The following is a 44,998-nucleotide window of genomic DNA, read 5'->3' on the forward strand; positions in this document are numbered from 1 at the left end:
TTTCGGGAAAATTTCAATATGCATACTTCCACCAGCCCGCAGTACAGCATGATTGCAAGCCTCGACGTGGCGCGCAAACAGGTGGTGATGGAGGGATACAAGCTATTGTCACGCACGCTGGAGCTGGCGAAGGAAGTACGCGAGCAAATCAATTCGACCGGCGTGTTTCGCGTACTGGAACTGACGGATCTGCTGCCTGACGAGGTGAAGAACGACAATATCCAGCTCGATTCGACCAAGGTCACCGTCGATATTTCGCATTGTGGCTTTACGGTGGAAGATTTGGTCCGGGAACTGTTCGAGCGATATAACATTCAGGTGGAAAAATCCACTTTCAATACGCTCACTCTGCTGCTGACCATCGGTACCACGCGCAGCAAGGTGTCGCGCCTTTACGATGCTCTCATGCGCATCGCACGCGAAGGCAGGGCGCCTCGCAGACTCTACCAGATCCCGGAGCTTCCGGGATTTACTGAATTGAAGTATCTGCCGCGGGATGCCTTTTACTGCGGCGGCGAGATCGTTCCGTTGCTCGACGAGCAGGAGCGGGTAAATGATAGCTTGAAAGGGAAGGTCTGCGCGGACCAGATCACGCCTTACCCGCCGGGTATTCCGGTGCTGGTGCCAGGCCAGACCATCACGTCCGGGGTGGTGCAATATCTAATCAGCATGCTACGATCCCAGAAACGGGTGGAAGTGCACGGGATCGTTTATGACGGCTATCTGCCGTGTTTGAGGCTGTTGAGCGACGCCGAGGAAAAGAGCTTGAAAAAGCTTGCAAAATAGGTAAAACTAAAGGATTCCACAGAATAAACCACAATAAATTCCACCACGTCGCACGGCGGCTCATGCCGCCGTGTTGCATTCTGATCTGGCAAATTTACCTATGTCGAATTTGATGAACACTTACCTGCGCCTGCCCGTTACATTTACAAAGGGGGAAGGGGTGTGGTTATGGGACGAGGAGGGCAAGCGCTATCTCGATGCGCTTGCCGGAGTAGCGGTATGCGGACTGGGGCATTGCCACCCGGCGCTGGCAAAGGCGCTTTGCGAACAGGCAAGCACCCTTATCCATACTTCCAATCTCTACCATATCAGGAAGCAGGAACAACTAGGAACGAGATTGACCGCCCTTTCGGGCATGGACAACGCATTTTTCTGCAATTCAGGGGCTGAGGCCAATGAGGCGGCGATCAAGCTCGCGAGGTTGTATGGGCATGGGAAGAATATCGATTTGCCGACTATTATCGTCATGGAAAAATCCTTCCACGGACGTACCATGGCGACCCTGACTGCAAGTGGCAACCGCAAGGTGCAGGCTGGCTTCGAGCCGCTCCTCACCGGTTTTGCACGGGTTCCCTATAATGATCTCGATGCAGTGGCGCAGGTTGCGGAACACAACAAGAACGTCGTCGCTATCCTGGTTGAACCTTACCAGGGGGAGGGGGGGGTCAATGTGCCGCAGGCAAATTATCTGCAAGGTCTTCGCCACCTCTGTAACCAGAACGGCTGGTTGCTGATGCTGGATGAAGTGCAGTGTGGAATTGGCCGCACCGGCAACTGGTTCGCTTTTCAATACAGCGGCATCACGCCGGATGTCGTCACGCTCGCCAAAGGCCTGGGATCGGGCGTGCCCATTGGCGCCTGCCTGGCGAAAGGTAGTGCGGCAAATGTCTTCAAGCCAGGCAATCATGCCTCCACTTTCGGTGGAAACCCGCTCGCCTGCAGTGCTGCGCTCACCACGCTCGAAGTAATCGAGAAAGAAGACCTGCTGCGCAATGCAATGGAAGTGGGCGATTTCATGCGCAGTCTGTTCAAGGCGCAGTTGGCCGATTTGCCGGATGTAACTGAAATTCGCGGCCAGGGCCTGATGATAGGCATCGAGCTTTCGAAACCGTGCGGTGAACTGGTGAAGGAAGCTTTGAAAAAAGGTCTTCTCATCAATGTAACCTCCGACAAGGTAGTGCGTCTGCTACCGCCGCTCGTGATTCAACGCAGCGAGGCTGAGCAGGTAGTCAACACTTTATCTCCCATTGTGAAGGAATTTCTGGCAGCTTGAGTTTTTTTGCGATCGTGAAAAGTGAACGGTTGAAGTCAGCTGGGCCCAAGTCTTCACAATGGTCTTCGCAATAGACTCGCCCCTGACACCAAAAATATGCAAATCAAGCATTTCTTACAGTTCAATGATTTTTCCCGGGAGGAATTCGAGTATCTGTTCGAGCGCACGCGCTGGATCAAGCAGGAGTTCAAGCAGTACCGGCGCTACTGGCCGCTGGAAGACCGTACTCTGGCCATGATCTTCGACAAGCATTCAACCCGTACCAGGCTTTCGTTTGAAGCGGGCATGCACCAGCTGGGCGGGGCGGCGATCTATCTTTCCACTCGTGATACCCAGTTGGGGCGCGGCGAGCCGGTCGAAGATGCGGCACGGGTGATTTCGCGGATGGTGGATATCGTCATGATCCGTACCCATGAGCATGATATCGTCAGGCGGTTTGCGGCGCATTCGCGTGTTCCGGTCATTAATGGACTGACCGATGAATATCACCCCTGCCAGATCATTGGGGATATTTTTACGTTCATCGAGCACCATGGCAGCATTACCGGCAAGACAGTGGCGTGGATAGGGGACTCCAACAACGTTTGCAATACGTGGCTCCAGGCAGCGGAAGTATTCGATTTCAACGTCCATGTCTCCACTCCGCGAGGCTACGAAGTGGAGCCGGAACGGGCCGGTCTTTACGGGACAAGCCACTATGAGGAATTCGCTGATCCACATGAGGCAGTAAAAGGCGCAGATCTCGTTACTACGGACGTCTGGACCAGCATGGGATTCGAGGCCGAAACCGAGGAGCGAAAAAGGGATTTTGCGGATTTTCGGGTGGATGCGGAAATGATGTCGCACACCCGCAAGGATGCGTTGTTTATGCATTGCCTGCCTGCTCATCGCGGGGAGGAAGTGGCGGCGGAAGTGATAGACGGACCGCAATCGGTGGTATGGGACGAAGCGGAGAACCGGCTGCATACGCAAAAGGCGCTGATTGAATACCTGTTGCTGGGAAGACTGGATAACGCCTGATAGAGCAGGATTTTCAATAGGGGTTATTCGGGAAGCCAAGCCGGCATTTTTATTAATGAGACAAGCATGGTAAAAGAAAACAAGGCGAATGTCGCTGAAATTAAAAAAGTAGTCCTGGCATTTTCCGGGGGTCTGGATACGTCGGTAATCCTGAAGTGGCTGCAGGATACCTATCGGTGCGAAGTTGTCACCTTCACCGCTGACATTGGTCAGGGGGAGGAGGTGGAACCTGCCCGTGCAAAGGCGAAGCAGCTGGGCGTGAGGGAAATTTTTATCGACGACTTGCGTGAAGAATTCGTACGCGATTTCGTCTTTCCCATGTTTCGCGCCAATACCATTTATGAAGGGGAGTATCTGCTCGGCACCAGCATCGCACGGCCGCTGATTGCCAAGCGCCAGATCGAAATCGCGCGGGAAACTGGTGCGGACGCCGTGTCGCACGGCGCGACCGGGAAAGGCAATGATCAGGTGCGCTTTGAACTTGGTTACTATGCGCTTCAACCGGATATCCGGGTGATTGCGCCGTGGCGCGAATGGGACCTTACATCCCGGGAAAAGCTTCTGAAATACGCGGAGCAGCACGGCATCCCGGTGGAAATGAAGAAAAAGGAAGGCTCCCCCTACAGTATGGATGCCAACCTTCTGCACATTTCGTATGAGGGACGTATTCTCGAAGACCCTGCGCAGGAGCCGGAAGAATCGATGTGGCGCTGGAGTGTTTCGCCGGAAAAAGCACCGGACAGTCCCGAATATATCGACCTCGAATTCAGGCAGGGCGATATCGTTGCATTGAATGGGGAAGAGCTTTCGCCGGCGCGTCTGCTCGCCAGACTCAATGAACTGGGGGGCAAGCATGGGATAGGGCGCCTGGATCTGGTCGAAAACCGGTATGTCGGTATGAAATCCCGCGGGTGCTACGAGACTCCCGGCGGCACGATCATGCTGCGTGCCCACCGGGCCATGGAGTCCATTACACTGGACCGTGAAGTCGCACATTTGAAAGACGAGCTTATGCCACGCTATGCCGAACTGATTTACAACGGCTATTGGTGGAGTCCCGAACACAGAATGATGCAGATGATGATCGATGCGTCACAGGCGCATGTGAACGGCTGGGTGCGGGTGAAGCTCTACAAGGGTAATGTGATTGTCGTGGGGAGAGACTCGAAAACAGATTCGCTGTTTGATCCCCATATTGCAACCTTCGAGGATGACCAGGGTGCGTACAATCAGACGGATGCTGCCGGTTTCATCAAGTTGAATGCACTCAGGATGCGGATTGCCGCTAATTTGAGAAATCGCAAATAATAGCGCTGGAATTACCAGCAGCAATGGAACAACCAAAGGTGTTGAAAGTTGTGCAAGCATCATGCAATCAGGGGCGAGCCTGTACATCTTTGATGATCATGAACAGAGCAGTGCCAGTGGGGTGGAAAGCCTACCTTATGAGAACTGCATGAGATTCTTTTGAGAAGATTGATATGCCATCATTCGATATCGTTTCCGAAGTCGACAAGCAGGAAGTTAGAAACGCGGTTGACCAGGTGAATAAGGAAGTGGGCACGCGTTTCGACTTCAAGGGTTCTGACGCCCGCGTGGAACAGGCGGATTACACGCTTACTGTTTTTGCCGATGATGAATTCAAGCTGGACCAGGTGTTCGACATCCTGACTACCAAACTGGCCAAGCGGAATGTCGATGTGCGCTCCCTGGACAAGGGTCAGGTAGAAAAAATCAGCGGCAACAAGGTGAAGCGGCTCGTCACGGTAAAAACCGGCGTGGAAAGTGAGTTGGCTAAGAAGATTATCAGGCTCATCAAGGACAGTAAACTCAAGGTACAAGGCAGCATTCAGGGGGATACTGTGCGCGTTTCAGGCGCAAAGCGGGATACTTTGCAAGAGGCCATCCAACTGGTCAAGAAATCGGTCACGGATTTTCCCCTGCAATTCCAGAATTTTCGCGATTGATCAATGTTTCGATTGATCCTGAACGTTCTGATTTTCATCGCTTCTCTGCTTTCTGATTCTCCTCGTTCCCACAATTTCCCGATCAATTCGATTAATTGAACCTGATCCCATTGATCCAGCGCTCATAGAGCTTGTCGGCTACACGCTGCAACCGTGATATTCGGGCAGACAAGTTTGTTTGCATTGCCTCTGCGGACTGCACCGCGGGGCCCGGGCTCGAAGCAATTTCCTCCGCACCGTGGCTGCACCAGTCTTTCACCATTTCTTCGGTCATTTCCACATGGCACTGCAATCCCAGGTGCTTATTATCCAGTGCGAATGCCTGATTTTTACACCAGGGGCTGGAAAGCAGCAGTGTAGCGTTATCCGGAATAGTGAAAATCTCGCCATGCCAGTGGAACACCTCGCACTTTGACAGGTTCCCAAACCACTGCCGAGCTGGCTGATTATCGGCAGTGCTCGCCTCACCCCAGCCGATTTCCTTGACCGGGCTTTTGGAAACCACTCCTCCCAGTGCCTTTGCCATTAATTGACCACCGAGACAGTGCCCTAATACAGGAATATTGTTTGCCACTGCCTGGCGGATCAACGAGAGTTCATTTCTGATCCAAGGCAAATCGTCATTTACACTCATCGGGCCTCCCATGAATACCAGGCCCCCAAATTGGCCGGCATCGGCAGGGACACTATCACCCGCATCGATTTTTATGAGTTGCCAGGGAATGGCCTGGCAATCGAGAAACGTGGCGAAATAGCCTGGCCCTTCGATTGGAAAATGCCTGAAGATTGCGACCGGCTTCATGGATATGCATGCACTCCGCTGGCTGGCGAGTAGGAATGGGAGGAAAGGGAATCTAGATGTTTAGTACCGGTCAGCTTGTCGCCAGGGGGCTACCTCGGCATCCGCAATCACCCGTTGACCGGTAACCTGGACGCCATCAAAATCCGCGCGTTCGTGCGCGCCTACGAGGTAAGTTCCGGTCTTAACCAGGATCTCCACCTGCCCATTCGCTACCGCAACGCTGCCGCCAGCGGCGCGCTTGCTGACACTGAAACGGGTGCCGGTGTCCCTGATATAGGTGGTTCCCACCTTCAGATTCAGTTTTCCGGGCTGGTTACCCCTGACATCAAAAAAGGCGTTGCCCCGCAACAGTTCAATCCCGCTGGGTTCCGTATTGGTAACAGCAACACTGCTGTCGGCATCGAGACTGATGGCGATATCGGGCGTTGCAAGAACGGTGAGCCGCTGGCCGGGAATGGTTTCATGGAGACGCGTCGTAACCGGCTTGGCAATGAACCAGGATAACAGACCGAGCCCTACGGCGATAGCTACGATGGAGCCATGTACCACGAACGGTAACCACCACCGGTCGCGGATCACGCCGGGCATGCAACTATTATCCCCGCAATGACGGAGCGTTCGCCGGCGTGTCTGTCATCGCTTGAATTGACCGTAATGATATTCCTTCCGCGGCCGTGCTTCGGCAATTGTTATTTTTGTGAAGGGTCGGTAACGAAACCTATTCGCACCAGTCCCGCCTTTGCTGCAATAGACATCACCTGCGCTACATGCTCGTAGTGGACATGTTTGTCGGCGCGGATATGAAGCTCGATATTGGGATTCTGCCCTACCGCTTCAGTGAACCGCGGAGCCAGTTGATCCATTGTAACCGATTCACCGTTCCAGTAAAGACTGGAGTCGTCACGCAAGGCGAATTCCACGTGATCCGGTTGAGTGATGTTTGGACTGCTCGATGCCTTCGGCAGGTCGATTTTAACGGAATGCGTGAGCAACGGCGCCGTAATGATAAAAATCACCAGCAGTACCAGCATCACGTCCACCAAGGGTACGACGTTGATTTCTGCCATCGGGAGCTGCCGGTTACTGCTGTTCATGCTGCCGAATGCCATTACAGCCTCCTTTCGCCCGGTGCCGCTGCGGGGGAAACCAACGGGGTAACCACCCGCAAGGAACGCTCATCGCCGGGAGCTCCGCCTGCTTTTGTTCCAACCGTGATCAGGACGAAAAGATCATGGGCAAAGGCATCGAGTCGCGCCAGCCAGATGCGATTGCGTCGTCCAAATGTGTTATAGGCCAAAACCGCGGGAATTGCCACCGCCAGCCCGAGCGCTGTCATGATCAACGCTTCTCCCACGGGACCCGCTACCTTGTCCAGCGTACCCTGGCCGGATAATCCGATTTGGATCAAGGCGTGATAGATGCCCCATACCGTGCCAAACAAGCCGATATAGGGCGCAGCCGAACCTGCGGATGCGATCACGGTGAGACCATTTTCCACCTGCGCTGCTTCCTGGTCGAGGCCATTGCGCAGTACGCGGGTGATGAATTCGCTCGCCCCACCCGCTGCCGCGAGATTTTGCAATCCGTGTTTCTCCGAATCGGCGGCTGCGTTCATTGCCAACCGGGCAAGTTGTGCAAAGGCGTTGTCATCCGAATCCTCCTTCAGCGTCGAATTTACTTCCTGCAACGAACCCGCGCTCCAGAAGCGCTTGAGAAAGGCGTCAGCCCGCTTTCCCGCCATGATATTGGAGATACCCTTGGTCAGGATGAGATACCAGCTTGCTACAGAGAGTGCAAGCAGCAGTATGAGCACCGTCATACCGACGCCGTCGAGCTGCGCCAGAAAATTTGAAAACCCGAGACCTGTTTGCATTAGGTTAATCTCCTTGGAGTACAAAGTTGAAGGGTTGCAGGGCAACAGCCCGCACCGGTTGACCATTACGTACGGTGGGTGTGCAGCGCCAGGTTTTGACAGCGGTCATGGCAGCTTCGTCCAACCGTTTGAAACCGCTGCTGTTCACTACGTGCGCCACATTGACGTATCCTTTTTCATCCAGTTCCACTCTTAGCACGAGCTTTCCTTCTTCGCCGAGCCGTTTCGAAAGTGCCGGATAAGTCGGCGCATTCAAGTGGGGGCACGCGACCGATAATTCCGAGGAAAGTGAAACCGGGCCAGCTGGCATTTGCGGTGCAGGAGCTGCTTCCACTACCGGTTCGGGTTCGGCTTCAGGCTCGGCTTCGGGTGCCGGTTCCGGCGGGGGAGGCAGTGCGACCGGCTCCCTCTCGGACAATGGGGGCGCTTTTGCAACGAGTTGCTGCGGTTGCGGTTTCTTTACAGGTTTAGGCTTAGGCTTGGGCGGAGGAGGTGGCGTTTCAGGCTTGGCCTCTTCCTTCGGCTGGGGCGAAGGAATGAAATTTACCATCAGTGTCGCTAATTGTTCCGGCGGGGGAATCAACTGTTGCTTGAACAGGAAATAAAGCAATCCGGCGTGGATCACAACGACGAACACCAGACCAGACAAGGATATGCTGCTGTGCTTCAAGGTCATTGCCTGCCCTGCGGTCTCAATACTTTCCATTCTGCTTTCCGTTCGCGGTATCGACAGCATTTCGCGCCAGCCATTCCTCGACGAGCGACTTGTTGATCAGGCCCATCTTGACCGTGCGCTGGTGTTTTTGATCATAGAAATAGGTCCGCGGTACTTCGCCGTACCAGCGGCCATCGATTTCCTGGCGCAGGCGTTCCGGCATATCCTCTGCGAAAACCCATTGTTCGAATTTGGCCGTTCCATAGTTTCCCGCCCGGTCAGCGAGTTGAGGCATATCATCAACCGTGTCGGTAGCAATCAGTACCACATCCAGCCCGGGGTGACTCTTTTCAAGCTCACTCAGCATTTTGAGTTCGGTGGGGCAATACTGGCAGTCGAGGGACCAGAGGACGAGAATGAAAGGTTTGTTCGGCCGGGATGCAAGCACTTGCTTGAGGCTTCCCGATGTAAAAGGGCGAATACTTTCCGCCGCGGCGACAATGTCGGCAGCACCGAGGAAGAACATCAGTATGAGTGCCATCCGAAGTACAAGACTGCCATAACTACCGGCCGAGCGATGGAGCGCCGGGGCAGATGGGAATTTCAGAGTACCAGGCATTGGTGGTAATGTAAATCTAATTAAGAATCACTTGCAATTCAAGGCGGGATTGTACCACTAACAGTCGGCCGCACAAATATTCGAATGCAATTTCAGAATTTTTTGGTCAACTTTTCTCAACTTTGGGAAGGAATTTTCCATATCTCCGACGACCCCGCATCCATGATAGGCAGGAAAAAGCATTATCGCAATGTGACAAATTGTCGCAGGAGCAGAAGATAGTCCTCCGAAAAACCTCCTTAGACTCAAATGCGATGCCTGGCTTCTCGTGATACGATATGAAGCATGAGATCATGAAGATTGTATTTCTGCATACCTTGCTCAAGCCGGCCCTTGAGGGGCATACGAGTAAACTCCCCCTGGAATAAACTTCCCTTGGCATTACCTCCTTTGTTAAAACAGCTATAGTAACCCGCCAAAAGTTTGCTAACATTGCCGCCGGTGAGTTTGCTCCTGTTCTTTCATCTTCCAAGAGGCGAATCGTCCTGGCTACAAAACAGGAATTTTCGAATTTTCTGGCTGAAATCGAACGGCGCGCCTACAAGCAAGCTTTGTTTGCCATACGCGATGAACATCTTGCCCTGGATATTGTTCAGGATTCGATGATGAAGCTTGTCGAGAAGTATTCGGCCAAGCCCCTGGAAGAACTACCTCTCCTGTTTCAACGCATCCTGCAAAATACCATCCGGGATTTTTATCGTCGACAGAAAACGCGCTCACTGTGGACGACACTGTTTTCAGCATTTATTCCTTCCGATCATGAAAAGGAAAGCGAAGATTTCGATCTGCTGGAAACTTTGCAATCCGATGCGTCATCATCTAAGGTTAATGACCCTCACCAACAACTCGAACAGTCGCAACTTATCAATCTGCTCGAGAGGGCTATTGAAACCCTACCGGCACGTCAACGCGAGGCTTTTCTACTGCGTTACTGGGAGGAAATGGATGTTATGGAAACTGCAAAAATTATGGGGTGCTCCGAGGGGAGTGTGAAAACGCACTGCTCCCGTGCAACCCATGCACTTGCCGCAATGTTGAAAAAACATGGAATTGGGCTATGAGTGAAACTGATGTAGGGAGGGAAGTAGCGCGGTTGCTGGATCGCGGACTCGATGACATCAAGCTGAGCACGTTAAACCGTCTCCAATCTGCTCGCAGAGCTTCTCTGGAAAATTACCATGTGGCGGAAACAGTTGTTCGACTTGGTCAGAGCGGGCAGGTCGCTTCATCGCGAGGTGGACATCATGGTCATTCGCGAGTTGGCAAGTTGTTATCGGTGATAACATTGTTGCTGGCTTTGGCGGGTGCCATTTATTGGCAGAATTTGCAGCAGAGTGATGAGAATGAGGAAATCGAGATAATGCTGCTCGTGGATGATCTGCCGATAGATGCCTATCTGGACGATGAGTTCGGTGAATGGTTAAATCAGTCATAGCCATCACCTCGGCGCTGTATCTGTTACTTTCGGTCCCGGTTGAAGCAGGTCAACCTGCCTGGGAAGAATTGAAGCCGCAGCAAAAAGAGGCGTTGGCTCCGCTCGCGCAGGAGTGGAACGGGATGGACCCTGCAAAGAAGAAGAAATGGCTGGGCATTGCCAAACGCTATCCGCATATGACACCCGAGGAGCAGCACCGAACCCAGTTGCAGATGCGGGATTGGTATTCGCTGACCCCTGAACAGCGGGAGCTGGTACGTGAGAAGTATAAAACCATCAAGAAATTACCGCCGGAAAAGCGCCAGGAAATAAAGCGCAAATGGCGTGAGCATGAGCACCAGCAATGAAGCATCCTACTATAGCAGCAGGTTCAATAGACAGGCAGGCGCCTCCGGTTTTCTGAGTTCTGGTTGTTTTCTGTTTTTTCTCAATACTGCACTGCAATAAGACCAATACGAAAGCTTTTCTGAATGAAATTCCCGACACCATGAAAATTTCCGCGCCGGGATTGGGGCGGAGATTACTGAGTATGTTGTACGAATCGCTGATTCTGGTTGCGGTTCTGTTTATCGCCAGTTTCGTTTTTCATCTTGCCTTCCGGGATACCAGTTCCGTTTTTTTCCGACCCGCATTCCAGCTTTATCTGCTCGTGGTTGCAGGTATTTATTTCACCTGGTTCTGGACTCACGGTGGACAAACATTGCCCATGCAAACCTGGAAGCTTCGTGTGATCACTGCGGATGGAAACCGCCTTAATCTGAAGCAGGCGTTCGCACGTTATCTGTTCGCCGTCATCGGCATCTTTTTGTTCGGTTGCGGGATATTGTGGGCGTTATTCGACCGGGATGGATTGTTCCTGCATGATCGGCTTGCGGGTACCCGGATCGTGAAGATCGAGCAGTAAGGGACCTGGTGGAAACGTATTATGGGTCGATCGTCATCTTGCCGTGAAACCGCAGCTTCAAATCGGCCGCTTTCGATGGCTGATGATGGGGAGTACCGCCACTGAAGCCTACGCTGTTCCTCCCACCGTCAGTCCATCTATGCGAAGAGTGGGTTGACCCACGCCTACCGGCACGCTCTGGCCTTCCTTGCCACACGTCCCAACACCGGGATCAAGCGATAGATCGTTGCCGATCATCGAAACGCGGGTGAGTATATCGGGACCGTTGCCAATGAGGGTGGCGCCCTTCACCGGATACGAAATTTTACCGTTTTCGATCATGTAAGCTTCCGCGGCCGAAAATACGAATTTTCCGCTGGTGATATCTACCTGCCCCCCACCGAAGTTGACCGCATATAATCCGTGCTTTACGGAAGCGATGATTTCTTCCGGAGTTTTGTCCCCATTCAGCATATAAGTATTCGTCATGCGCGGCATGGGAATGTGCGCAAATGATTCGCGTCTTGCATTTCCTGTGACGGAAACATTCATCAGCCGTGCATTCAGGCTGTCCTGCAAATAACCCTTGAGTATCCCGTTTTCAATCAGCATTGTGCACTGGGTGGGATTCCCTTCGTCATCGACATTGAGCGAGCCCCGCCGGCGTGCAATAGTGCCATCATCCACCACCGTCACTCCCGGTGCAGCCACGCGTTCGCCGATTCGGCCCGCAAATGCGGAACTCCCCTTGCGGTTGAAGTCTCCTTCCAGCCCGTGGCCAATGGCCTCATGCAACAGTATTCCCGGCCAACCCGAACCGAGCACCACGGTCATGGTTCCGGCAGGCGCCGGTTTTGCATGCAGGTTGACGACCGCTTGGTGAACCGCTTTTGCAGCATAGTCGCGCAGCACGTCATCCGTGAAGTACGCATAGTCGAAGCGTCCTCCTCCTCCTGCAACTCCTTGCTCGCGATTACCGTTTTCCTCGGCGATAACCTGCAATGAGAGACGTACAAGCGGGCGCACATCGGCTGCCAGAAGGCCATCACTGCGGGCAACGAGAACCACTTCGTATTCCCCTGAGAGGGAAGCCATGACCTGGATAACACGTTTGTCCAAGGCCCGCGCATAATTTTCGAGCTTTTCGAGCAAAGCCACCTTGTCCGTATCCTTAAGGCTGGCAATCGGGTCTTCAGGCAGATAAAGCTCGCGCCCCTTGCTGCGTTTGACGGCTTGCACCGATTGCGTGACGCCATGGCGAGCGATGGCGCGCGTAGCCTGTGCGGCGGACACCAGCGCAGGCATGCTGATGTCGTCCGAATACGCAAAGGCGGTCTTGTCTCCGCTGACTGCGCGTACACCCACGCCCTGATCGATATTAAAGCTGCCGGATTTGACTATGCCTTCTTCCAGAGCCCAGCCCTCGGCTCGGCTGTACTGAAAATACAGGTCGGCATAATCGATGCGATGCGCAAGCATCTGGCCGAACACGTTCTGTAATCCGGTTGCATCCAGTTCATGAGGTGCAAGCAGGCAATTGTTGGCTGTCGCGAAAAGATCGTTAACCTGGATAGTCTGTTCTGTAATCATGGTAGTTAGTGGGGGAGAAGGAGAACAAGGTTCAACGGAATTCAAAAGTGACGCAGTATGCGGTGATTCAAGGCGGGCAGGCTGCTGCGCAAGCTCGCCTGGTATTCCGGGTCAATATCCGCGATGACAACTCCTGGTCCGCGCGGGAGGCGGTCCAGCACCACGCCCCAGGGATCGACTATCATGCTGTCCCCATGGGTTTCCCGCCCATTGATATGGTATCCCCCCTGAGCAGGCGCAACGACGTATGCCAGATTTTCGATGGCCCGGGCACGGATCAAGGTTTCCCAATGTGCCTTGCCCGTAGTGGCGGTGAAGGCCGCCGGAGCGAAGATAATGTCTACCTGCCCCATGGAACGGTAAAGCTCGGGAAAGCGGATATCGTAGCAGATGGAAAGACCGATGCGGCCAAAGGGCGACTCCAGGGCAACGACACCCTGGCCTGCCTCAATGGTTTCTTCTTCGGCATAGCGTTCAGTTCCCAGCTCCAGACCGAACAAATGTATTTTGTCGTACCGTGCGACCTGCTCACCGTTGTCGTTGTATACCAGGCAACTGTTTCGCACCTTGTCAGGCCGGGAAGAAACCAGGGGCACCGAGCCGCCTACCAGCCATAAGCCGAGACGCTTGGCAGTATTGCCCAGGAATTCCTGTATCGGCCCCTGATTATCCTGCTCACGTGCCGCTACTCTATCAGCATCCTCCATTCCCATCAGGCAGAAATACTCGGGAAGCGCTGCCAGCTTCGCTCCGCGTGATGCAGCAATGTCCAGAAGTCGTCCGGCTTCTTCTAGATTGGCGTAGATATTTGGGCCTGCCGCCATTTGAATGGCGGCAACACGAACCGGGCCCCTGTGAGCTGTTTCAGGGGGAAGCGAGTTACAGGTTACGGAGTCTTGCATATTTGAAGTGTATTTTTCGGGCAGCGGAGAATACAGGGTAACTTAAAAGATTGTCTTTATAAAGTATCGTGGTTGATACCGATTCCGGCATTGTCCACAGATCGCTCGCAGGCGCGAAACAAGCGTTAATAGACCCTAACGCATACGTTGGATGGCGAGCGCAGTATAACGGGCGTGATCAGTCAATGCACTGCCGGCAGACCTCGTGCGAGGAGACTCTGGTCATGGTTGAGGCTCCGCCAGTTCCGGGGCCGGTTGCCCTATCCGGGTTACGACAGGATCTGCCCAGGTGCCGGTAATGTTGTAGTCTCTTGATGGAGCAGGTGTTTTCTTCATGGCTGTGCTTGCAATTACCGATGCCATCCCGACTACGGGAGACGCAAGTCCATAGGAAGGGGTAACTCTGATATGAAGTTTTTGCGTTTCCGCTTCGAGATTCATCTGTCCATTCATGGTAACCCTTGCAGCCGGCCCGTTTATTTTAAGCTCATCGGTCGATGCAATACCACTCGCGATATTTATGCTGCCGGAAATGTCGTCAAATCCGAAACCTTCACTGAACACATCCCGAAAGTCCAGCGTGATCCGCCGCGGCAGTGAACGGAGATTGAAAATGCCAAAGAGCCTCCCAATTCCAGGCTCAAACTTGGGAAATTGTCCACGTCTTGCGCCAAGCTTAAACCTGCCGGACAAGGTGGAGTAATCTATCGACAGGGGATCCCCCTGCCAGGACAAGATGCCCTCAAGCGTACCGCTTCCACTGGTTACGCGATCAGGAAGGCCGATCCGCTCCAGAAATTTCCCAATGTCATCTGCTTCCAGCATGACTGTGGCCTGCGTCTGCGGAGCCGGGACCCGGTTTTTCCATAGCCCTCGCATTGTTATCGAGCTGTCGGGGCTGACAATGTGCAGTTTGTCGATATACCAGTTCCGTTCTTCCTGATTTGCAACCAATTCCAGCTTACCCAGTTGTTTCTCGCCAAAAACAAAGTCGTCCGCGATCACATCGAGCGCCGGCAGATCCTTTTCCTGTTGCCTGCTCCTGGATACCTTACCTGGTCCGGAAGGAGGGTTTGCAGGAATGATCAGCCTGTTCAATCGCGCCACTATCTTGCCGGCACCGGATGGATTCCAGGTGATGCCTCCATTGACCTCCTCGCTTGCGATCCTGCAATACCACAGGCCGTCTTTTCTGTTGGCATCCAGCCTGACATCATCGAACTGCCTGCCCAGAAAGCCAAGCGATTCTATATACAGGTTTAAGCCGTTCAAACTGGAAGGGGTAGCAGGTTGGATTTCGAATTGCTTGAGCAAGAGGCGCCAACGGTCGAGATTCAATACGGGCAATGCACCCTTTATCACGATACCGGGCTCTTCAGGGAGAAAAACGGGCGAGGGACCGAAAACGACGGAACCGCGTTCCACATAAAAATGACCGGCATCGTCCCGGGTGCGGCTGATCTTTGCCTTGATGCGCTCGCCATAGCTCAGGTGTAGTTCCTCGCTCTGCGTGCCCGTCGCCTTTCCTTCAAATTTCACTGATATTGCATCGTGCGCCGCCTTCGACAAAGGCTCGGGCAGATCCGATGAAATTCCCTTCAATGATGATTCAACGATCACATCCGTGGACCGGTTGCCTACGAGCACGGCTGCTTGCCAATCGCTGCTGCCGTGTATGTGCCTGGTCCAGAAAGGGGCGCTGCGTGGCCCGCTGGCTTGCGGGGCTGCATTCAGGTTGTCGAAGTCGACCTTTCCGATAGCGGAAAAACGCACGCCCCCGCCGGGGATATCAGAGGAAGTGATCAGCACGGGACCGCCGAGAAGACGGCCGCTCAGGTTTTTCGTTCTTATTTCAGAATCGGTAAAGGTCAGCGCCCCGTTCAATTGCTCCAGCTCGGGAATATGTGAGCTCGGAGCGATCCGGTTGTTCATGAATTGGTAGTTGCCCCACAGTTTAGTTTCCCCTGAGCCGCGCAAAGGAGTATCAAGTTTGAGCAGCAATCTTCCGTCGCCAAAAATACGGGTATTCTCCATCAGCCAGTTATCGTAGGTGTCCAGTGTTTTTGCGGCAGCGAATGCCAGAAACTGATGAGTGGCGCCGGTCGCTTCCAGTTCGGTTTTGAGTCTCGCCTCGGCGGCAGTCATGTCAGGAATGATCAGTCTTGCCTTCCCCAGACGCGCCCCCACGATATCTCCTTTGGAAACATTGATCTCCATGCGATTATCGTTAAGGCGCACGGTGCCTGCGAGATTCTCTATCGGGGGCCAGCCAGGGAGGTGATCGAGCAACATGCCCGATATCTTTGCGGAAAATTCGAAGACGCCGGGATTGCTTGAGACGAAGGGAGGTCGAGCCAGATTTCCCTTCAGGTGAAACCGGGCATTCGAAATACTCCCTGCAACAATAGATTTACCCAGCCAATCAGGAAAATACTCTCTCCCTTTCCCTCTGGTCGGCAGGAGACGCAGCAGAGAAGGCACGTCAGCGCGGGTGAGATGAGTTGTCAAGTCGAGGATACCCGGACTGGCAGGCGCTGTCTGGTAATTTCCATAGGCTGACCCGGCTGCGTACGCACTGGAGAAGGAGATATTGCTGAATTTTATCGACTTTGAACCGTTGCTGGTCAGGTTCCATCTTATCTGTCCAGCAAGTGTATTCAGTGTTACCGGTTCGATAGGTGTATCCGGTAGTTGCAGCACGGTGTTTTGGGAATCCAGATTCAGCGTGCCTCCCTGTTCGGTAATGTCAATATTCCCGCTGACGCCAGTGAAGGCAGGCATGCTATCAGACCTTTTCATTCCCAGTTTGGTAAATCTTCCCGTGGCATGGAAAGAAGAAGGCGCCGGCCATTCGCCCGTCCATTTTATCAACATCGAATGCAGTTTTCCGCGGGGGGAAACAGCGCGGATTTTAGCCCGGAGCGGCTCGCTCATCGGCAGGTATTTTGCCAACTCCTCCAGTTTATCCAGTCTTAGATTCTGGACGCTCAATGTGTTGCTATTCGGTTTGCCGGCATCGTGGTGAAGCTGCTGCAACGAAAAATCCAGCAAAGGCAGGGGCGGTTTGCCATAAAATGCAGCGTCGAGTCGACGTGCGAAAAGTTGACTGCCGTTGCTGCCGTTGTCATCCACCTTGTGCCATCCGATCCTGCCTGCCAGCTTGGTCAGGTTCAATTCCGGCAGAGTCGGCGCAAGCCGCGCCTTTACATTCTGCAAGCGCATGTCTGCCGTAACTTTGTTCATGTCTGCACCGTCGATATCCGCCCAGATACGCAGCGCGCCAACGCCCCGATTCAACTTTATTTCCTCGGGGAAGGGCAGCCAAGCGCGCCAAGCCGCTATATCGGCACGGGTTATCTGCATGAAAAGCCGGCCGCGCCATAATCCGGGATCCGCCAGCGCCTCCCCCTTGAAATCCCCGCGCATATCGAGGTGGGCGGCAAGTTGCGCGGGAGGTACGGCGCGGATGCCGAAGCGATGGTGCCTGCCCCGGTTCTCGAGGCGCAGGTTGACCAGCAGTTCCAGTTGCGGCGCAGTGCGCTGGTCATCCTGCCAGAGGATATTGGCATTGTTTATGATGACTTGCCTCTGGTTGAGGAGCCAGTCGAAAAAGCCATCTTCGCTTCCAGTAAATTCCTGCTTCAGTGCGAATCCGGCGACGTGAATGACGCCGGCAGTGTCTCGACGTACGATCAAATCAGGCCGATCGATTGCGATTTCACGAAAAAGCAATTCGCCATGCAACATCGAACGCCATGAAAGCGTGCCTTCAAGGCGGTTCAGCAGCAAGGTGACACCCTCGTCATCATGCACGCGCACATCACGCAGCATCATGTGAGGGCGGAACCCATCCCAATTCGCGCTGATCTCGCCTAGTGTTACATATTGACCGGAAGCATGGCTGATGGCGGAAGCGAGGTTTTCACGGTACTGTTCGATATTCGGCAGCAGCCAATAGCGGAGAGACAGCAGTAGAACCGAAAAGACGGCTGCAACTGCAATCAGTACCCACATGGAAAGCCGGAACAGGAAGCTCCGTAGCACAAAAGGTAAAATTGCTGACAGGTTCAATAAATTGTTCCGATACGGATACTAGGGGAAGAACGCAGGAACATTCGGACCGCTGGTGATTATTCGTTAAATCATACTCACAGGAAGAAATCTGATCCGGAGGTAAATGCGGGGGGGCAGATGCGACAAAGCGGATTAGATGCGGCAGCAGGTTCTTTGTTCAATCCTTCAATAGAAGCCGCGGCATAGGTTGTGCAGGAATTATCTACTCCACCCATTATCCTCCCATTTTATTTTAACCTGAATTCAACCATGCCTTCCGATCGTCCCGCTGGAGAAATAGTGCAATCTGTCCTGTCGCTGAGCCGTTACGTCCAGGCTCAGCTGGCAAACGACGCCGCGCTGCTGGCTGAGTTGGAGCAAAACCTGTGGCGCCCTTTCATGCGAGAAGAAATGCAGGCATTTTTGCAGGCATCCGCCGAAGGGATAAATAATGAGGAAGGGCTGCACGCAGTCTTGCGCGGCTTGCGCAAACAGGTGTTGCTGCGAGTGGCGATACGTGACCTGGCAGGACTGGCTGACTTGGCCGAGGTGATGTCATCCATGACAACCCTGGCAGAGCTTACCATCGGTTTCGCACTGGAGCGCTTGTACGCCTGGCTAGCCGAGCCGGGGCGTTACGGTCAACCAAAAAATGCCGACAATCGAGTTCAGCAGATGCTGGTCATCGGGATGGGAAAGCTTGGCGGCGGAGAACTCAATGTTTCCTCAGATGTGGATCTTATTTTCGTATACCCCGAAGATGGCGAGACCGATGGGCAGCGATCAATTTCCAATCAAGATTTTTTCGTTCGCCTGGGGCGGAAGCTGATTACAAGTCTTAATGACATTACCGCGGAAGGTTTCGTTTTCCGGGTGGATATGCGGTTAAGGCCCTATGGGGAAAGCGGACCGCTGACGATGAGCTTTGCCATGTTGGAAGAATATCTGATCACCCAGGGACGAGAATGGGAGCGTTACGCGTGGATCAAAAGCCGCGTCGTAGCAGGTTCGCGCGAAGAAAAACCGGTACTTGTAGAGCAGATCACACAACCCTTCGTGTTTCGCAAATATCTGGACTTCGGCGCTTATGAATCCATGCGCGCGCTGCATGCCCAAATCCGGCGGGAGGTTCAGCGCCGGGAAATGTACGGAAATATCAAGCTTGGGTCGGGCGGTATTCGCGAAATCGAGTTCATTGCCCAGGTATTCCAGCTGATCCGGGGCGGACGCGATCCGGATTTCCGCATCCGGCCCACGCTTGCTGTACTGGGTTTGCTGGGGGAAAAGCAGCAGTTACCGGGGGAAACGGTGGCAGAATTGGTCGAGGCATACACTTTTTTACGCAACCTCGAGCATCGCCTGCAGTACCTTGACGATCAACAGACTCACGTCCTCCCTGACAGCTCTCCGGACCAGTCGCTGATTGCAGCTTCGATGGGTTTTTCGTCCTATGACGGATTTTTAAAGAAGCTCAACAACCATCGCTTGAATATAACGCGACATTTTGAAGCTATCTTCGCGACACCTCGCACTTCCCAGGCCTCCAATGTGCTTGCCGACCTGTGGAAGGCTGGAGAAAACGGCGTTCAAACCGAAGCCGCGCAGACGCAACTCGCCAAACTGGGGTTTTCCAATCCGGAGAAAGTTCTTGAGTGTGTGGAAGGATTTCGCTCGGGCACCCGCTACAGGCAACTGCCGCAAACGAGCAAAAAACGCATCGATGCGCTTGTTCCCACTCTGATCGAAGTGGCTGCGAAGTTTCCTTCCGCAGACCTCACGCTGGAACGACTGATACAGTTGCTAGAAACAGTCAGCAGGCGCTCAGCTTATCTGGCCCTGCTGCGCGAGCATCCCGACGCGTTAGGGCGGGTAGCCAAGCTCGTCAGCGCAAGCCACTGGGCCAGCGAATACCTGAACAGGCATCCGATCCTGCTGGACGAACTGCTTCCGGGGCAGTTTCGAAATCCGCTCGATTGGTCTCGTGCCAGGGAAGGTCTGATGCGTCAGTTGCAGGATGCGGAGGGCCCCGGCGGCACCGATGTCGAACAGCAAATGGATATATTGCGGCACTTTCATCATGCCCAGGTATTTCAGTTGCTGGCTCGCGATGTGGAAGGGCTGCTGCCACTTGAGACCTTGAGTGATCATCTTTCCGACCTTGCCGATCTGCTGCTCGATACGGTATTGCACCTTGCCTGGTCGGGGTTGAGGAGGAGGCATAGAGATATACCCGCTTTTGCCATCATCGGCTATGGCAAGCTCGGCGGCAAGGAACTTGGCTATGCCTCCGACCTCGATATCATTTTTCTCTATGACGATCCCCATGCCGACGCTCCAGAGAGCTACGCCCGGCTGAGCCAGCGTATCAACTCATGGCTCACCAGTTACACTTCAGCCGGATTGCTCTACCAGACAGATCTGCGTTTGCGCCCCAACGGCAGCAGCGGCCTCCTGGTGAGTTCGGTTCAGGCATTTGCTGAATATCAGCATCATCATGCATGGGTCTGGGAGCATCAGGCGCTGAGCCGGGCGCGATTCGTGGCCGGAGATGCACAGGTAGGGGAGGCATTCGAGCATATTCGCAGGGAAGTGCTGCGTCACCCGCGGGAATTGTCGGATCTGAAACGGGAAGTACTGGTAATGCGGCAAAAAATGCTCGACGCTCACCCCAATAACAGCGGGTTGTTCGACATCAAGCATGATCGTGGAGGCCTTATCGATGTCGAGTTCATTGTGCAATACCTAGTCCTTGGATACGCCTACCATCACAAGGAGTTGACCGGCAATATCGGTAATATCGCGTTGTTGAAGCTGGCGGCAAAGCTGGGATTGATCAGGAATGAAGTCGCAGAACCGGCCCTTAATGCCTATCGGGAATTTCGACGGACGCAACACTGGCTGAGATTGAGCGGATACTCCGATCTCGCTGGCTCGTCTTCCGCGAACGGCAAATCGCAAAAGTTTGCGCGCGTTGAAGCAGATTATTTTGAGAATGAAATCGCAGCAGTTTTTGAGTTGTGGAGCGAAGTCTTCGGCACATCCGCGGTTTAGTCCTCCCTGGATTCAGGGTACACCGCCATCATAATCCAGCAGTTCGAGAGAATGAATGCGCACAATTGTCTCTTGCGATTTGGGTACGAAGTGCTATACCTCTAAAAAGTCCTGAAAAAATTCGACGTTTTCTTTGGTTATAGGTCCGTAAAGCCTATTAAATCTTTTAAGAAAGAGGGGAGAAAAGGGAAGTTTACTATGCACTCAGTCAAAATGCTCGCCGGAGCAACGTTTGCTACCGCCATTCTTTGCAGTCCCTCCGCCTGGTCCGCCGCCCCCGTGGTGTACAGCGGATCGGGCGCCAACGCAACTACCGCTCTTCGCTTTTCGCGCCGCAATCGGGGGCGCCAAGAATACCGGCGCGCCCCGAAATGAGCGGTCGCCGCGAAATCAGTTGGGATGGAGTCAGGCTTGACGGTACAGACGTGAATCCGAACACTCAAGTGGTTGACAGCGGTCATACAGTCATCATCCCCGTTGATCGTTTCCGCGGCCAGGGCGCATTATTCGAGGATCCCTATGCCGTAAGCGGGGATGGCTTTGCCAGTGTTAACCCCGCCACGGCGGGGCAGTTTCCTGCCTTCAGTCCCAACAATACCTTCGTCATGCAGGATGACACTCCATACCAGTTCGATGACCGCTTCATCGCCCAAAGCTTCACCATTCCCGGCACGGCGACACGCGGTTTCGGTGCCATCTTTGTCGATGTAGAAAAAGCTGGCAGCAGCATCGAATACTTCGGTCACGACAGCAGCGGACACGAGGTCAGTCTCGGCACCTTTAATGTGCCTACGGGCGCGATGAGCGGCGAGCCGCAGTTTCTCGGCGTGCTGTTCGATCAGCCGGTAGTGACGGACGTGAAATTGGCTGTGGGGACTAACACCCTGTTCAACTTCGATGGGACGAACTTTCAATCATTCGGCCCGGAAAATTTGGCGGAAGGTACTGATCTTGCCGTCACCGATGATTTCGTCTACGCGGAACCGACCATGGCAGCAGCCATTCCCGAGCCCGAAACCTATGCCTTGATGCTGGCGGGCCTTAGCCTGCTTGGTTTGATTGCCTATCGCAAAAAACCCGCGTTTAACCAGCTCTAGCATCATTTCAAACAAACCCCATCTCAGCGATGGGGTTTGTTTTTCAGCGACATTATTTTTGTAGCCGTACTGCTGAGAAGGATTCAAAGCAACCGGCTGTTCCCGCAAACGACCCAAACGCTCTCAGCCCCTCTGCAATCGTATTTGCCTATAAAGGGCTTATACACTCTATCGGTACTCTAGCGGCAAATCACCGGCGATTGTACTCAATCCTAAAAACTGCCGGCAGTAAGCTCCAATCTTCCACCTGTCGCGAAACCGCATCTGCCCCGCTGGTATTCAGGATACATTCCACTTTGATAGCAATTCCAGAATAATCCCACGCACTAACGGACGAGCCTGACAGGTATGTGGAATGGTTGCAAGTCCCGTGCAAACAGTCTGCTTTCCTGTACCCCTTCTCTCGAAAGGGAATCCCGAGGATCAGGAAATGCGTTAGAATATACGAACTTAAATTCTCTCCGGAGTTTGTGAATGTCAATGGCTGACCGCGACGGTGTGATCTGGAGTGATGGAAAGATGATTCCGTGGCGTGAGGCTACCACACATGTACTCACCCACACCCTGCACTACGGGATGGGGGTATTCGAAGGATTGCGCGCCTACGAAACCCCCCGCGGATCTGCAATTTTCCGTCTGAAAGAACACACCGATCGTTTATTCAATTCCGCGCACATCTTCATGATGAAGATGCCCTATGACAAGGCGACGTTGATGCAGGCGCAGTGCGATGTCGTAAGGCAGAACGATCTGAAGTCTTGTTATATCCGTCCCATCGTGTTTTATGGTTCGGAAGCCATGGGCATTTCAGCTAAAACGCTTTCAGTGCACGTGGCTATTGCAGCTTGGGCGTGGGGCACGTACCTCGGGCCTGATGGCCTCGAAAAAGGCATCCGTGTCAAGACTTCGTCATTTACGCGGCATCATGTGAATATCAATATGTGCCGTGCCAAGTCGGTTACGACCTATGCAAATTCCATCCTCGCGCATCAGGAGGTAGCGCATGATGGTTATGATGAGGCACTGCTTCTCGATGTGGACGGCTATGTTGCCGAAGGGGCTGGTGAAAACATATTCATCGTGAAGCAGGGCAAATTGTATACCCCCGACATGACTTCCTGTCTGGAAGGCATTACGCGGGCATCTCTCATAGAGCTTGCGGAAGAAATCGGAATTCCGGTTATCGAGAAGCGCATCACCCGCGATGAAGTCTATTGCGCGGATGAAGCCTTTTTCACCGGCACCGCAGCCGAGGTAACACCAATCAGGGAACTGGATAACCGCACGATCGGCAGCGGCAGGCGTGGTCCTATCACAGAAAAGCTCCAGACCCTCTTTTTTGAATGCGCCAGGGGCAATGGCAAACATGCCGAGTGGCTCACCTATGTCTGAAAAACGTTATATCCTCATCGATACATTTAAGCGATACGTCTAGGAAAATCTGATGCAGAAGCTTGCCTCCAATACCCAGCGCGAGATCGAGGTGACACCCGATGATTTGCCGCTTCATTGTCCCACGCCTTCCATGCTGTTATGGAATTCGCATCCCCGGGTTTTTCTGCCCATAGAAGATACAGGGGAAGCGCTGTGTCCTTACTGCGGCACACATTATGTACTCAAGGGCGGCGCAGTTGCAGGCCACCATTGAGCTGAACATACCTTAAAGTCCAAATACGAGCAGCACAGTCGTAAACGGTGTGATGCTGCCACTGAAGATACTTTAATACCCTGATACAGCTGAAGCTCATCTCTTATCCGTCCATCATCCATGCGCCAACTTCCACCAGAAATTTTCAAAGCCTATGACATCCGAGGTGTTTTCGGAAAAACACTGACCGTTGAAGGTGCCGAAGCGATTGGTCACGCCATCGGCTCTGAGGGGCGTGCGCGCGCACTTGCCGCAATCACCATAGGGCGCGACGGAAGGTTGTCGGGCCCCGAGCTGGTGCAAGCCCTGGCCAGGGGTTTGCAAAGAAGCGGGATCAACGTAATCGATGTCGGTGCTGTCGCGACCCCGATGCTCTACTACGCGGCGCATGAATTGTCCGGTTATTCCGGCGTGATGGTAACCGGAAGTCATAACCCTCCGGAATACAATGGTTTTAAAATGGTATTAGGGGGAGAAACACTCGCTGCGGAATCAATACAAGCCTTGCGGGCGCGTATCGAAAATGAAAACCTTGCTCACGGCAATGGAAGCTACCACAAGCAGGATATTGCGGAAGGATATCTTCAACGCATAACAGCGGACATAAAGCTGGCGCGGCCCATGAAGATTATTGTTGATTGTGGCAATGGGATACCGGGTTTATATGCTCCGGAACTGTACCGCAGGCTCGGATGCGATGTAACGGAGCTGTTTTGCGAGGTCGATGGCACTTTTCCCAATCATCATCCGGATCCCTCGGTACCCGAGAATCTGCGGGATGTGGTGCAGGCGCTTGAAACGACTGATGCCGAGATAGGGCTGGCGTTCGATGGAGATGGTGATCGCGTGGGTGTGGTTACCAAAAGTGGAACGGTCATTTATCCGGATCGGCAATTGATGTTGTTTGCAGCCGACGTATTGTCGCGGAATCCGGGCGGACGAGTCATTTTTGATGTGAAATGTACGCGTAACCTGGCGCCGTGGATCGCACAGCACGGAGGCGAGCCGATCATGTGGAAAACCGGTCACTCCTTCATCAAGGGTAAACTGAAGGAAACCGGGGCGTTGCTAGCGGGAGAGATGAGTGGTCATATTTTTTTCAAGGAGCGCTGGTATGGCTTCGACGACGGACTCTATGCCGGAGCGCGTTTGCTGGAGCTGCTCAGTTCCAGGATGGATATTGACGCGGTATTCAACTCGATTCCGGACGCGGTCAGCACGCCAGAGTTGCAGATCGGGTTGAAGGAAGGGGAAAACTACGCGATTATCGCGCAGTTGCAGAAAACAGCGCACTTTGACCGGGCTGAACGCATCATTACTACCGATGGAATGCGAGTCGAATATGAAGATGGTTTTGGTCTTGCGCGTTCATCCAATACCATGCCGGTAATCGTGTTACGTTTCGAGGCGGACAGCGAGGCAGCTTTGAAGCGTATTCAGAATGATTTTTGCAGAGCGATCCTGAAAATCAAACCGGATGCGGAACTGCCTCATCAACTGAGGGGAAATCTTCTTTCCGCCACATCCTGATGAGCTGCTGGAATGTTCTGAAGGGCGTTGCCATTAAGTTGCAAGAATGGAAATGCCCCGAGTGGGAAGTCAAGCTGAGATATAACTGAATATGATGAACAGGAGAGAGGGTGTCAGGACCAACGTTTTGTTCGTTTGCATGGGCAACATCTGTCGTTCGCCCACCGCGGAGGCCGTTTTCCGGCACCAGGTCATCATGGCTGGTGTGGAGGAAGAAATTTATATCGACTCTGCCGGTACACATGATTACCACATCGGCGAGCCGCCGGATGAAAGGGCGCAAAGAGCAGCGGGAAGAAGGGGCTATGACACAAAAGCATTGCGTGCTCGCATCGTAGATGAAAAGGATTTCGAGTTTTTTCACTATATTCTGGCAATGGACAGGGCGAATCTGGCTGCCCTTCAGAGAGAATGTCCAGCGGAATACAGTCATAAACTCGGATTATTGATGCAGTACAGCGAAAAGTTCTCCGAAGGAGTACAGGAAGTGCCGGACCCTTATTTTGGAGGAAGCCAGGGCTTCGAGCATGTACTCAACCTGGTGGAGGACGCGGGTCGGGGATTGCTTAACCGGATTCGTAACGGAAAATAAAGCGAGGCAGAATATGAATTATAGACCTGCTCTATCCCGCCGGAGACGGAATGGAATATATACAGTTCGTATCCTATTCGGCAGGAGAACTGTAATAAACTGAAAGTGTAGGTTTGGCTTTTGGCAGACTTGCCTGAGTCTTTAAAAGAGGCGACGGATTGTCGCCTCTTTTATGAGACTTTTATTTATGGGTCTCCACCTGTACCAGCGCTTCGTGCTGCTCGATTACTGGGGGAGGAGGCGTTCTTCTACGTCGAGGCTGTGCTTTCATTGCTTCTCCTTCCGCTTCAGTTTCAGCAGGTTTTATTTTTTCGGGAAGGGTCTCGATCATGATCAGACCAGCCGCGCTTAAATCGAGAGATGGCGTAGCCCCTGGTTGCTGAGTGGGTTGCTGAGGAGGCTCACCTTGCTGTCCCTCTCGTGCAGGAACTTCTTCCTGTTCGACTTTTGGATGAGGTATAGGCATTTCTAGGGCGCTCAGGGGAACCCTGGAGGTGTCGCCCTCCGGAACGACCCTTGCTGCTTCAACTTCAACCGGCGCCTCTGATGCAATTAAAAGTGACGCACTGGTAACTGCAGCTTCGGTCGCTGCCTCTCTCCGGTCCTCAGGAAGCTTGTCGGATGGCTCAGGAGCAATCTGCTGTTCATTCGCCAGAGCCACTTTTTCGGCTATCGTAGCTGCCGGAGCAGGGGCAGATTCCATCGCAGCCACTTGAGGTACGACTTCGGACGCAACTTCGGACACAGCTTCGGGCATAATTACCGGCAGAGTTCTATCTGTCCGCAAAGGTTCGGAAGGGGTGTCATCCCTTGCTCCCGCAGGGGATTCCTTTAATGCCTCTTTTTCGTCCAGGAGAGCAGAAGCCAGGACAATTGACGGTGTTCCATTTATCGGACCCGAAATGATATCCGCCCCAGGATTTTCCTCGTGCGCTACCTGATCGGTAGATTGCTGGAGAGGAGAATCCTTTGCAATTGCCTGCCTGGCTTCACGCGCTGCACGATCCAGGCGCTCGCTCCGGTCGCGTTGCCTGCCACCACGCCGTCTGCGGCGGCTGCCTTCCTCACTCGGCTGTACGGCTTCTTCCGTGGCAGGCGGTAGCTCGGAAGAGGGTTTGAGTTCTGTCCGCGGCTTTTCTTCACGCTGCGACCGGGGATGTTTTTTTGCAGCAGCTCTTTCACCCTGAGTTTTTGCCTCGCTGCGTTCCTGGCGCTGCGGCACAGCTTCACGCGCCGACTCCGGAGCACCGCTTGGGCTGATTTCGGCCCCTCGCTCCGCGCGCGCATCGCGTGGACGTTGGCCGGCGCGTGCTGCCTTTTCATTTTCGCCGCTGCGTCCTTCCCGGCGGTCACGGCGTCCCTGACCCCGTTCCTCAGGATGTGCAGCAGCGGCAGGCGGTTCGTGCCGAACGGTCTTTTCGCCGACCCCCACCTGTTTAAACCAGCCGAATATTTTATCGAGCAGGGAAAGCGGTTCCGGTTCATGCTGTGGTTTTTGCTCGCGTACCGGAGCAGGTTGTGACGGTGTGATGCCTCGTACCGCTGCCTGCTGCCGCACAGGCTTGGGCTCCTGTCCGCTGGAAGGCAGCGGGATATCCTGGGCGGGTTTTTCCACCATCTGGTAACTCGTCTGAACTTCACCAAGTTTTACGTCGTCATGACGCAGGCGGGTGATGCTGTAATTGGGCGTTTCGAGATGGATGTTGGGGATCAGAACGACACTTACTTTCAGGCGTGCTTCGATTGCATGAATTTCCGCCCGTTTTTCGTTCAGCAGATAAGTCGCTACATCTACCGGCACCTGAGCATGCAGCACTGCCGTATTCTCCTTCATCGCTTCTTCCTGAATGATTCTGAGGATATGCAACGCCGAGGAATCGGTACCCCGGATGTGACCGGTACCGTGGCAGCGCGGACAGGAAATATAGCTGCTTTCACCCAGGGAAGGCCGCAGGCGCTGGCGCGATAATTCAAGCAAACCGAAGCGGGAAATCTTGCCCATTTGCACCCGTGCCCGATCGTAGCGCAACGCGTCGTGCAACCGGTTTTCCACCTCCCGCTGGTTGCGCGAGACTTCCATGTCAATAAAGTCGATAACCACAAGTCCGCCGAGGTCGCGCAGGCGCAGTTGCCGCGCAATTTCATCTGCCGCCTCCAGATTGGTAGCCAGGGCCGTCTGCTCGATGTCGGAACCGCGGGTGGCACGGGCTGAATTTACGTCCACCGAAACCAGGGCTTCTGTATGATCGATCACGATCGCGCCGCCCGAGGGGAGGGTAACCTGCCGCGAATATGCGGTTTCGATCTGGTGTTCGATTTGAAAGCGGGAAAATAAGGGCACGTCATCCCGATAGAGCTTGACCCGCGCTACGTTGCCGGGCATGACATGACCCATGAACTGGCATGCCTGCTCATAGATGCTTTCCGTATCAATTAGGATTTCACCGATTTCCTGATTGAAGTAATCCCGGATTGCCCTGATGACGAGACTGCTTTCCTGGTAAATCAGGAAAGCACCGCTCTGGCCTTTGGAAGCATCTTCAATAGCACGCCACAACTGCAGCAGGTAGTTGAGGTCCCACTGCAACTCTTCTTCGGTGCGTCCTATCCCCGCCGTCCGCGCAATGATGCTCATGCCCTGAGGAATGTTCAAATGCGACATGACATCGCGCAGTTCGGCACGATCTTCGCCTTCTATGCGGCGCGAGACACCTCCCCCGCGCGGGTTATTGGGCATCAGCACCAAATAACGGCCCGCGAGCGAGATATAGGTGGTAAGTGCAGCTCCTTTTGTTCCCCGTTCGTCCTTGTCCACCTGGACGATGAGTTCCTGGCCTTCATGAAGCGCGTCCTGGACTCGGACCCGCCCAGGGTCCGGGCTCTCTTTCAAATAGGAGCGGGAAATTTCCTTGAACGGCAGAAAACCATGCCGCTCGCCCCCGTACTCGACGAAGGCGGCTTCGAGGCTCGGTTCAAGACGGGTGATAACAGCTTTGTAGATATTGCTCTTGCGTTGTTCCTTGCCGGCAGATTCAATGTCGAGATCGATGAGCTTTTGACCATCGACAATAGCGACACGCAATTCCTCCGGCTGTGTCGCATTAAATAGCATGCGTTTCATTTTATGCCTCCCGCGCTCTAGTCACGGCAGACAGCCTACGCGCGCAGGAGAACATGTCCTGCGCGGCGTATACGAGAGCTTTTAGTCAGACAACTTGATCATGGCGTCAGGGCTGCTTGTTAAAAATGGCCACTTCTCTGGCTTATTCTCTGGCTTGTCACTGTGGCCCTGCTTTATTTCGGAAGCAGAACCAGGAAATTAGTTTCAATCAGGCTTCGACTAGGGCTGCCCGTAACCAGGCGCTTCGAAACTGAAAACTGAAATCGACGTGTGCTTTGAGCGCGTAAATCCATTACTATCGCTACTTTATTGGTGAGCGACATTAACCATATCTTGAGGTCAGCTCTTTTCCCTCGGATAAAATCCCATCAACAGTACCACCTCGTGCACCGGATAAAGGATAGGCTGGAACCCTGACTTGATAAGTATAAGTAGAGTTAAAGATTTACGCAAAGAATTTCCTCCAAGCCCTGTGGTGAGGGAAATCATAGGGGAGGAGAGCAAAGGGCAGCGTATTGATAATTTTTTAATCAAACGCTTGAAAAACGTGCCCAAAAGTCACGTCTACCAGTTGTTGCGCAGCGGGCAGGTGCGCATTAACAGCAAGCGAGCCGCTCCGGACTATCATCTCCAATCCGGAGATATTGTTCGCATACCCCCGGTGAGAACGGTGGAAAAATCGGCGCTGTCCTCGAAGAAATTGAGTAAACCGGGTTTTATTGCATTTCAGGTTTTGTTCGAGGATGATGCACTGATTGCCGTCAATAAACCTCCTGGGGTTGCCGTGCATGGAGGAAGCGGCATCAGTTTCGGAGTAATAGAGCAATTGCGCGCCCAGCATCCTGACTGGAGATTTCTGGAGCTCGCACATCGGTTGGACAGGGAAACTTCTGGCGTACTGCTCCTTGCCAAGAACCGGCCGGCACTTGTAGAGTTGCATCGGCAACTTCGCGTTGGAGAGGTGGAAAAACACTACCTGACCCTGGTCAAGGGCAGGTGGCGTAATGCGCGCCAGAGTGTCAGGCTGTCGCTCAGGAAATATCTGACACCCGCCGGTGAACGGCGGGTAGCGGTGGAAAAGGATGCAAATGAAAAAAAAGGTGGAATGAGCGCCCATACCGTTTTCATCCTGCGGGAATCGTGGCAGAGCTTCAGCCTGCTGGAGGCTGAGCTGAAAACCGGACGTACGCATCAGATTCGCGTACACCTTGCTTATCTCGGGTTTCCTATAGCGGGAGATGACAAGTATGGGGATTTTGCCTTGAATAAGGATATTGCCCGGCGTGTTCCTGGTTTGGGACGCATGTTTCTCCATGCTTGGGCAGTCGAATTCGCGCATCCCGTTACGCATGAAAAACTTCGCCTCGAAGCACCGCTGCCGGACGATCTGCAAAAATTTCTGGATACGATGGATAGCCCGGATAAACCACCGAAGCTTCCGGCGGAAAGGACGTTCTCCTGACTTCCTTCCCTCACAGCAGTTCAAGTATCTTATTCAATAGAGATTGCTACAGGGGTAGCCGGAGGCGGAAACAGCAGTTTTGGCAGTTTTGTTTTTATATTTGTGGCCTGTCGCTGCGGCAGGACGCTTTATTTGACTTGAAGGATCGAAATAATCATGTCTGATTCACAGAATCGAAATGAAGGTTGGGACAGGCAGGTGCTGGAAAAATTGGTGTTCTCCACCTTGCAGGAACAGCGCCGCACGCGGCAGTGGGGAGTATTTTTCAAGTCTCTTACTTTTACCTGGCTGTTTATCCTGCTATTTTTCGGTCTTGGCTGGTTTGGAGACAGCAGTATGTCCATTTCCGGCAAGCATACTGCTCTCGTCGATTTGCGCGGTGTAATCTCTCCCGATAGCATCAGCAGCGCGGAAAACATTACTGCCGGCTTGCAGCAGGCATTCAAGGACGCAAAAACGCAGGGTGTGATCCTGCGCATCAATAGTCCTGGGGGGAGCCCCGTCCAGGCAGGATACATCAACGATGAGATACGCCGCCTGCGCGCAGAATATCCTGAAATACCCCTCTACGCGGTCGTGGAAGATATCTGCGCTTCGGGCGGCTATTATGTAGCGGTTGCCGCCGACAAGATATATGTGGACAAGGCAAGTATCATTGGCTCCATCGGCGTCCTGATAAACGGGTTCGGTTTCACAAAAGCAATGGAGAAACTTGGCATCGAAAGGCGGTTGATCACGGCAGGGGAAAGCAAGGCTTTTCTCGATCCATTTTCTCCCAACAATCGCGAGCAGGAGGAATATGCAAAGAAAATGCTGGGTGATATCCATGAGCAATTCATTCAGGTAGTTCAGCAAGGTCGGGGCGAACGCCTGAAAGAAAAGCCGGAAATATTCAGCGGCAAGGTGTGGACAGGTCAAAAAAGTGTCGAACTAGGACTTGCTGATGGAATGGGAAGCGCGGAATACGTGGCACGGGAAATTATCAAGGCCGAACACATCGTCGACTATACAACCCGGGAGGGAGTTGCCGAGCGCCTCGCCAAGCGCTTTGGGGGAGTTCTGGCGGAAACGCTGAGTGGTTTGGGAATGAGTGCGGAACTCCACTAACCCGGATATTTCGCCGGGTCGCTCTCGGGGCGATCGGGGCGGTGGAGCGGTGTCTTCCGAAGGAGGATGCGACCCCGAAACGGGAAGAAACGGGAAACTGCAAAGCGACTCTTGCCTTATTATAGTAGCGACACTCCTCTCCCGAGATTGAACCTGCAAAGCGACCGCGCGGGGAAAAGTATATTTTGTCTGACGATACGCTTCCTCTAAGCGTATACCCTGACATAGGGCGCGGTCACGGCGCCCCTCCACTGCCCGATCCCGCTTCGCGGGTCCCTCGTGCTTCGCTTCAGGGCGCCCTGCCCAATCCCGCTTGGGGGCCCTTCGGGCTACGCTCTCGGGCGCCTCCATGCAATAAAAAGACAGCCGGTTTGTTGCTGAGGTCGGGCGAGACGCGCTTCCATTCCTTGATGCTCCTGGTTGCGATGAATTCGTCTGTAAGGGTAAGGTTGCATGCGATACAGAGATCCGTTCCTTCGCGGCAGGTGGCAGTGATCGCCTCTAGCAGCTTCTGGTTGCGATAAGGCGTTTCGATGAATATCTGGGTTTGATCGCCGGTGATGGAGTCTTTTTCCAGTTCAACGATTTTTTTTATACGCTTGCTATTTTCAACCGGCAGGTAGCCATGAAACGCAAAGCGCTGGCCATTCAATCCGGAGGACATCAGCGCGAGAAGAATGGAGGAGGGACCGACGAGAGGAACTACTCGGATATTCTTCTGGTGGGCGAGGCGCACCAATCCAGCTCCCGGATCGGCTATTGCGGGGGAGCCAGCCTCCGATAACAATCCTGTATCTATTCCCGTGAGCAGTGGCGCAAGCAGGTTCTCAAACTCCCTGGCGTGAGTGTGTTCGTCCAACACCTGCATGGTGATCTGCTGCAAAGGGAGAGCACAGCCCACCTGTTTCAGGAATTGTCTGGCTGTTTTTGGATGCTCGACAATATAATGATCAAGCCGGGCAATACATTCACGGACCGCGGGAGGCACTGTCCAGCCAATATCGCCGTTGCCCAGTGGGGTAGGGATGAGATAGAGCGTTCCTATACTCAAACTATCTCGACACCTTCAAGCGTCAGCATTTCAACAAGCGCAATCAGCGGTAAACCGATCAATGCGGTGGGATCCTCGCTTTCCATATGCTCTATCAGCGCAATCCCGAGCCCTTCGAGCTTCGAACTGCCGGCACAATGATAGGGTTGTTCCTTATCGAGATAATTTTCTATCTGACGGTCGCTTAATAGACGGAATTTGACGCGAGAGGGCACGAGGCGCGCCTGCATAGTGCCTTGGTCGCTGTTGAAAAGGCAGAGTGCAGTATAAAACGAAACTTCTTTTCCACGGATAAGCTGCAACTGCCGAGTGGCGTTGTGACGGTTCAGGGGTTTTCCGAGCTGGATACCTTCGAAAACCGCAACCTGGTCGGCGCCAATAATTAAAGCGCCGGGATGAGTTGCTGCAACTGCACGGGTTTTCGCAGCAGCCAGGCGAACGGCAGTGGCGTCCGGAGTTTCTTCGGGCAGAGGCGTTTCATCGATATCCGGATTACTGACGTCGAAGGGGATCTGCAGGCGCTGGAGAAGATCCCGGCGATAAATGGAACTGGACCCTAATATAAGCTGTGGCGCAATCTGCTGTGTTTTCAATGTTTATTATTTTGAAGGGGAAGAGCTTTTTTGACACTCAAGGGCAAAAAATATATCATGCGCGCCGTATAACGCTGCAAATTCACCGGGATTGTAATACCAAGTACGCGCTGACATCAATTGAGTACCAGGCGGGGCTCGCGGATATAAAGCATATAAGGTTATGTCTTATGTCCGGTAACCCTATCATCCGGGGTATTTCCGAAAAGGCAGCGAGATTTTGAAGCCGGTAGGAGACAAGAGCGTAACGTTTATGGCTGTCCCGCTTGTCATAGATTCCCTGGATTTCGCATGTAATGCGGAAGTGCGCCGTGGTAAGATCGCGATTGCCAGATTTCAGCGCCTGCAGGACTATCTGGCTAATAATTCCGGTGAACTGGAATATGCAGTTACTGGAGCGCTGGATGCAAACGGAAGGCCAGTTTTGCGCGTAGACATTCAAGGTGTCGTCAGTCTCCAATGCCAGCGTTGTCTGGAGGAACTCGAGCATGTGCTCGACATCCATACAGAGTTGCTACTGGCGCAAAATGAGCAAGAGCTCCAGAGTCTTGATGAGGACGAATTGGTGGACTGTATTCTGGCTCAGCCCGAAATGGACGTTCTATTGCTTATCGAGGATGAGATCATTCTGGCTCTGCCCGTATCTCCACGCCATGAACAGGACGAATGTATGCCTGGCGGACGGGAGGATGGGAAAGCAACAAGGGAAGCATCTCCCTTTGCCGCTCTGGCGGCATTGAAAAAAACACATTGAATTTATTGAGGAGTTGAATTTATGGCAGTGCAACAAAACAAGAAGTCCCCCTCCAAGCGGGGCATGCACCGATCACATGATTTCCTGAGGACGACGCCCTTGTCGGTTGATTCCGACACGGGTGAGGTGCATTTGCGCCATCACATCAGCCCCAACGGCTACTATCGCGGCAAAAAGGTCATCAAAACAAAAGAAGATTGAATTTCGCCTGTTGATTTTTCGGTCCGAAGTTTATTCCGGCCTCAAGGGCAGAAATTGACTATAACCGTAGCTGTAGACTGCATGGGCGGCGATCACGGCGCCCATGTGACGGTTCCCGCAACCGTCAGCTATCTCCAACGCAACCCCGCAATCGACGTGGTTCTGGTAGGGTTGCCTGATGTTATTGAATCCGAATTGCGCGCCCTGAGGTATACGCAGAGCCCTCGGCTCAGGATTCATGCTGCAAGCGAGGTTGTCAGCATGGATGAGTCTCCGGCCACGGCATTGCGGGGTAAAAAAAATTCTTCGATGCGCGTTGCGCTCAATCTGGTCAAGAGCGGCGAAGCCCAGGCCTGTGTCAGCGCCGGTAACACTGGAGCGTTGTTAGCGACTTCCCGATTTGTGTTGAAGACGCTTCCCGGCATCGACCGGCCAGCACTTGCCGTGGTATTACCTACCATGAGAGGGCACACCTATGTGCTTGATCTTGGCGCAAACGTGGATTGCACTGCTGAGCACCTGCTTCAATTCGGTGTGATGGGCGCTACCTTGGTATCGAGTATCGAGAACAAGGAAAAACCGAGTATCGGTTTGTTGAATATCGGCGAGGAAGAGATCAAAGGAAATGATGTGGTGAAGCGCGCGGCGGAACTGCTACGTGACAGTGGGCTTAATTTCTATGGAAATATCGAGGGAAACGATATCTATAAAGGAACGACCGATGTGGTTGTGTGCGACGGCTTCGTTGGCAATGTTGCGCTGAAAACCTCGGAGGGCGTGGCGCAAATGCTTTCCCATTACCTGCGCGAAGAATTCAGGCGAAACCTTCTCACCAAACTTGCGGGACTTATCGCCCTGCCCGTGATCAGTGCCTTCAAGCGCCGCGTCGATCACCGGCGCTACAACGGTGCCAGCTTGCTGGGACTCCGTGGCATCGTCATCAAGAGCCATGGTTCGGCTGACAAGAGCGCATTCGGCTTTGCAATTGCGCGCGCCGTGGATGAAGTACGGGGCGGCATGTTGCGCCATATAAGCGAGCGAGTGGCGCAATTATCGCATCAATCCATGCAATCCTCCTCATACCGCCGGTCGCTCCCGGAAGAGAGCCCGGTATGAAGTACGCCAGAGTCATTGGAACGGGCAGTTATCTGCCTGAGAAAATTCTCACCAATCACGATCTGGAGCGCATGGTCGACACGAGCGACGAGTGGATTCGGACTCGTACTGGCATTGCACAACGGCATATCGCCGCCGACTCGGAGATGGCGAGTGATCTTGCCTTGAACGCGAGCCGTGAAGCAATAAAGGCAGGTGGGATCGATGCGCGGGAGATCGAACTGGTAATTGTCGCCACCACTACGCCCGACATGATCTTTCCCAGCACGGCGTGCATTCTGCAGGACAAGCTCGGTATCGGGGATTGCGCCGCATTTGATGTGCAGGCGGTGTGCAGCGGTTTTATCTACGCGCTTGCCACTGCAGATATGTTCATTCGAGCCGGGAAATGCCGGACGGCGCTGGTTGTCGGCGCAGAAGTCTATTCACGCATACTGGACTGGAGCGACCGCAGCACTTGCGTGCTGTTCGGTGATGGTGCGGGTGCTGTGCTGTTGACGGGCGATGAACGGCCCGGAATCCTTTCGACGCATTTGCATGCGGACGGGAGTCAGAGCAAGATCCTTTCCGCGCCGGCTAACATCTGTGGCGGCAAAGTACAAGGTAAACCCTTTGTCGTGATGGAGGGTAATACGGTTTTCAAGTTTGCGGTAAAGGTTCTTGAAGAAGTCGTACACGAGGCTTTGACTGAAAACAACCTGGAGTCGTCGGATATCGATTGGCTGATCCCGCATCAAGCCAATATCCGTATTATTGCTTCGACCGCAAAAAAACTCGGTATTCCCATGGATAAGGTCGTCGCCACCGTGGATAAGCATGGCAATACTTCCGCCGCCTCGATTCCATTGGCCATCGATATCGCTGCCCGTGACGGACGCATCAAATCCGGTCAGCATGTGCTTCTGGAAGGCGTGGGGGGAGGCTTTACCTGGGGAGCGGCATTGATCCGCTGGTAGCCAGCTCCTGCTGCTTGACTCCTGCATTTTAATTATTCTTGTTTCAGTTCCCTTTTCAGCCGGGTTTAACAACTTTTCTTTCCCCGGCTCGAAGGTTTTTCTCGTTACCTGCCGCAGATGGAACTGTCGAAGGGTGGGTACTGATACTGATGAGCGCACAGGTTAAATTTGCATGTGTTTTCCCGGGACAGGGGTCTCAGTCCATAGGGATGATGGCTGGATACGACAGTTTTCCGGTGGTACGGCAGACTTTTGCTGAAGCATCCGATGTGTTGAAGCTGGATTTGTGGGAAATGGTATGCGACGGTCCGGCCGAAACCCTCAACCTGACCGTTAATACCCAGCCGCTGATGCTGACTGCCGGGGTAGCGGTTTATCGGGCGTGGCAAACGCTGGGCGGAGTCAGGCCGTCTTTCGTGGCGGGCCACAGTCTCGGGGAATATACAGCGCTGGTGGCATCCGAGGCATTGTCTTTTGCTGACGCCTTGCCATTGGTACGCTTTCGCGCGGAGATAATGCAGCGGGCTGTACCTGAAGGAGTGGGCGCGATGGCGGCGATTCTCGGACTCCATGATGACGTCGTACGGTCGATCTGCCAGGAGGTTACAGAAGCATCGGATGGGGAGTCGCTGGAACCGGCAAATTTCAATTCACCCGGGCAGGTCGTGGTTGCGGGGCACAAAGACGCGGTGGTTCGCGGCATGGAAGTGGCAAGATCTAAAGGCGCGAAGCGGACTGTCATATTGCCCATGAGCATTCCTTCGCACTGCTCTCTGATGAAACCCGCAGCGGAAAAAATGCGTCAACAACTGGCGCAAGTCACGCTTCGTTCACCCAAAATCCCGCTATTGCACAATGCGGATGTGAAACAGCACGAGGATACTGAGAGCATCAAGGAAATTCTGGTCCGGCAGTTGTTCAGTCCCGTCCGCTGGACGGAGATCATCCGTTTTATTTCCGACGCCGGGATCCATCATGTGGTGGAATGCGGACCCGGCAAAGTCCTGTCAGGACTCAACAAACGTATAGATGCCAATTTGCAGAGCCTCGCATTGATCGACGATGCAGCGCTTGGTCATGCGGCAGCTTTGGCAGGATAAAGGTCAAGCAGGGCCGCATTGCTCATCATTGAACGACGTACTGGAAGATCATGCTGCAAAATCAGATAGCACTTGTAACCGGTGCCAGCCGGGGAATCGGACAAGCCATTGCCCTTGAACTCGGCAGGCAGGGGATTACCGTCATCGGTACAGCGACAACCGAGGAGGGCGCCCGAAATATCGATCACTTCTTGAAAGAGGCTGGCTTCAAGGGCACGGGGATGGCATTGAACGTGAATAATGCTCCCCAGGTGGAGAGTGTTGTCAAGGCAGTACAAGAGGAATTTGGCGGGATCGCAATCCTGGTGAATAATGCCGGCATCACCCGCGACAACCTGCTTCTCCGCATGAAGGATGAGGAATGGGATGAGATCATGGAAACGGATCTCAAATCTGTGTTTCGCTTGAGCCGCGCCGTGCTGAGGTCAATGGTGAGGGCTCGTTACGGGCGCATAATCAATATTTCCTCGATAGTCGGCACTACCGGAAATATCGGCCAGGCCAATTATGCCGCTGCAAAGGCCGGAATATTCGGTTTCAGCAAGTCCCTGGCGCGGGAGGTAGCCGGTCGCAATATCACGGTCAACTGTATCGCGCCCGGGTTCATTGCAACAGACATGACTCAATCCCTTACAGAAAAACAACAGCAGGTATTATTTCAGCAGATTCCGGTTGGAAGACTTGGACGTCCCGAGGATGTGGCGGCAGCAGTGGCTTTTATTGCCTCACCCGCTGCCGAATACATAACGGGCGTGACCCTTCACGTGAACGGCGGAATGTATATGGATTAGCAACGGGAACGACGCACCATAAATGGATTCCACTTCATCCAGCCGCGGTACGTGGGTATGCGGCTTTCAGGGATGAGTTTGATGTCCGGGGTCTTCAGTCTGGAATGCGTCGATTTTACTAATATGGAAAACTTGCTAGAATGGCGGCGTTTTTTCTTACGGAGAGAGGTTATCTAGATGGAAAACGTGGAACAACGTATAAAAAAAATTGTAGCGGAGCAATTGGGCGTGAACGAGGCTGATGTCAAAAGCGAATCCTCCTTTGTGGATGATCTGGGCGCCGATTCGCTCGATACAGTGGAGCTTGTGATGGCGCTGGAAGAGGAATTCGAGTGCGAAATTCCTGACGAACAGGCTGAGAAAATAAATACTGTTCAACAGGCAATCGACTATATCAATTCTCACAGCAACTGATTTTGTTCCCAGTAAATCCATATCGGAGTCACTTTGTCGAAACGTAGGGTAGTGATCACCGGACTAGGCATAATCTCGCCGGTCGGTAATTCGGTTTCAGATGCCTGGGCCAATATTCTTGCCGGAAAATCCGGGGTTACTCGAATCAGCCGTTTCGACTCTTCCCCCTTCGCTTCTCAGATAGCTGGAGAAGTCAAAGGTTTTGATATCACGAATTATCTTACCGCCAAGGACGCGCGTCGAATGGATGTGTTCATTCATTACGGCATGGCTGCAGGGATTCAGGCGGTAAAGGATGCGGGTATTGAAGACATAGCCGCCAGCAATCTCGATCCTGAACGAATCGGCGTCAATATCGGCTCCGGTATCGGGGGACTGTCCATGATCGAGGGAACGTATGACGCCTATCACGCTGGTGGTGTGCGCAAGATTTCCCCATTTTTCATTCCCAGCACCATCATCAACATGATCGCAGGTAACCTGTCCATCATGTATGGTTTTCAAGGACCGAATCTGGCCATTGTCACCGCTTGCACCACCGCTACCCATTGTGTGGGGGATTCAGCCCGGCTGATAGAATATGGCGATGTGGATGTGATGATCGCGGGTGGAGCGGAATCCTGTGTAACACCCCTTGCGATAGGGGGATTTGCGGCAGCACGAGCGCTTTCCACCCGTAATGATGACCCTGCCACTGCCAGTCGGCCATGGGATAAGGGCCGCGATGGTTTTGTCCTGGGCGAGGGAGCCGGTGTTCTGGTGCTGGAAGAGATGGAGCATGCCAGACGTCGCGGAGCCAGGATTTATGCTGAGCTTGCCGGTTTTGGCATGAGTGCCGATGCGTACCACATGACTGCACCCTCCGAAGACGGGGAGGGTGCCGCGCGTTGCATGACGAATGCGCTCCGAAATGCCGGGTTGAACGCAGATGACGTCGACTACATCAATGCCCACGGTACATCGACGCCGTTAGGGGATGTTGCAGAAACCGTTGCAGTAAAGCGATGCTTTGGAGAGCATGCAAAACAGCTCGTGATGAATTCTACAAAATCCATGACGGGTCATCTGCTCGGTGCAGCAGGCGGGGTAGAAGCAATATTCAGCGCACTGGCCGTACACCACCAGGTTTCACCTCCCACGATCAATATTTTCGATCAGGACCCGGAGTGCGACCTGGATTATGTTCCCAACCATGCGCGAGAAATGAAGATCGATGTGGCAATGTCGAACTCATTTGGTTTTGGTGGTACAAATGGCACCTTGATTTTCCGAAGAGCCTGATTTCTGCTTTGTGGCGAAACTACTGAAGCGCTTCATCCGCGTCGTTTTTCTGGGAACGGCGCTCTTTTCCGCATGGGTGGGGTATAGGGTCAGCAAACCCGTCGAGCTTCCCATCGTTCCTTATGAATTTTCGATCGAGCAAGGCAGCAGTGTAAAAACCATCGCCAATCAACTGGCGTATGCCGGTGTTTTACCTGACGCCTGGTCTTTTGTCCTGTTGTCGCGCTTGATGGGTGTCGCTACATCACTCAAGGCGGGAGACTATGAGATCACTGCGAGCATTTCGCCATTTCAGTTGCTACAGCGGATAACCAGGGGTGATAGCAGCCAGAGTGAAATCAGATTCATCGAGGGTTGGACTTTTTCCCAGCTCAGGCGAATATTGGATGAGCACCCCGCTCTCCGCCACCAGACCACTCACCTGAGCAACGGGGAGATTCTGCGGCTGATCGGAGCAACCGAGACTGCGGCAGAGGGGTTGTTTTTTCCGGATACCTATTTCTTTGCCCGCGGGAGCAGCGATGTTGCAGTATTGAAACGCGCCTACCACGCCATGCGCAACCACATGGATATCGCCTGGGCACAGCGGGCAGTAAACCTTCCTCTGAAAGATCCGTATGAGGCCCTGATCCTGGCATCGATCGTTGAAAAGGAAACAGGTCGGGAGGATGATCGCAGAATGGTCGCAGCCGTGTTTATCAACCGCTTGCGGTCACGCATGTTGCTACAGACGGACCCGACAGTTATTTATGGTTTGGGTGATAAATTCGATGGCAACCTGCGTAAAAAAGATCTCTTGAGCGACCAGGAATATAACACTTACACACGTCCTGGTCTGCCGCCAACTCCCATTGCCTTGCCTGGGTTGGCTTCAATCCGCGCCGTGCTCAATCCCGCAACGACCGACGCGTTGTATTTTGTTGCGAAGGGGAACGGAGAGTCTCATTTTTCCAGCAATCTGTCTGATCATAACCGGGCCGTTTCCAAATACCAGAAACAGTAGCGTCCGTTCCCATGACATGTGTGTATCCACGCATTGCGAAAGGTAGGGTTTTTTCCCTTATTTAATCCTGATTTCAATCCCTTTCATAAAAGTTAAATTGAATATTACCTTCTTCAAAAGTAAAATAGTGCGTTATTTATCACAACGATAAGCAGCGCCGAGCCAGGATGTCTCCCGCAATCCGGCCGCGCCAGTTCCCCTCCCAATCACGTCTCCAAAATTAAATAACTCAATCAGGAAGGAGCAAATGAGTCATACACTATATGAAGCCTCTGTCATTCGTGTGCAACGATGTGAACTGGCTGTTCCCGGTTCAAACCCTGGCATGTTCGAGAAAGCCCTGAAAAGTGGTGTGGATTTCGTTTTTCTCGATCTCGAAGACGCCGTTGCCCCGGATGACAAGTTGACGGCGCGAAAAAACGTTATCGAGGCGCTCAACGACTTGGATTGGAGAGGTCACGGGGTGACTGTTTCGGTACGGATAAACGGTCTGGATACCCAGTTCATGGTTCGGGATGTGGTGGATGTGGTCGAAAAAGCAGGCCACAAACTGGATACCATACTAATCCCGAAGGTGGGAGTATATTCGGATGTCTATATGGTTGAAGCCATGCTCAACCAGCTGGAGATGCAGCAGGGACTGAAAAACCGGATAGGCATTGAAGCATTGATTGAAACGGCGCTGGGTATGGCGAATGTGGAAGACATTGCGCGCAATGGTGTGCGCGGACGGCTGGAGGCGCTCCACTTCGGCGTGGCGGATTACGCCGCCAGCAATCGCGCCAGAACGACAAACATCGGCGGCCTCAATCCGGACTATCCCGGGGACCAGTGGCATGCTGCCATCAGTCGGATGACTGTCGCCTGCCGTGCCTATGGCTTGAGACCGATAGATGGTCCTTTTGGCGATATCAAGGATCCGGAAGGCTATAAAGCGGCGGCCAGACGAGCTGCCGCTTTGGGCTGTGAAGGTAAATGGGCTATCCATCCGTCGCAAATCGATCTTGCCAACGAGGTTTTCACGCCACCTCCATCCGAAATTGAAAAAGCACAACGTATCCTCGCGGCCCTGCAGGAAGCGGCAGCTCAAGGGAAAGGGGCAGCCGCGCTGGACGGGCGCCTGATCGATGCCGCATCCGCAAGAATGGCCAATAACGTGGTAAAAATGGCAGAGGCGATAGGCGCAACCGCGACATAGCACACTTCCGACCGCATCGAGCGGTCTTTCTTTTTCTTCTGATCCTGCCGGGGAGACTCAGGTTGGCGGGTACATTACTGTGAAGTGTGACGCCGTTTCCGTTTCCATCAGGCAGGTTCGCTTTGTGCTTGAGCAATTCAGGGAATCCATGAAGCTTCCTGGATTGCGAGAGCCATGACCCCGGGGAATAGTGAAAATTATTGTTGATAAATAAGGTGACGCATTGGATATACATGAGTATCAGGCAAAAGAAATTTTAATGAGGTATGGGGTCAGGACAGCGGAAGGGGGGTTGGCATATACGATAGAAGAAAGTGTGCAGCGTGCCAGGGAAATCGACGGCAATGTATGGGTGGTGAAGGCGCAGATCCATTCAGGGGGCCGCGGCAAGGCGGGCGGCATCAAGGTATGCAGGACTCATGACGAAGTCCGGGCGGCAGCTGAGGAGTTGCTGGGAAAGATTCTGGTGACCCGTCAGACTGGAGCTGTGGGGAAGGTGTGTACACGGGTATATGTGGAAGCGGGCACGCACATTGCCAGGGAGATGTATCTCTGCTTTCTGATAGACAGAAGTTCGGAGCGCATCGTCATGATAGGCTCGGGACAGGGTGGAATGGAAATCGAGGAGTTGGCTCATACAAATCCCCAGGCCATCAAGAAGATTTTTATTGAACCCGCAGTTGGGTTGCAGGATTTTCAAGCGAGAGAGATGGCTTTTGCACTAGGCGTGGAAGCGGCACAACTGCCTCATGCCGTTAAAACCATTCGGGGCTGCTACCGCGCCTTGCGTGATCTGGATGCGAGCATGGTGGAAATCAACCCCCTCGTGGTCACCGGGAGTGGTGAACTCATTGCTCTTGACGCAAAAATGAGCTTCGACGAAAACGCCTTGTTTCGCCGGCACGAGGTTGCCGAATTGCGTGATAAAACACAAGCCGATCCGCGGGAGGTAGCAGCCTCCGATCATGGGTTGAGCTACATCGGATTGAACGGTGACATCGGATGCATGATAAACGGCGCTGGGCTCGCCATGGCGACGATGGATATGATCAAGCTTGCGGGCGGTGAGCCGGCAAATTTCCTTGATGTGGGAGGGGGCGCATCCGCCGAGCGTACGGAAAAGGCATTTCGCCTGGTTTTGGCTGATAAAGGAGTCAAGGCGATGCTGGTCAATATCTTTGCAGGTATTAACCGCTGCGACTGGATTGCGCAAGGCGTCGTGCAGGCGGTAAGAAATATCGATATGAAAATCCCGCTGGTCGTGCGCTTGTCGGGCACCAATGTCGAGGAGGGCCAGCGGATCATTGCCGAAAGCGGCTTGCCGATCATCACAGCGGGAACGCTGGCGGAAGCGGCCGAGAAGGTTGTCCAGGCGCGCAATGGCGCGGTTGCGGAAGAGTGCAAAGGGATATAAATGGCGATTTTAATTGATGAGAGCACACGGATCATAGTTCAGGGTTTCACCGGCAAGATCGGTACCTTTCATGCACAGGATATGATCAATTACGGTTCCAACATTGTCGGCGGTGTAACTCCCGGTAAAGGGGGGCAACAGCATCTGGGGCGACCGGTTTTCAATACGGTGAAAGAGGCTGTTCAGCAAGTCGGTGCGAATGCAAGCATCGTGTTTGTGCCTCCAGCATTTGCAGCGGACTCAATCATGGAAGCAGCCGACGCAGGCATCAAATACTGCGTTGCCATTACTGACGGTATTCCTACGCAGGATATGATGACGGTCAAGAACTTTTTACGCCGCTTTCCTATCGAAGAACGCATGGTACTTACCGGGCCGAATTGTGCGGGTACGATCAGCCCGGGCAGGGCGATGCTGGGAATCATGCCGGGCCATATCTACATGGCGGGAGATGTGGGCGTCGTTGGCCGTTCCGGAACGTTGGGATACGAAGCCGCGGATCAAATGCGGACATTGGGCATCGGCATATCGACATCGGTTGGGATTGGTGGAGACCCGATTATTGGCAGTTCGCATCGCGATATTCTGGAGAGATTCCAAGAGGACCCGGAAACAAAAGTAGTGGTCATGATTGGAGAAATTGGAGGACCCCAGGAAGTCGAGGCAGGTATTTTCTCCAGAGACCACATGAGCAAACCCCTCGTGGCGTATATTGCCGGCCTGACAGCGCCGGAAGGTCGCCGCATGGGACATGCGGGTGCGATTATCTCAGCGGCGGGTGAAAGCGCTGCGGAAAAAGTTGCCATCTTGAAAGAACTGGGCGTCACCATTTCCCCCACCCCCTCGGCCATAGGGGAGACAGTCGCAAAGGTCTTGGCTAAGATGTAAGCGCGCAAAAGATTTTGCCACGCACTTTTTGAAATGAACGTGGAGACTTGGATATGTCAATCTGGATGACAGCGTTAAAAATCATTCCCTGGGGGAATGTGGTGGAATCCGCACCGCATATCGTAAAGGCGGCCAAACACCTTTTTTCTGCCACAAAGAAGGAAACAGCCGATTTCTCGGCCGATTGGCAGACAGGAGATATCTCGGGCAGCCTGGATAAACGCGTTCGTTTCCTAGAGGCAAAACTCATCGAGTTGAGCGATGAGCAGAGATCTTCCGCCGAATTGATAAAGTCGCTCGCCGAGCAGAACGCTCTGATGGTCGAGGCAATCGAGGTTTTCCGGGTTCGGGTGAAAATGCTGCTTACTGTTTGTATCCTGCTGCTGGGGGGACTTGCGGCTGTCATATTCAGGCTCGTGGTCTGATCTCAATTTTCTTGACATGGGATGTGTGTCCGGTTAGGCTACGCGCTGTTTTGGTCTGACCCGGTTACACGGGTCTTTCCGGCGCAGCGGATATGTGCAAGGGGGAGCCGTATTCAATATGGATGCGGTGATGCAAATATCCGGGGAACATTGAATGATTTCGCGGAATTGCAGCATTTCTTGCGCTTTCCGGTTATCCCGATTTTACTCTGCGACGTCCTTTTGCAAGGACTTGTTCAACGTTCCTGATAAACAACAACATCATTACGGAGTAAAGGAGAGAAGCAGATGTTAATGAAGCCTTGGCTGAGGCTGGTTACGCTTGCGTGTGGGGTGCTGTTTGCGGG

The 44,998-nt window shown here is 53.4% G+C and carries 43 protein-coding genes (1 of these 43 only partly in view); 31 read left to right on the forward strand and 12 right to left on the reverse strand.

Features of this window, described 5'->3' with window-relative positions; translation table 11 throughout:
- From BMY01_RS06660 to BMY01_RS06680, 5 genes are all read left to right on the forward strand, one after another.
- On the forward strand, positions 1-786 hold the 3' portion of the coding sequence (locus BMY01_RS06660; RefSeq protein ID WP_074745499.1) for an aminotransferase class I/II-fold pyridoxal phosphate-dependent enzyme. Its footprint begins 1,194 nt before the window's first position; the window shows 786 of its 1,980 coding nt (coding positions 1,195-1,980); its start codon lies off the left edge, out of view; the stop codon is at positions 784-786.
- 100 nt (positions 787-886) lie between these two features.
- The gene (locus BMY01_RS06665) at positions 887-2,059 is read left to right on the forward strand and encodes an aspartate aminotransferase family protein (RefSeq protein WP_074745501.1); all 1,173 of its coding nucleotides are present in this window, start codon (positions 887-889) and stop codon (positions 2,057-2,059) included.
- Between the two features lie 96 nt (positions 2,060-2,155).
- On the forward strand, positions 2,156-3,079 hold the full coding sequence (gene argF, locus BMY01_RS06670) for an ornithine carbamoyltransferase (RefSeq protein WP_041352408.1): 924 nt from the start codon (positions 2,156-2,158) through the stop codon (positions 3,077-3,079).
- Positions 3,080-3,145: 66 nt separating this feature from the next.
- The gene (locus BMY01_RS06675) at positions 3,146-4,387 is read left to right on the forward strand and encodes an argininosuccinate synthase (protein ID WP_074745503.1); all 1,242 of its coding nucleotides are present in this window, start codon (positions 3,146-3,148) and stop codon (positions 4,385-4,387) included.
- A 173-nt stretch (positions 4,388-4,560) separates the two neighbouring features.
- Positions 4,561-5,046, forward strand: a complete 486-nt coding sequence (locus BMY01_RS06680; protein ID WP_074745505.1) for a YajQ family cyclic di-GMP-binding protein — start codon at positions 4,561-4,563, stop codon at positions 5,044-5,046.
- 91 nt (positions 5,047-5,137) lie between these two features.
- On the opposite strand, the gene BMY01_RS06685 is transcribed toward BMY01_RS06680, so the two are convergent.
- The 6 genes from BMY01_RS06685 to BMY01_RS06710 form a co-directional block, all read right to left on the reverse strand.
- Positions 5,138-5,848 carry a type 1 glutamine amidotransferase gene (locus BMY01_RS06685; RefSeq protein ID WP_074745507.1) on the reverse strand — a complete coding sequence of 237 codons (711 nt, stop codon included), beginning with the start codon at positions 5,846-5,848 and terminating at the stop codon, positions 5,138-5,140.
- A 60-nt stretch (positions 5,849-5,908) separates the two neighbouring features.
- A complete protein-coding gene (locus BMY01_RS06690) occupies positions 5,909-6,436 on the reverse strand; it encodes a FecR domain-containing protein (RefSeq protein WP_074745509.1) in 528 nt (175 codons plus the stop codon).
- Between the two features lie 101 nt (positions 6,437-6,537).
- The gene (locus tag BMY01_RS06695; RefSeq protein ID WP_074707877.1) at positions 6,538-6,957 is read right to left on the reverse strand and encodes an ExbD/TolR family protein; all 420 of its coding nucleotides are present in this window, start codon (positions 6,955-6,957) and stop codon (positions 6,538-6,540) included.
- The gene (locus BMY01_RS06700) at positions 6,957-7,721 is read right to left on the reverse strand and encodes a MotA/TolQ/ExbB proton channel family protein (RefSeq protein WP_074745511.1); all 765 of its coding nucleotides are present in this window, start codon (positions 7,719-7,721) and stop codon (positions 6,957-6,959) included. The genes BMY01_RS06695 and BMY01_RS06700 overlap by 1 nt, the downstream gene beginning before the upstream one ends.
- Positions 7,722-7,725: 4 nt before the next feature.
- Complete coding sequence (locus BMY01_RS06705) at positions 7,726-8,427, reverse strand: energy transducer TonB (RefSeq protein ID WP_439331397.1); 702 nt, start codon at positions 8,425-8,427, stop codon at positions 7,726-7,728.
- Positions 8,414-8,917 (reverse strand): thioredoxin domain-containing protein, encoded by a 504-nt coding sequence (locus BMY01_RS06710; RefSeq protein ID WP_074745602.1) that lies wholly within the window; start codon positions 8,915-8,917, stop codon positions 8,414-8,416. Before BMY01_RS06710 ends, BMY01_RS06705 begins: the two co-directional genes overlap by 14 nt.
- 563 nt (positions 8,918-9,480) lie before the next feature.
- Here BMY01_RS06710 and BMY01_RS06715 point away from each other — a divergent pair.
- The 4 genes from BMY01_RS06715 to BMY01_RS06730 all read left to right on the forward strand — a co-directional run bounded on the left by BMY01_RS06715 (position 9,481) and on the right by BMY01_RS06730 (position 11,334).
- Positions 9,481-10,056 carry an RNA polymerase sigma factor gene (locus BMY01_RS06715; protein WP_074707885.1) on the forward strand — a complete coding sequence of 192 codons (576 nt, stop codon included), beginning with the start codon at positions 9,481-9,483 and terminating at the stop codon, positions 10,054-10,056.
- Positions 10,053-10,430 carry a DUF3619 family protein gene (locus BMY01_RS06720; protein WP_074745513.1) on the forward strand — a complete coding sequence of 126 codons (378 nt, stop codon included), beginning with the start codon at positions 10,053-10,055 and terminating at the stop codon, positions 10,428-10,430. Before BMY01_RS06715 ends, BMY01_RS06720 begins: the two co-directional genes overlap by 4 nt.
- Positions 10,412-10,777 carry a DUF3106 domain-containing protein gene (locus BMY01_RS06725; RefSeq protein ID WP_011380401.1) on the forward strand — a complete coding sequence of 122 codons (366 nt, stop codon included), beginning with the start codon at positions 10,412-10,414 and terminating at the stop codon, positions 10,775-10,777. Before BMY01_RS06720 ends, BMY01_RS06725 begins: the two co-directional genes overlap by 19 nt.
- 140 nt (positions 10,778-10,917) lie before the next feature.
- The gene (locus BMY01_RS06730; RefSeq protein ID WP_074745515.1) at positions 10,918-11,334 is read left to right on the forward strand and encodes an RDD family protein; all 417 of its coding nucleotides are present in this window, start codon (positions 10,918-10,920) and stop codon (positions 11,332-11,334) included.
- A gap of 108 nt (positions 11,335-11,442) precedes the next feature.
- On the opposite strand, the gene tldD is transcribed toward BMY01_RS06730, so the two are convergent.
- The 3 genes from tldD to BMY01_RS06745 form a co-directional block, all read right to left on the reverse strand.
- Positions 11,443-12,903: a metalloprotease TldD gene (tldD, locus tag BMY01_RS06735; RefSeq protein WP_074745517.1), complete on the reverse strand. Its 1,461-nt coding sequence runs from the start codon at positions 12,901-12,903 to the stop codon at positions 11,443-11,445.
- A gap of 41 nt (positions 12,904-12,944) precedes the next feature.
- Positions 12,945-13,805 carry a carbon-nitrogen hydrolase family protein gene (locus BMY01_RS06740; protein ID WP_074745519.1) on the reverse strand — a complete coding sequence of 287 codons (861 nt, stop codon included), beginning with the start codon at positions 13,803-13,805 and terminating at the stop codon, positions 12,945-12,947.
- Positions 13,806-14,027: 222 nt separating this feature from the next.
- Complete coding sequence (locus BMY01_RS06745; protein ID WP_254772636.1) at positions 14,028-17,876, reverse strand: YhdP family protein; 3,849 nt, start codon at positions 17,874-17,876, stop codon at positions 14,028-14,030.
- Between the two features lie 252 nt (positions 17,877-18,128).
- Here BMY01_RS06745 and glnE point away from each other — a divergent pair, with 252 nt between their 5' ends.
- The 7 genes from glnE to BMY01_RS06775 all read left to right on the forward strand — a co-directional run bounded on the left by glnE (position 18,129) and on the right by BMY01_RS06775 (position 25,776).
- Positions 18,129-20,909 carry a bifunctional [glutamate--ammonia ligase]-adenylyl-L-tyrosine phosphorylase/[glutamate--ammonia-ligase] adenylyltransferase gene (glnE, locus tag BMY01_RS06750; protein WP_074745523.1) on the forward strand — a complete coding sequence of 927 codons (2,781 nt, stop codon included), beginning with the start codon at positions 18,129-18,131 and terminating at the stop codon, positions 20,907-20,909.
- 198 nt (positions 20,910-21,107) lie between these two features.
- On the forward strand, positions 21,108-21,284 hold the full coding sequence (locus BMY01_RS17745) for a hypothetical protein (RefSeq protein WP_175463220.1): 177 nt from the start codon (positions 21,108-21,110) through the stop codon (positions 21,282-21,284).
- Positions 21,281-22,006, forward strand: coding sequence for a PEP-CTERM sorting domain-containing protein (locus tag BMY01_RS06755; RefSeq protein WP_074745525.1), 726 nt, complete (start codon positions 21,281-21,283; stop codon positions 22,004-22,006). Before BMY01_RS17745 ends, BMY01_RS06755 begins: the two co-directional genes overlap by 4 nt.
- A 474-nt stretch (positions 22,007-22,480) precedes the next feature.
- Positions 22,481-23,398: a branched-chain amino acid transaminase gene (locus tag BMY01_RS06760; protein ID WP_074707904.1), complete on the forward strand. Its 918-nt coding sequence runs from the start codon at positions 22,481-22,483 to the stop codon at positions 23,396-23,398.
- Between the two features lie 52 nt (positions 23,399-23,450).
- The gene (locus tag BMY01_RS06765; protein ID WP_011380409.1) at positions 23,451-23,654 is read left to right on the forward strand and encodes a zinc-finger domain-containing protein; all 204 of its coding nucleotides are present in this window, start codon (positions 23,451-23,453) and stop codon (positions 23,652-23,654) included.
- Between the two features lie 120 nt (positions 23,655-23,774).
- Complete coding sequence (locus BMY01_RS06770; RefSeq protein ID WP_074745527.1) at positions 23,775-25,184, forward strand: phosphomannomutase/phosphoglucomutase; 1,410 nt, start codon at positions 23,775-23,777, stop codon at positions 25,182-25,184.
- 91 nt (positions 25,185-25,275) lie between these two features.
- Positions 25,276-25,776 carry a low molecular weight protein-tyrosine-phosphatase gene (locus BMY01_RS06775; protein ID WP_081353797.1) on the forward strand — a complete coding sequence of 167 codons (501 nt, stop codon included), beginning with the start codon at positions 25,276-25,278 and terminating at the stop codon, positions 25,774-25,776.
- Positions 25,777-25,957: 181 nt separating this feature from the next.
- Here the strand turns inward: BMY01_RS06775 and BMY01_RS06780 are convergent, their stop codons facing one another.
- Positions 25,958-28,897 carry an Rne/Rng family ribonuclease gene (locus BMY01_RS06780; protein WP_074745529.1) on the reverse strand — a complete coding sequence of 980 codons (2,940 nt, stop codon included), beginning with the start codon at positions 28,895-28,897 and terminating at the stop codon, positions 25,958-25,960.
- A 475-nt stretch (positions 28,898-29,372) separates the two neighbouring features.
- On the opposite strand from BMY01_RS06780, the gene BMY01_RS06785 reads away from it, so the two are divergent.
- Positions 29,373-30,359 (forward strand): RluA family pseudouridine synthase, encoded by a 987-nt coding sequence (locus BMY01_RS06785; protein ID WP_074745606.1) that lies wholly within the window; start codon positions 29,373-29,375, stop codon positions 30,357-30,359.
- 156 nt (positions 30,360-30,515) lie between these two features.
- Entirely contained in the window at positions 30,516-31,466 is a 951-nt protein-coding gene (locus tag BMY01_RS06790) for a S49 family peptidase (protein ID WP_074745531.1), read from the forward strand.
- Positions 31,467-31,755: 289 nt separating this feature from the next.
- On the opposite strand, the gene BMY01_RS06795 is transcribed toward BMY01_RS06790, so the two are convergent.
- Positions 31,756-32,517 carry an SAM-dependent methyltransferase gene (locus tag BMY01_RS06795; protein ID WP_074745533.1) on the reverse strand — a complete coding sequence of 254 codons (762 nt, stop codon included), beginning with the start codon at positions 32,515-32,517 and terminating at the stop codon, positions 31,756-31,758.
- Positions 32,514-33,110, reverse strand: a complete 597-nt coding sequence (locus BMY01_RS06800; protein ID WP_074745535.1) for a Maf family nucleotide pyrophosphatase — start codon at positions 33,108-33,110, stop codon at positions 32,514-32,516. Before BMY01_RS06800 ends, BMY01_RS06795 begins: the two co-directional genes overlap by 4 nt.
- Before the next feature lie 220 nt (positions 33,111-33,330).
- On the opposite strand from BMY01_RS06800, the gene BMY01_RS06810 reads away from it, so the two are divergent.
- From BMY01_RS06810 to BMY01_RS06870, 13 genes are all read left to right on the forward strand, one after another.
- The gene (locus BMY01_RS06810) at positions 33,331-33,864 is read left to right on the forward strand and encodes a YceD family protein (RefSeq protein ID WP_254772638.1); all 534 of its coding nucleotides are present in this window, start codon (positions 33,331-33,333) and stop codon (positions 33,862-33,864) included.
- A gap of 21 nt (positions 33,865-33,885) precedes the next feature.
- Entirely contained in the window at positions 33,886-34,065 is a 180-nt protein-coding gene (gene rpmF, locus BMY01_RS06815) for a 50S ribosomal protein L32 (RefSeq protein WP_074745541.1), read from the forward strand.
- A 54-nt stretch (positions 34,066-34,119) separates the two neighbouring features.
- Positions 34,120-35,181, forward strand: a complete 1,062-nt coding sequence (gene plsX, locus BMY01_RS06820) for a phosphate acyltransferase PlsX (RefSeq protein WP_074745543.1) — start codon at positions 34,120-34,122, stop codon at positions 35,179-35,181.
- Positions 35,178-36,137 carry a beta-ketoacyl-ACP synthase III gene (locus BMY01_RS06825; RefSeq protein ID WP_074745545.1) on the forward strand — a complete coding sequence of 320 codons (960 nt, stop codon included), beginning with the start codon at positions 35,178-35,180 and terminating at the stop codon, positions 36,135-36,137. Before plsX ends, BMY01_RS06825 begins: the two co-directional genes overlap by 4 nt.
- Before the next feature lie 149 nt (positions 36,138-36,286).
- On the forward strand, positions 36,287-37,237 hold the full coding sequence (gene fabD / locus BMY01_RS06830) for an ACP S-malonyltransferase (protein WP_074745547.1): 951 nt from the start codon (positions 36,287-36,289) through the stop codon (positions 37,235-37,237).
- A 50-nt stretch (positions 37,238-37,287) separates the two neighbouring features.
- The gene (fabG, locus tag BMY01_RS06835; protein WP_175463221.1) at positions 37,288-38,028 is read left to right on the forward strand and encodes a 3-oxoacyl-ACP reductase FabG; all 741 of its coding nucleotides are present in this window, start codon (positions 37,288-37,290) and stop codon (positions 38,026-38,028) included.
- A 177-nt stretch (positions 38,029-38,205) separates the two neighbouring features.
- Entirely contained in the window at positions 38,206-38,442 is a 237-nt protein-coding gene (acpP, locus tag BMY01_RS06840) for an acyl carrier protein (RefSeq protein ID WP_011380423.1), read from the forward strand.
- A gap of 33 nt (positions 38,443-38,475) precedes the next feature.
- Positions 38,476-39,723 carry a beta-ketoacyl-ACP synthase II gene (gene fabF / locus BMY01_RS06845; RefSeq protein ID WP_074745551.1) on the forward strand — a complete coding sequence of 416 codons (1,248 nt, stop codon included), beginning with the start codon at positions 38,476-38,478 and terminating at the stop codon, positions 39,721-39,723.
- 10 nt (positions 39,724-39,733) lie between these two features.
- Positions 39,734-40,726 carry an endolytic transglycosylase MltG gene (gene mltG, locus BMY01_RS06850; RefSeq protein ID WP_074745554.1) on the forward strand — a complete coding sequence of 331 codons (993 nt, stop codon included), beginning with the start codon at positions 39,734-39,736 and terminating at the stop codon, positions 40,724-40,726.
- Between the two features lie 247 nt (positions 40,727-40,973).
- Positions 40,974-41,924: an HpcH/HpaI aldolase/citrate lyase family protein gene (locus BMY01_RS06855; RefSeq protein WP_074745556.1), complete on the forward strand. Its 951-nt coding sequence runs from the start codon at positions 40,974-40,976 to the stop codon at positions 41,922-41,924.
- Positions 41,925-42,147: 223 nt separating this feature from the next.
- Entirely contained in the window at positions 42,148-43,338 is a 1,191-nt protein-coding gene (locus BMY01_RS06860) for a malate--CoA ligase subunit beta (protein WP_074745558.1), read from the forward strand.
- Positions 43,339-44,226, forward strand: a complete 888-nt coding sequence (gene sucD / locus BMY01_RS06865; protein WP_074745560.1) for a succinate--CoA ligase subunit alpha — start codon at positions 43,339-43,341, stop codon at positions 44,224-44,226.
- 53 nt (positions 44,227-44,279) lie between these two features.
- Positions 44,280-44,651, forward strand: coding sequence for a hypothetical protein (locus BMY01_RS06870; protein ID WP_074745563.1), 372 nt, complete (start codon positions 44,280-44,282; stop codon positions 44,649-44,651).
- Positions 44,652-44,998: the final 347 nt, after the last annotated feature.

The organism is Nitrosospira multiformis, from assembly GCF_900110185.1.
In the GTDB taxonomy this organism is placed as follows: Bacteria; Pseudomonadota; Gammaproteobacteria; order Burkholderiales; family Nitrosomonadaceae; genus Nitrosospira; species Nitrosospira multiformis_A.

Bases quoted from the DNA above. Each gene is read 5' to 3' on its own strand.
- BMY01_RS06765 (WP_011380409.1), top strand. From the start codon at position 23,451: ATGCAGAAGCTTGCCTCCAATACCCAGCGCGAGATCGAGGTGACACCC.
- BMY01_RS06790 (WP_074745531.1), top strand. From the start codon at position 30,516: ATGTCTGATTCACAGAATCGAAATGAAGGTTGGGACAGGCAGGTGCTG.
- BMY01_RS06870 (WP_074745563.1), top strand. From the start codon at position 44,280: ATGTCAATCTGGATGACAGCGTTAAAAATCATTCCCTGGGGGAATGTG.
- sucD (WP_074745560.1), top strand. From the start codon at position 43,339: ATGGCGATTTTAATTGATGAGAGCACACGGATCATAGTTCAGGGTTTC.
- BMY01_RS06710 (WP_074745602.1), bottom strand. From the start codon at position 8,917: ATGGCACTCATACTGATGTTCTTCCTCGGTGCTGCCGACATTGTCGCC.
- rpmF (WP_074745541.1), top strand. From the start codon at position 33,886: ATGGCAGTGCAACAAAACAAGAAGTCCCCCTCCAAGCGGGGCATGCAC.
- argF (WP_041352408.1), top strand. From the start codon at position 2,156: ATGCAAATCAAGCATTTCTTACAGTTCAATGATTTTTCCCGGGAGGAA.
- BMY01_RS06685 (WP_074745507.1), bottom strand. From the start codon at position 5,848: ATGAAGCCGGTCGCAATCTTCAGGCATTTTCCAATCGAAGGGCCAGGC.
- BMY01_RS17745 (WP_175463220.1), top strand. From the start codon at position 21,108: ATGCACTCAGTCAAAATGCTCGCCGGAGCAACGTTTGCTACCGCCATT.
- BMY01_RS06770 (WP_074745527.1), top strand. From the start codon at position 23,775: ATGCGCCAACTTCCACCAGAAATTTTCAAAGCCTATGACATCCGAGGT.
- BMY01_RS06695 (WP_074707877.1), bottom strand. From the start codon at position 6,957: ATGGCATTCGGCAGCATGAACAGCAGTAACCGGCAGCTCCCGATGGCA.
- acpP (WP_011380423.1), top strand. From the start codon at position 38,206: ATGGAAAACGTGGAACAACGTATAAAAAAAATTGTAGCGGAGCAATTG.
- BMY01_RS06690 (WP_074745509.1), bottom strand. From the start codon at position 6,436: ATGCCCGGCGTGATCCGCGACCGGTGGTGGTTACCGTTCGTGGTACAT.
- tldD (WP_074745517.1), bottom strand. From the start codon at position 12,903: ATGATTACAGAACAGACTATCCAGGTTAACGATCTTTTCGCGACAGCC.
- BMY01_RS06730 (WP_074745515.1), top strand. From the start codon at position 10,918: ATGAAAATTTCCGCGCCGGGATTGGGGCGGAGATTACTGAGTATGTTG.
- BMY01_RS06740 (WP_074745519.1), bottom strand. From the start codon at position 13,805: ATGCAAGACTCCGTAACCTGTAACTCGCTTCCCCCTGAAACAGCTCAC.
- fabD (WP_074745547.1), top strand. From the start codon at position 36,287: ATGAGCGCACAGGTTAAATTTGCATGTGTTTTCCCGGGACAGGGGTCT.
- BMY01_RS06855 (WP_074745556.1), top strand. From the start codon at position 40,974: ATGAGTCATACACTATATGAAGCCTCTGTCATTCGTGTGCAACGATGT.
- BMY01_RS06680 (WP_074745505.1), top strand. From the start codon at position 4,561: ATGCCATCATTCGATATCGTTTCCGAAGTCGACAAGCAGGAAGTTAGA.
- fabG (WP_175463221.1), top strand. From the start codon at position 37,288: ATGCTGCAAAATCAGATAGCACTTGTAACCGGTGCCAGCCGGGGAATC.
- BMY01_RS06675 (WP_074745503.1), top strand. From the start codon at position 3,146: ATGGTAAAAGAAAACAAGGCGAATGTCGCTGAAATTAAAAAAGTAGTC.
- BMY01_RS06720 (WP_074745513.1), top strand. From the start codon at position 10,053: ATGAGTGAAACTGATGTAGGGAGGGAAGTAGCGCGGTTGCTGGATCGC.
- BMY01_RS06825 (WP_074745545.1), top strand. From the start codon at position 35,178: ATGAAGTACGCCAGAGTCATTGGAACGGGCAGTTATCTGCCTGAGAAA.
- BMY01_RS06780 (WP_074745529.1), bottom strand. From the start codon at position 28,897: ATGAAACGCATGCTATTTAATGCGACACAGCCGGAGGAATTGCGTGTC.
- BMY01_RS06775 (WP_081353797.1), top strand. From the start codon at position 25,276: ATGATGAACAGGAGAGAGGGTGTCAGGACCAACGTTTTGTTCGTTTGC.
- BMY01_RS06705 (WP_439331397.1), bottom strand. From the start codon at position 8,427: ATGGAAAGTATTGAGACCGCAGGGCAGGCAATGACCTTGAAGCACAGC.
- glnE (WP_074745523.1), top strand. From the start codon at position 18,129: ATGCCTTCCGATCGTCCCGCTGGAGAAATAGTGCAATCTGTCCTGTCG.
- BMY01_RS06760 (WP_074707904.1), top strand. From the start codon at position 22,481: ATGTCAATGGCTGACCGCGACGGTGTGATCTGGAGTGATGGAAAGATG.
- BMY01_RS06665 (WP_074745501.1), top strand. From the start codon at position 887: ATGTCGAATTTGATGAACACTTACCTGCGCCTGCCCGTTACATTTACA.
- BMY01_RS06755 (WP_074745525.1), top strand. From the start codon at position 21,281: ATGAGCGGTCGCCGCGAAATCAGTTGGGATGGAGTCAGGCTTGACGGT.
- BMY01_RS06700 (WP_074745511.1), bottom strand. From the start codon at position 7,721: ATGCAAACAGGTCTCGGGTTTTCAAATTTTCTGGCGCAGCTCGACGGC.
- BMY01_RS06725 (WP_011380401.1), top strand. From the start codon at position 10,412: ATGGTTAAATCAGTCATAGCCATCACCTCGGCGCTGTATCTGTTACTT.